Source organism: Burkholderia plantarii, assembly GCF_001411805.1.
Lineage (GTDB): Bacteria > Pseudomonadota > Gammaproteobacteria > Burkholderiales > Burkholderiaceae > Burkholderia > Burkholderia plantarii.
Genome location: NZ_CP007212.1, coordinates 2,455,736 through 2,513,406, shown reverse-complemented (window position 1 = coordinate 2,513,406; position 57,671 = coordinate 2,455,736). Strand labels below are relative to the sequence as shown.

At 64.5% G+C, this 57,671-nt stretch carries 44 protein-coding genes and 5 pseudogenes (1 of these 49 cut by a window edge); 18 read left to right on the top strand and 31 right to left on the bottom strand.

The window, feature by feature from the left end; genetic code table 11:
* Nucleotides 1-10: 10 nt before the first annotated feature.
* From bpln_RS10665 to bpln_RS10655, 3 genes are all read right to left on the bottom strand, one after another.
* Complete coding sequence (locus bpln_RS10665; protein WP_055138802.1) at nucleotides 11-1,081, bottom strand: SDR family oxidoreductase; 1,071 nt, start codon at nucleotides 1,079-1,081, stop codon at nucleotides 11-13.
* Between the two features lie 173 nt (nucleotides 1,082-1,254).
* Nucleotides 1,255-1,680 carry a YegP family protein gene (locus bpln_RS10660; RefSeq protein WP_055138801.1) on the bottom strand — a complete coding sequence of 142 codons (426 nt, stop codon included), beginning with the start codon at nucleotides 1,678-1,680 and terminating at the stop codon, nucleotides 1,255-1,257.
* 158 nt (nucleotides 1,681-1,838) lie between these two features.
* Nucleotides 1,839-3,665, bottom strand: a complete 1,827-nt coding sequence (locus bpln_RS10655) for a hypothetical protein (RefSeq protein WP_080937192.1) — start codon at nucleotides 3,663-3,665, stop codon at nucleotides 1,839-1,841.
* Between the two features lie 606 nt (nucleotides 3,666-4,271).
* Here bpln_RS10655 and bpln_RS10650 point away from each other — a divergent pair.
* From bpln_RS10650 to bpln_RS10635, 4 genes are all read left to right on the top strand, one after another.
* Complete coding sequence (locus bpln_RS10650; RefSeq protein ID WP_042625155.1) at nucleotides 4,272-4,601, top strand: DUF190 domain-containing protein; 330 nt, start codon at nucleotides 4,272-4,274, stop codon at nucleotides 4,599-4,601.
* Nucleotides 4,602-5,188: 587 nt separating this feature from the next.
* The gene (locus bpln_RS10645; RefSeq protein ID WP_082465265.1) at nucleotides 5,189-6,448 is read left to right on the top strand and encodes a phosphatidylserine decarboxylase family protein; all 1,260 of its coding nucleotides are present in this window, start codon (nucleotides 5,189-5,191) and stop codon (nucleotides 6,446-6,448) included.
* A 262-nt stretch (nucleotides 6,449-6,710) separates the two neighbouring features.
* Nucleotides 6,711-6,920 (top strand): hypothetical protein, encoded by a 210-nt coding sequence (locus bpln_RS10640; protein ID WP_055138800.1) that lies wholly within the window; start codon nucleotides 6,711-6,713, stop codon nucleotides 6,918-6,920.
* 373 nt (nucleotides 6,921-7,293) lie between these two features.
* The gene (locus bpln_RS10635; RefSeq protein WP_042625152.1) at nucleotides 7,294-8,040 is read left to right on the top strand and encodes an SDR family NAD(P)-dependent oxidoreductase; all 747 of its coding nucleotides are present in this window, start codon (nucleotides 7,294-7,296) and stop codon (nucleotides 8,038-8,040) included.
* Between the two features lie 100 nt (nucleotides 8,041-8,140).
* Here the strand turns inward: bpln_RS10635 and bpln_RS10630 are convergent, their stop codons facing one another.
* Both bpln_RS10630 and bpln_RS37340 read right to left on the bottom strand, forming a co-directional pair.
* The gene (locus bpln_RS10630) at nucleotides 8,141-9,562 is read right to left on the bottom strand and encodes a hypothetical protein (protein ID WP_244486962.1); all 1,422 of its coding nucleotides are present in this window, start codon (nucleotides 9,560-9,562) and stop codon (nucleotides 8,141-8,143) included.
* Nucleotides 9,563-10,026: 464 nt separating this feature from the next.
* A complete protein-coding gene (locus bpln_RS37340) occupies nucleotides 10,027-10,278 on the bottom strand; it encodes a hypothetical protein (RefSeq protein WP_148653995.1) in 252 nt (83 codons plus the stop codon).
* Between the two features lie 118 nt (nucleotides 10,279-10,396).
* On the opposite strand from bpln_RS37340, the gene bpln_RS37335 reads away from it, so the two are divergent.
* The 3 genes from bpln_RS37335 to bpln_RS10620 all read left to right on the top strand — a co-directional run bounded on the left by bpln_RS37335 (nucleotide 10,397) and on the right by bpln_RS10620 (nucleotide 12,595).
* Nucleotides 10,397-10,696 (top strand): hypothetical protein, encoded by a 300-nt coding sequence (locus tag bpln_RS37335; protein ID WP_148653994.1) that lies wholly within the window; start codon nucleotides 10,397-10,399, stop codon nucleotides 10,694-10,696.
* A gap of 367 nt (nucleotides 10,697-11,063) precedes the next feature.
* On the top strand, nucleotides 11,064-11,789 hold the full coding sequence (locus tag bpln_RS10625) for a glycosyltransferase family 2 protein (protein WP_055138799.1): 726 nt from the start codon (nucleotides 11,064-11,066) through the stop codon (nucleotides 11,787-11,789).
* Nucleotides 11,786-12,595 (top strand): PIG-L family deacetylase, encoded by an 810-nt coding sequence (locus bpln_RS10620; protein ID WP_082465264.1) that lies wholly within the window; start codon nucleotides 11,786-11,788, stop codon nucleotides 12,593-12,595. The genes bpln_RS10625 and bpln_RS10620 overlap by 4 nt, the downstream gene beginning before the upstream one ends.
* Nucleotides 12,596-12,623: 28 nt before the next feature.
* Here bpln_RS10620 and bpln_RS10615 read toward each other — a convergent pair whose 3' ends face one another.
* From bpln_RS10615 to bpln_RS10600, 4 genes are all read right to left on the bottom strand, one after another.
* Nucleotides 12,624-13,247, bottom strand: a complete 624-nt coding sequence (locus tag bpln_RS10615; protein ID WP_055138798.1) for an SAM-dependent methyltransferase — start codon at nucleotides 13,245-13,247, stop codon at nucleotides 12,624-12,626.
* A gap of 11 nt (nucleotides 13,248-13,258) precedes the next feature.
* Nucleotides 13,259-14,398 carry an acyl-CoA dehydrogenase family protein gene (locus bpln_RS10610; protein WP_244131931.1) on the bottom strand — a complete coding sequence of 380 codons (1,140 nt, stop codon included), beginning with the start codon at nucleotides 14,396-14,398 and terminating at the stop codon, nucleotides 13,259-13,261.
* A gap of 341 nt (nucleotides 14,399-14,739) precedes the next feature.
* The gene (locus bpln_RS10605) at nucleotides 14,740-17,073 is read right to left on the bottom strand and encodes an FdhF/YdeP family oxidoreductase (protein ID WP_055138796.1); all 2,334 of its coding nucleotides are present in this window, start codon (nucleotides 17,071-17,073) and stop codon (nucleotides 14,740-14,742) included.
* 36 nt (nucleotides 17,074-17,109) lie between these two features.
* Complete coding sequence (locus bpln_RS10600) at nucleotides 17,110-18,192, bottom strand: catalase family protein (RefSeq protein ID WP_055138795.1); 1,083 nt, start codon at nucleotides 18,190-18,192, stop codon at nucleotides 17,110-17,112.
* A gap of 499 nt (nucleotides 18,193-18,691) precedes the next feature.
* On the opposite strand from bpln_RS10600, the gene bpln_RS10595 reads away from it, so the two are divergent.
* Nucleotides 18,692-19,153 (top strand): response regulator, encoded by a 462-nt coding sequence (locus tag bpln_RS10595; protein WP_244131932.1) that lies wholly within the window; start codon nucleotides 18,692-18,694, stop codon nucleotides 19,151-19,153.
* A gap of 181 nt (nucleotides 19,154-19,334) precedes the next feature.
* On the opposite strand, the gene bpln_RS37700 is transcribed toward bpln_RS10595, so the two are convergent.
* From bpln_RS37700 to bpln_RS10575, 5 genes are all read right to left on the bottom strand, one after another.
* On the bottom strand, nucleotides 19,335-19,451 hold the full coding sequence (locus bpln_RS37700; protein WP_244131933.1) for a hypothetical protein: 117 nt from the start codon (nucleotides 19,449-19,451) through the stop codon (nucleotides 19,335-19,337).
* Nucleotides 19,452-20,040: 589 nt separating this feature from the next.
* Nucleotides 20,041-21,024 (bottom strand): glycosyltransferase family 2 protein, encoded by a 984-nt coding sequence (locus bpln_RS10590; RefSeq protein ID WP_055138793.1) that lies wholly within the window; start codon nucleotides 21,022-21,024, stop codon nucleotides 20,041-20,043.
* Between the two features lie 14 nt (nucleotides 21,025-21,038).
* A complete protein-coding gene (locus tag bpln_RS10585; RefSeq protein WP_244131993.1) occupies nucleotides 21,039-21,818 on the bottom strand; it encodes a PIG-L deacetylase family protein in 780 nt (259 codons plus the stop codon).
* An 11-nt stretch (nucleotides 21,819-21,829) separates the two neighbouring features.
* On the bottom strand, nucleotides 21,830-22,732 hold the full coding sequence (locus tag bpln_RS10580; RefSeq protein ID WP_042625145.1) for an SDR family oxidoreductase: 903 nt from the start codon (nucleotides 22,730-22,732) through the stop codon (nucleotides 21,830-21,832).
* Nucleotides 22,733-23,225: 493 nt separating this feature from the next.
* Complete coding sequence (locus tag bpln_RS10575; RefSeq protein WP_055138791.1) at nucleotides 23,226-24,143, bottom strand: LysR family transcriptional regulator; 918 nt, start codon at nucleotides 24,141-24,143, stop codon at nucleotides 23,226-23,228.
* A 101-nt stretch (nucleotides 24,144-24,244) separates the two neighbouring features.
* On the opposite strand from bpln_RS10575, the gene bpln_RS10570 reads away from it, so the two are divergent.
* The gene (locus bpln_RS10570; protein ID WP_123863518.1) at nucleotides 24,245-24,757 is read left to right on the top strand and encodes a cupin domain-containing protein; all 513 of its coding nucleotides are present in this window, start codon (nucleotides 24,245-24,247) and stop codon (nucleotides 24,755-24,757) included.
* A 139-nt stretch (nucleotides 24,758-24,896) separates the two neighbouring features.
* Here the strand turns inward: bpln_RS10570 and bpln_RS33915 are convergent.
* Both bpln_RS33915 and bpln_RS10560 read right to left on the bottom strand, forming a co-directional pair.
* Nucleotides 24,897-25,352, bottom strand: a pseudogene (locus tag bpln_RS33915) (transposase); the annotation flags it as partial.
* Between the two features lie 271 nt (nucleotides 25,353-25,623).
* Nucleotides 25,624-26,328, bottom strand: coding sequence for a glutathione S-transferase family protein (locus bpln_RS10560; protein ID WP_055138790.1), 705 nt, complete (start codon nucleotides 26,326-26,328; stop codon nucleotides 25,624-25,626).
* Nucleotides 26,329-26,522: 194 nt separating this feature from the next.
* On the opposite strand from bpln_RS10560, the gene bpln_RS10555 reads away from it, so the two are divergent.
* Together bpln_RS10555 and bpln_RS10550 are read left to right on the top strand one after the other, a co-directional pair.
* Nucleotides 26,523-27,098: a TetR/AcrR family transcriptional regulator gene (locus bpln_RS10555; RefSeq protein ID WP_042625142.1), complete on the top strand. Its 576-nt coding sequence runs from the start codon at nucleotides 26,523-26,525 to the stop codon at nucleotides 27,096-27,098.
* Nucleotides 27,099-27,236: 138 nt separating this feature from the next.
* Nucleotides 27,237-27,545, top strand: a pseudogene (locus bpln_RS10550) (helix-turn-helix domain-containing protein); the annotation flags it as partial.
* Nucleotides 27,546-27,572: 27 nt separating this feature from the next.
* On the opposite strand, the pseudogene bpln_RS10545 reads toward bpln_RS10550, so the two are convergent.
* A pseudogene (locus bpln_RS10545) lies at nucleotides 27,573-28,194 on the bottom strand (integrase core domain-containing protein); the annotation flags it as partial.
* 181 nt (nucleotides 28,195-28,375) lie between these two features.
* On the opposite strand from bpln_RS10545, the gene bpln_RS10540 reads away from it, so the two are divergent.
* The gene (locus tag bpln_RS10540) at nucleotides 28,376-30,067 is read left to right on the top strand and encodes a methyl-accepting chemotaxis protein (protein WP_055138788.1); all 1,692 of its coding nucleotides are present in this window, start codon (nucleotides 28,376-28,378) and stop codon (nucleotides 30,065-30,067) included.
* Between the two features lie 149 nt (nucleotides 30,068-30,216).
* Here bpln_RS10540 and bpln_RS37695 read toward each other — a convergent pair whose 3' ends face one another.
* From bpln_RS37695 to tnpA, 5 genes are all read right to left on the bottom strand, one after another.
* Nucleotides 30,217-30,411, bottom strand: a complete 195-nt coding sequence (locus bpln_RS37695) for a hypothetical protein (RefSeq protein ID WP_055138787.1) — start codon at nucleotides 30,409-30,411, stop codon at nucleotides 30,217-30,219.
* A 470-nt stretch (nucleotides 30,412-30,881) separates the two neighbouring features.
* Nucleotides 30,882-31,478 (bottom strand): plasmid pRiA4b ORF-3 family protein, encoded by a 597-nt coding sequence (locus bpln_RS10530; RefSeq protein WP_055138371.1) that lies wholly within the window; start codon nucleotides 31,476-31,478, stop codon nucleotides 30,882-30,884.
* Nucleotides 31,479-31,517: 39 nt separating this feature from the next.
* A complete protein-coding gene (tnpC, locus tag bpln_RS10525) occupies nucleotides 31,518-33,080 on the bottom strand; it encodes an IS66 family transposase (RefSeq protein WP_055138372.1) in 1,563 nt (520 codons plus the stop codon).
* 29 nt (nucleotides 33,081-33,109) lie between these two features.
* Nucleotides 33,110-33,457 carry an IS66 family insertion sequence element accessory protein TnpB gene (gene tnpB, locus bpln_RS10520; RefSeq protein WP_055138373.1) on the bottom strand — a complete coding sequence of 116 codons (348 nt, stop codon included), beginning with the start codon at nucleotides 33,455-33,457 and terminating at the stop codon, nucleotides 33,110-33,112.
* On the bottom strand, nucleotides 33,457-33,819 hold the full coding sequence (tnpA, locus tag bpln_RS33905) for an IS66-like element accessory protein TnpA (RefSeq protein WP_148653945.1): 363 nt from the start codon (nucleotides 33,817-33,819) through the stop codon (nucleotides 33,457-33,459). The genes tnpB and tnpA overlap by 1 nt, the downstream gene beginning before the upstream one ends.
* 78 nt (nucleotides 33,820-33,897) lie before the next feature.
* Between tnpA and bpln_RS33900 the strand changes: the two are divergent.
* A pseudogene (locus bpln_RS33900) lies at nucleotides 33,898-34,591 on the top strand (IS5 family transposase); the annotation flags it as partial.
* A gap of 170 nt (nucleotides 34,592-34,761) precedes the next feature.
* Here bpln_RS33900 and bpln_RS10515 read toward each other — a convergent pair.
* The 8 genes from bpln_RS10515 to bpln_RS33890 all read right to left on the bottom strand — a co-directional run bounded on the left by bpln_RS10515 (nucleotide 34,762) and on the right by bpln_RS33890 (nucleotide 42,936).
* On the bottom strand, nucleotides 34,762-35,952 hold the full coding sequence (locus bpln_RS10515) for an MFS transporter (protein WP_208459501.1): 1,191 nt from the start codon (nucleotides 35,950-35,952) through the stop codon (nucleotides 34,762-34,764).
* 128 nt (nucleotides 35,953-36,080) lie between these two features.
* On the bottom strand, nucleotides 36,081-36,983 hold the full coding sequence (locus bpln_RS10510) for a 2OG-Fe(II) oxygenase family protein (protein ID WP_055138785.1): 903 nt from the start codon (nucleotides 36,981-36,983) through the stop codon (nucleotides 36,081-36,083).
* 24 nt (nucleotides 36,984-37,007) lie between these two features.
* Nucleotides 37,008-37,964, bottom strand: a complete 957-nt coding sequence (locus tag bpln_RS10505) for a 2OG-Fe(II) oxygenase family protein (protein ID WP_055138784.1) — start codon at nucleotides 37,962-37,964, stop codon at nucleotides 37,008-37,010.
* Between the two features lie 19 nt (nucleotides 37,965-37,983).
* Nucleotides 37,984-38,871 carry a 2OG-Fe(II) oxygenase family protein gene (locus bpln_RS10500; protein ID WP_055138783.1) on the bottom strand — a complete coding sequence of 296 codons (888 nt, stop codon included), beginning with the start codon at nucleotides 38,869-38,871 and terminating at the stop codon, nucleotides 37,984-37,986.
* Between the two features lie 16 nt (nucleotides 38,872-38,887).
* Nucleotides 38,888-40,327 (bottom strand): cytochrome P450, encoded by a 1,440-nt coding sequence (locus bpln_RS10495; protein ID WP_055138782.1) that lies wholly within the window; start codon nucleotides 40,325-40,327, stop codon nucleotides 38,888-38,890.
* 13 nt (nucleotides 40,328-40,340) lie between these two features.
* A complete protein-coding gene (locus bpln_RS33895) occupies nucleotides 40,341-41,231 on the bottom strand; it encodes a 2OG-Fe(II) oxygenase family protein (RefSeq protein ID WP_082465262.1) in 891 nt (296 codons plus the stop codon).
* Nucleotides 41,228-42,193, bottom strand: a complete 966-nt coding sequence (locus tag bpln_RS10490; RefSeq protein WP_055138781.1) for a 2OG-Fe(II) oxygenase family protein — start codon at nucleotides 42,191-42,193, stop codon at nucleotides 41,228-41,230. The genes bpln_RS33895 and bpln_RS10490 overlap by 4 nt, the downstream gene beginning before the upstream one ends.
* 2 nt (nucleotides 42,194-42,195) lie before the next feature.
* Nucleotides 42,196-42,936 carry a tRNA-dependent cyclodipeptide synthase gene (locus bpln_RS33890; protein WP_209444924.1) on the bottom strand — a complete coding sequence of 247 codons (741 nt, stop codon included), beginning with the start codon at nucleotides 42,934-42,936 and terminating at the stop codon, nucleotides 42,196-42,198.
* 517 nt (nucleotides 42,937-43,453) lie between these two features.
* Here bpln_RS33890 and bpln_RS33885 point away from each other — a divergent pair.
* A pseudogene (locus tag bpln_RS33885) lies at nucleotides 43,454-43,883 on the top strand (transposase); the annotation flags it as partial.
* Nucleotides 43,884-44,297: 414 nt separating this feature from the next.
* On the opposite strand, the gene bpln_RS35435 reads toward bpln_RS33885, so the two are convergent.
* A complete protein-coding gene (locus bpln_RS35435) occupies nucleotides 44,298-44,534 on the bottom strand; it encodes a transposase (protein ID WP_148653992.1) in 237 nt (78 codons plus the stop codon).
* A 328-nt stretch (nucleotides 44,535-44,862) separates the two neighbouring features.
* Between bpln_RS35435 and bpln_RS35430 the strand changes: the two genes are divergently transcribed.
* The 4 genes from bpln_RS35430 to bpln_RS10470 form a co-directional block, all read left to right on the top strand.
* Nucleotides 44,863-45,447 carry a hypothetical protein gene (locus bpln_RS35430; RefSeq protein WP_148653991.1) on the top strand — a complete coding sequence of 195 codons (585 nt, stop codon included), beginning with the start codon at nucleotides 44,863-44,865 and terminating at the stop codon, nucleotides 45,445-45,447.
* Nucleotides 45,448-45,458: 11 nt separating this feature from the next.
* The gene (locus bpln_RS38170) at nucleotides 45,459-48,929 is read left to right on the top strand and encodes a beta strand repeat-containing protein (protein WP_148653990.1); all 3,471 of its coding nucleotides are present in this window, start codon (nucleotides 45,459-45,461) and stop codon (nucleotides 48,927-48,929) included.
* Nucleotides 48,865-57,489 carry a calcium-binding protein gene (locus bpln_RS37325; RefSeq protein ID WP_055138778.1) on the top strand — a complete coding sequence of 2,875 codons (8,625 nt, stop codon included), beginning with the start codon at nucleotides 48,865-48,867 and terminating at the stop codon, nucleotides 57,487-57,489. The genes bpln_RS38170 and bpln_RS37325 overlap by 65 nt, the downstream gene beginning before the upstream one ends.
* Before the next feature lie 95 nt (nucleotides 57,490-57,584).
* Nucleotides 57,585-57,671: the beginning of a type I secretion system permease/ATPase gene (locus bpln_RS10470; RefSeq protein ID WP_055138777.1), read on the top strand. Its footprint extends 2,067 nt past the window's final position; only the first 87 of its 2,154 coding nucleotides appear in the window; it begins with the start codon at nucleotides 57,585-57,587; its stop codon lies off the right edge, out of view.

Below are 57,671 nucleotides of genomic sequence, written 5' to 3'. Positions count from 1 at the left end.
CGGGCGCGGCTCAGGCCGGGATGACCCGCTCCGCCTTCAGGCGATCGAACAGCGCGTGGAACGCGTCGACGGTGCTCTGGTAATCGAGGAAGCCGGCCTTGCGGCTCTTGCTCATGTCGGTCAGCACTTCCATCGGGCGCCCGAGATCGGCGTCGGTATGCCACCACGAGACGAGCCGCTCGACGTCGGGCTCGACCAGCCCGGCGCGCGCGGCGATCTCGCGCCATTGCGCGCCGGCCTGCTGCATCCGACCTTCCAGCGGGCGCGTCTGGCCGTCGAACGGCGCGGCCTCGATGCCGAAATAGTCGGCGATGCGCTGCCACATCCACTTCCAGCGGAACACGTCGCCGTTGACGACGTTGAACGCCTCGTCGCGCGCGCCCGGCGCGGTCGCAGCCCATTCGAGATGCCGGGCCAGCAGGCGCGCGTCGGTCATGTCGGTCAGGCTGTCCCACTGCGCGGGCGAGCCGGGGAACACGAACGGCGCGCCGCTCGCCTTGCAGAGCGTCGCGTAGACGGCGAGCGTCACGCCCATGTTCATGGCGTTGCCGAGCGCGAAGCCGATGATCGTGTGCGGACGATGCACGCTCCAGCCGAAGCCGTGGCGCCGAGCCGCCTCGAACAGGCGGTCCTCCTGCTCGTAGTAGAAGTTGTCGACCGGCTGGCGGCCCTGCTCCTCGCGAAATGGCGTGAGCGGCACGGCGCCCCGCGCGTAGGCCTCGAACGGCCCGAGATAGTGCTTCAGGCCGGTGACGAGCGCCGCGTGCTCGAGCTTGCCGCCCGGGCCGAGCGCATCGAGCACGTTGCGCACCATCGCGCCGTTGACGCGGATGTTCTCGGCCTCGGTCGACTGGCGCGCCCAGGCGGTGAAGAACACGTGGCTGAACGCGCGGTCGCGCAGGGCGCCGGCCACGGCGTCAGGCGAGGTCAGGTCGGCTGTCAGCGCCTCGACGCGCGCCGGCATGGGCGTGCGGCCGCGCGACAGGCCGGTGACCTGCCAGTCGCCGAGCCCGACGAGATGGTCCGCAAGATTGCGACCGACGATGCCGGTCGCGCCGATGATCAATGCTCGTTTGGTCATGGAGTCGAATGCCTGGAAAAGGGAGCGTGACGTGCTGCGCCGGCCGCGGCGCGGCGCAGCACGCAGTGAGCCGATTGTAGCAACGGCTTGCCGCGCATGCCGGCCGGGCGGGCGTGGGCGCGGGACGGGCCGGTGACGACGCGGTGGCGCAGCGAGGGTGCCGCGCCGCGCGATCAGGCCGGGTCGTCGGGAAGATTGCAGATCGCGCGCAGCGCCTCGACGGCCTCCCGCACGCAGTCGACGCAGCCGGCGGCGGCATCGCTCGCGGCGACCCAGGTCCAGTTGCAGCCGTCGTGGTCCGGCGCCTGCGGCCGGGCCGGAGCAATTTCGACGCCCACGCAGTCGGGGCAGCCGTCCGCGGCGAGGCGGATCAGGTCGTCGAGCGTCGCTTTCGGCAGGACCTTGCGGCCGTGCCGGTCCGAGGGGCTCGTGTCGAACAGATGCAGGTTGAGCTCGGCTTCCTCGCGAGTCGGAAAGCCGACCGGCGAATAGGTGGCGCGAGTGCCGCGCGGGCCGTCCATGGCGCCTTCGGCCGCTTGCAGTTCCCAATACCAGCGGCCGTTCTCTTCCTCGAATATCTCGTATCGCGGTGTATCCATGGCGTACCTCGATTCGGTGTCGAGGCATCCTAGCATGGGGACCGGCGCCGCCGCGGGAAGGGGCGGCCGGGCGCCGGACGATCGCGATGCGGCGATCGTCGCGGCCCGGCGCGCCCCCGTGCCGGGGCGTTACGTCGTTCGCGCCCGGCGTGCCGCCATCACGGATAGCTGACGAGGTTCACCGGAATCGTCGACGTGCCGGCCGCCTGCGCGCCCGTGTTGTTGACGATATGGGTGATGGTGCCCACGCCGCCGAGCGACACGGTGAGCGTGTCGTGCAGCGTCACGCCGGCCGTCTGCGGCACCTCGAAGCCGTGCAGCGCGTTGACCGACGGGTTGACGTTGAAGAAGCAGTAGCTGCCCATGCCCCAGGTCTGATGGCTCGTCACGCCGTCGGCGACCTTGTAGGCCGCGTAGCCGTTGCCGGCCGGGCTGATCCACGACGCCTGGTTCGGCACGTCATACGGCAGTTCGTTCTGGAAGAAGATCGTCTTGCCGTTCTGGCCGTTCCACAGCACGTTGTACTTCTGATAGTGCTCGACGAACAGGCCGGTGGCGAGCACGTTCGCGCCGTTGACGACGAGGCCGGTGTCGGCCGTGTTGACGGTCCAGCCGGTGGGCGCCGAGCCGTGATCGGCGCGCCATGCCCAGATGTGGTCGATCAGCGTGTCGTTGGCGTTCACCACCAGGCTGTTGGTGGCCTTGCCGGCCTGCGCGCCGCCGATGCGGAAGTACACGTCCTGCACGCTGATCGGGTCGCTCGCGTGGCTGGCCGACGAGCCGGCCGTGCCCACCGTCAGCAGCGCGCCGCTGTTGACCGTGCCGGCGTCGAACAGCAGGCCGGAGATCTTCACGCCGTTGACGTCGGCCACCGTCATCGCGTTGGTGCCGTTGTCGGGCGTCAGCGTCGGGAAGCCGATGCCGAGTACGACCGTATCGGCGCGCGTGATCGCGATGGCCTGGCTCAGGTGGTAGGTGCCGGGCGTGAAGAACAGGTTCAGGCCCTGCTGCAGCGCGGCGTTCAGCGTGGCCGCCGTGTCGGTCGGCTGCGCGACGTAGAACTGGCTCATCGGGATCGAGGTGCCCGGCGTCGAGCCCGAACCCCAGGTGATCGCGCTGGAGTTGGTGCGCAGCGACGGCACGAACACGTTGTAGTTGCCCGCGCTGTCGATGTAGAGATACGGCTTTTCACGCGAGAACGGCGTGGTGGCGAGCGTGGTGTAGGGCGGCGCGGCGTTCCAGGTGGCCGGGAACGATTGCGCCGGCGCGCCGCTCACGCCCGAGAACACCATGTTCCAGACGCCGTTGGTCCAGCCGCCGATCGTGCTGTCGCGCGTGTACCACTGCTGCTGCGAGCCCGACGACACGGTGCCGTCGATCTTGCTGTCGGCGATGAAGCCGCCGCTCGAGTAGCCCTGGCCGTCGCCCTGGTTCGACGGGCCGAGCGTCAGGTTGCCCCGGATATGGACGCGGCGCATCGGCGCTGCCTGCGAGACCGCCCAGCGATCGGTGCCGCCGTTCGGCGTGACCGCGAGGTTTTCCACCGAGCGCCAGAAGTTCTGCGTGGCGTTCGACTGGTCGCCGTAGTTCCAGCCGCTGTCCACGTTGATGCTGCCGGTGATGCCGGTGTCGTCCGGATTGCGCCCGAGGCCGGCGATCGACGTGTAGAAGCCGACGTTCGCGTTGATGTTGCTGTAGCTGCCAGGCTTGAACAGGAACGCGTAGCGCTGCGAGCCGAATTGCGCGGTGGGGCTGAGCAGTTGCGAATTGAAGGCGTTGTCGAGCTGCGACTGGATCGACGCGCTCGACATGCTCGGGTCGAACACCACGACGTTCGGGCCGAAGTACGGCGTGTTCGAGGTGGCGATTCGAGTGGCGGCGTTTTGCTTGAGGACGGCGCCGTCGCCGTATGCGCTCAGCGCGGCCGTCATCGCGGCGAACGCGATGGCGGCGAGTGTCAGGCGGCGGTCGGGAAGCATTGACATATGAACTCCTCGGTGTTTAAAAACGCGGATATTCCGGCGCTTTTTTCACGTCAATATTCCGGGCTTTCAGCATGCCCGGACCGGGTGCGAGTCATAGCAAGGAAAGCAGCGAATCTCGTATTTTTATTGTGTGATCAGCGGCGTATTGAGCCGCCTTTGCCGCGCGCCGATATTCACCGGGTTCGTTCCGGCCCGGCGGGCGCGCGGTGTGGGCAGCGTAGCATGCCTCTTTAAAAGATATGAGGATTATTTTTTATCGGGATTTTGATGAATCAATTGCCCATTCTGATATGTCGGTAATTACCGGGATTGTTCCGGCCGGCGTGATGCCTGTCGAGAAATTCGAGGTTGCCCGGCAGCGATGTGTGCCCGCATGCTGATTGGCATCGCGATGCGGCGTCCGGCAGGCCGATGACATGCCTGGCACGCATGCTAGACTCGCCCGCAGGCGATGGCATCGCTGCCCGACCCCACCCGCCGGTCACGCCCGGCTCCCTCGGGGCGGCTTCCCGTGCGATCGATCCCTGTTCCGTCCTTCACGCGATGCGCGCGCATTCCGCCCGGTTGCCGCGAGGTGACGGCGTTCGCCCCAGCCCGGAGGTACTCATGAACGGAAGCCAACTCACCCTCTACGCCGCGAACCAGAGCCATCGGGTCAGGCATTTGACCGTCGTCGAATGGCTGCTCGAGGAGGCCGCCAGCGCCGGCATCATCGGGGCCACGGTTGCCGAAATTTCGGAAGCGGTCGATTCCAGTGGAAAACTGCATGCCGCGCGTTTCTTCGAACTCGTGGACCAGCCGGTGGCCGTGACGCTGATCGCCGACGACGCGAAGATCGATGCGCTGCTGGCCCGGCTGAAGGGCGAGGGCGTGCATCTGTTCTTCACGCGGATGCCGATCGAATACGGCTCGCTGGGCGCCGACGGCGGCGCGTGACGAAGGCGGACCGAAAGGCGGATCGATTCGCCGGGCCGGCGTGAAAAGACGGCGTCGATTCAACCCGGATTAATATGCGCCGGCCCGGCATCTCGGCACGCGAGGTCATTCGGGTGATTATCGAAATATCCCGGCCGTTTGGTATTGCATCGTGATGTCGATTTCATGCGACCGATTTTGAAAAGATGCGCGGCCGCATCGTTGTACTCGTCAATCGACTTTGCTAGAGTTGCGAGCGAGCGTTCTCGGGGAAAGTAAAGAACGCCATACAGGCGGATGGCAATTCGCTTTCATTCTTTCGTTTGAAACGACGACGGCGCAAAACATCGGGTCCCGGTAGGCCCGGCGCGACGGAGCCGGACGTATCCGGTATCGATGATCGGCCGTTTCATGGCCCGCCGGACTCCGTGAATTCTTTTGATATCCGATGTTCCATTCAGGCGTGCGAAGCCGGGGCGCGATTGGCTGGCGGTTGGCCTCCGCATGACCCGGCAGTCCGACGAGTATCGCGCCGGCATGGCCCACGCCTGGCACGCCTGGCACGCGTGGCGTTCCGGCATTGACAATAAACGACGAGGGACCGTGACATGACCACCTATTCCGAGCAGGATCTCGACGCGCGCTATCGGCAAAGCTTCGGCTACGTCGCCGGCTATCTTCCCCGGGACCGCAATGCGCTGATCGCATGGCAGGTCGATCTGCAGACGCGCGCGGCGGCGCGCTTCGCCGAACGGGGAGCGGTGGGCCGCCATCCGTCCGTGCAGGCGATGGCCGACCTGATCAACGCCGACAGCATCGTCCGGATGTACGTGATCGAGGCGATCGAGCAGAGCGCCGCGTTCAAGAAGAACGTGCTCGACATCGACGACATGCTGGCGCAGCTGGACCTGATCTGCACCACCGCGCCCGAATACAACGCCGATCCGAAGGCCCGCGTGCTGTTCCCGATGTCGGCGCTGTTCGTGAACATGATGGCCACGCAGGCCGGCAAGGCGCTGTTCCGGCTCACGGATTTCAACGAGCGTCTGCGGGCGATCCTGAAGACCTGGGCCGACTACCTCGACAGCGCCGACAGTTGCTGGGTGCTGAACCGCAACGACACGAACGGCTGGCTCGGCAGGGCCGCCACGGAAGAATTCAAGCTGAGGGATTTCGTCGTGGACTGGTCGGCAGAGCATGGCGGCTTCGCGTCCTACAACGCCTTCTTCCATCGTGAAATCCAGTCCGAATATCGCCCGATCGCCGGCGTCGGCGATGCCGCCATCGTCACGGCGCCGAACGACGGCACCGTCTACCGGATCGATACGAACGTGCAGGCCGACGGCGTGTTCTGGCTCAAGGAGCGGGACTACTCGCTGCGCGACATGCTCGATCACCCCGACGATGCGCTGCTGCGACGGTTCGTGGGCGGCACGGTGGTGCAGATCTTCCTGAGCGGCGCCGATTACCACCGCTGGCACGCGCCGGTGGACGGCGTGGTCTCGTTCCGGAACGTCGACGGCCTGCTGTTCAGCGAAAACGAAGATCACGAATTCGATCCGGATGCCGGCGTCAAGTCGCAGGTCTACGGCGCGGCCGTCAACAACCGCGCGCTGGTGTCGATCGAGGCCGACGATGCCCGACTCGGCTCGGTGTACGTGATGCCGATCGGGATCACCGAAATCTCGTCGCTGACCCTGGTGGTGAAGGATGGCCAGCACGTGAAGAAAGGCGAGGAACTCGGCTACTTCAACTACGGCGGCTCGACGCTGTGCGTCGTGTTCGAGAAGAAGGTGCCGCTCGATTTCGGCTCGTTGGCGGTGGGCGACACGATCAAGGTCAACGCGAAGCTGGCGACCGTGAAATAGCCGGATAGCGGTGAAGCGAGGGTTGCCCGGAGGAATCCGGGCATTGCGCTGCGGGGCGCCCGGCGGCGTTGATTGCGTGGCGGCGCCCGCCGGCATCCGGTTTCGGCCCGGATGGCACGGGAGGCGTCATCCAGACCCCCACGAACACGTCGCCGTGGAGCCGCGCCGCACGCGGCGGGGGCGCTTGCAGTATCATGCGCGCTTCGTGGCGCGAAGCATGACCTCGCGCCGACACGCTCTCGCTGTATCGTCCGGACGGGTCATGAACCGATTCTTTGTCGCCCGCCGCAGTGCCATCGCGATGGTGATCGCGGAACTCAACACACTGACCGCCGATGATGCGGCGCTGTCGTCCGGGGAGCAGGCCCGGGTCTCCGAATGTCAGCGTCTGCTCATCGCGCTTCGCGCCGGTCGCGTCGACTCGTTTGTCCTGCCTGCCGAAACGCCGATTCAGGTGACCGTCCTCGATTGACCTCGCGTCCGCTGCATCGACGCGGCGGGCATCGTTTCCCTTCGTTTCCATTCTTGCCGGCGTGCTGTCGGGCCGGATTCGGCTGACGGCGCGAAGCGGCTTTCCGGTTTACTGAGGATTCCGATGGAAAGGCGGTGCGCCGCGTTTCATGGCTGGAAGAAACCCGGGCGCATGGGCAATCGCGGCCGGGCGTGCCGCGAAGCCCGGGCATGCCGGTGCGCCCGTTGCCCGGCCGCACGCAGCCATTATTCGGCAAATCCCGCTTCTTTATTCGTGGCGAGCCGCTTTTTCGTTTGCATCGACGTTCCTATAGTGAGCGTGTCGGTTACGGACATCGAGACCCGGCAGGTCTCCCATCGAACTGGAGGAATTCATGAGCAAACTCGAAGGAAAGGTCGCGCTCGTCACGGGCGCATCGAAGGGCATCGGCGCGGCAATCGCCAAGGCGCTGGCGGCACAGGGCGCCGCCGTGGTGGTCACGTATTCGAGCAGCAGGCAGGGCGCGGAGAGCGTGGTGGCCGAGATCGAAGGCGCCGGCGGCCGGGCCGTGGCGGTCGGCGGCAACGTGACCGACGCCGGTCAGGCGGCCAGCCTCGTGAAGACCGCGATCGACCGCTTCGGCGGCCTCGACATCGTCGTCAACAATTCCGGCGTGTATGCGTTCGCGCCGATCGAGGCGATCACCGCGGAGGAATTCCACCGCCAGTTCGACACCAACGTGCTTGGCCTGCTGCTGGTCACCCAGGCCGCCGTACCGCATCTGAAGGAAGGCGCCAGCATCATCAACATCAGTTCGGCCGTCACGCGCATCACGCCGCCGATGAGCGCGATCTACACCGGGACCAAGGGCGCGGTCGATGCGATCACGAACGTGCTGGCGCTGGAGCTGGCGCCGCGCAAGATCCGCGTGAACGCGATCAACCCCGGCTACGTGACGACCGAAGGCACCGTGACGGCCGGCATCACGGGTTCGGACATGGAGAAGGAGTTCGTTTCCAAGACGCCGCTGGGCCGCGCCGGCCGTCCGGAAGACATTGCCGACATCGCGGTGTTCCTCGCCTCCGATGATGCGCGATGGCTGTCGGGCGAACATCTGCTGGGCGCGGGCGGCGTGCGCTGACGGTCCGGGCCGGTGCCGGGGTCGAAGCGGCGGGCAGCGACAGGGACGATCACTGCGAAGGGGGAGCGGAAACGCTCCCCCTTTCCAATGCGACGCGCCCTTATTTCCCCGCGCGGTAGGCGAACGTCCCGCAGGTCTGGTTGCGGGCGAAGCTGTAGCGCTGGAGCGGCATGCGCCCGGTGTTGAAGAACGCGTTCTCGGTCGGCGAACTGCCCTTCACGTTGGTGCAGTAGGTGGCCTCCGGCGTCCCGGGCTGCTTCGGCGTGCTGGTATTGAACGAATAGTCGACCGTCGGCGCCTGGCCCGGCGAGGTGAGCGTGATCAGCGTGTCGGCCGGGAACGGCTTGCCGTTGAAGCCGGCCTTCTTTTTGCCCTTGGTGTCGGTGCCCGACTGCAGCGGGCAGAACGGCGCGCCGCCCGGATCCCCGCGATAGACCCACAGGTTCATGGTGGGCATCCCGGTGTCCAGCAGCATGGTGCCGCAAAGCGTCCTGGACTCGGGCTTGCCCGGTTCCTGCACGCGCAGGCAGCCTTCGGGCGAGATGCCGCCCTTGTGGTCGGGAACCATCGGTGCCCAGCTGGTGAATGCCTTCGTGGACTCGGCGTTGAGGCCGACGACGATGTGCCCGTCCGGCTCGAAGATCCAGCCCTGCGTTTCCACGCCGGGAATCTGCTGGAAGACGTTGGTGCGGGTGGCCGGCGTGGTGCCGCCGGCGGTGTTGACCAGCAGCGTCGGCGTCGGCTGGAAGCCCACGCCCATCATGCCCATGTTGCTGCTGTTGCCGGGCACGGCGGGGCTGCAGCTCGCGCTCGAACCGCAGACCTCGGTGATGGCGAGCACCTGCACGTTCTCGGCACTGACCGACGCGTTACCGGCGCCCGACACCTGTACCGGTACCTGGATCAGGTAGCCGAAATACGAATTTCCGCTGCTGGAATACTGGTAGGGCAGCTTGCCCGAGATCACGAGGCCGGTGGTGTCGTGAGCCGGGTCGGCGGGGAAGCCGTTGATCCGCCAGGAGGGAATCGCCAGGGCGTTCGAGCCGGTGTCCACCAGCACCTCGGCCGCCTCGCCGCCGTTGACCTTGACGGACAGGTGGTAGCCGCTCGCCACGGTGAACGGCTTGCCCCTGGCCGCCGTTGCCTGCAGCGCGACCGAGAGGCCGGTCGGCGACGCGGTGCAGGACGGGGTCTGGGAAAAGACGGGCGTCACGAGGGCCGCGTTGCCGAACAGCAGGCCGGCGACGGCGACGATGCGGGCGACCTTGGCCGTCGCACCCGCGCGACGGCGGCGTGCTCCCTTGGAGCCAGGCGCGAATGCAGCCGATCGCGCGCGGGCTGCCATGTCGTGCATGGCATGAACGCGATGGATTTGTTCGCCGGATTCGCTCGCGAAGGCGTGCCGGTCAACGAAACGGCGCAGCGCCGCGCAGCGCAAAGCCATGGCTGTTTTCATGATTTTCATTGCTATCTCTGCTGGATATTGAGTGTTGGCCTCGTCGGTCGGAATGGCGGATTTCACTCGCGCTCCATATCGCGGCAAGTCATGTTTCGGCAATCCCGTGCAGCCTGCCGGCGAGCGGACTGACGTTCGCGAAATCGCCCCCGCGAGAAATTCGCAATTTACATGCCAATCCGGAACCGTTGACGATTCGAGGAGGCGCGCGGCGTGGCGGGTGAATTCTTGCCCGGTTTCGCGTAACGCGGGCGGGGCAGGTGGGTTGAATCCAGCCCGTCGATATCGGGGAATCTCAGGCGATCAGGTCGGCGCGCAGTGCGCGCCGACGGTCATGGCCGGGCCGCTGGCGGGGCGATACGAATCCGCGCTGCGCTGCGACCCGCGTCCAGCGGGCCGCGATGCGGGCGAATCGCCGCGCTCGATGCAGCTTGCGTCATTTCCGGATCGCCATCTCGCGACAACGCTCCGGCCGATTCATGGGTGAATCTCGGCGCCACCGCGCTCGGCGCGCTTCTGCCGGATTCCGGTCATGCCGCTTCGTGTTGAATCCGGTCGAGCGCCGGCAGGCGCGCTGCGGGATCGGGTCGCCGCTTGCCGGTCATGGCCGGGGAGCGGAAATCGGCGCGACCTCGCCAGGCAGGTGCTTGCGCGTCAGCGCCGCCGTGGCGTTCGCGCGGCGGCAGGTCGTGCCGCTGCTGCCCGCTTTCGGGAAGGCGCATCCGGCGCTGACGGTCGAGGCGATTGTCGATCACAGCAACGCCGGCCTGATCGGGAAGCACATCACCATCGCGCTGCGGGTTGCCGACTCGACGGCGCTCGCGGCGTCGGGCCCGGCTTCGTTGCGCATGCAATCAGCGGCACGGGAACGTGCCGGCCCGAGCGCTTGCGCAGGCCTGCTTGAAATATTGCGATCGTCTGCTGAAAAAATGGCGCGGCACCGGCTGCCGGCCGCAGGCCGCCCGTCGACCGCCGATGCTGACGGGGCCGGTGGCGCAAGCCCCGGGCGGGGCGGTCGATGATGGGCATGAAGCTTGCGGTGCCAGTGTCATGACCGTTCACGAGAAGGATTCGACGATGCCGACGACATCCGCGAAGACAAACCGTTTCGCCATCGGCGCGGATGCGGCCGTGGTGGACCCGCCCGCCCGCACGGCTGCCATGCCGAACCGGGGCGGGCCGCGCGGGGGCCATCAATGACGCGCGGCGCGCCGACCGGTTCGTCGCGGCGAGCGAGCCCATCGGCCGCGACGACGGCATGGCCGAGGACACCCGGTATCGCGACGACACGCCGGGCGGGCGGCACGCCGACAGCAGCGGAACGTGGCCGGTGGCGGCCGGCCTCGCCCGGGCCGACTGCGAGGCGACCTGCCGCGGGCTCGCGGCCGGCATTCGCGCCGGCAACCCCCACGCGCGCGACACCTCGCGCAGGCCCGCCCCGCATCCGTGTCGACGGCGGCGGCGCCCCGACCCCGCGTGTCGTCCGACTCTCCGCCCCGGTGACGGCACCGGCGGCCATCCATCGTGCCGGTTCGCGCCGGCCGCGTTCCCACGGCAAGGAGCCTTCATGATCGGCGTCGTGATTCCCGCCCACAACGAAGCCCGCCGGCTCGCGCGATGCCTGGCGGCGGTCGGCGCGGCCGCGCGGCATCCGGCGCTGCGGGGCGAGCCCGTGCGCATCGTGGTGGTGCTCGACAGTTGCACCGACGCGTCGCCGCGCATCGCGGCGCGCCATGGCGTCGAGACGGTTGCGGTGCAGGCGCGCAACGTCGGCGCCGCGCGCGCGGCCGGCGCCGACCTGCTGCTGCGTCACGGCGCCCGCTGGCTGGCATTCACCGATGCCGACAGCCGCGTGGCATCGGACTGGCTCGTCGCGCAGCTTTCGCTCGGCGCGGATGCCGTGTGCGGTACCGTGGCCGTCGACGACTGGCGCGGCCATCCGGCGAGCGTCGTCGAGACGTGGCGGCTTCGCTACCGCGACGCCGACGGGCATCGTCACGTGCATGGCGCGAACCTCGGCGTCAGTGCGCGGGCCTACCGCCGCGCGGGCGGATTTCCGCCGCTTGCCTGCGACGAGGACGTGGCGCTGGTGGCGCGGCTGGTCGCCACCGGCGCGCGGATCGCCTGGAGCGCCGCGCCGCGCGTGACCACCAGCGCGCGTCTCGACCCGCGCGCGCGGGGCGGCTTCGGCGACACGCTCGCGGCCTGGGCGGGCAGGGGCCTCGACACGCTGCGCGCCGAGGGTGGCGCCGCGATGATCGAGCCGGCGCCGCTGACCGATGGTGCCGCATGAGCTCGTCCCTTCCTTGCGACGAGTCCGATCTCGACGTGCCGTGCCACCCAACCGGCGAGGTGCATACGGGCTTGCACGCGTCGCCGGGCCGCGAGCGCTCCCTCGCGAACGATGCCGATGCGCCGCTGTTCGTGGTGTCGCCGCATCTGGACGACGCCGTGTTCAGCTGCGCGTCGCTGGTCTCGACGCGCCCCGGCACGGTGGTCTGCACCGTGTTCGCGGGCACGCCGGAGTCGCCGCAATGCCGGCCGTGGGACGTGGCGGCCGGCTTCGCCGATTCCACGGCGGCGTTGCGCGAACGCATCCGTGAGGATGACGAAGCGTTGCGGATCTGCGGCGCGCGTGGCGTGCGGCTGCCGTTTCTCGACGGGCAGTACGGGCCGTCGCCCGGCGTGCGGGCCCTGGCGCGCGCGCTGGCGGCGCAGTTGGCACGCTGCCGGGGCGCCGTGCCGCTGGTCCCGCTCGGCCTGAACCATCCCGATCACCGTTGCGTGGCCGACGCGTGGCTGCTGCTGGCGCGACGCCAGCGGCTGCGGACGTGGCTCGTGTACGAGGAGGCGATCCATCGCGGCGTACCCGGCGTGACGGCCGCGCGCCTGCGCGTGCTGGAGCGGGCGGGCTGGTGCGTCACGCCGCTCGATGCCGGCTGGTGCGCGGCGCGCGGGGGCGAGCGGGCCCGCGCCGTCAGGCGGCGTGCGATAGCGAGCTATGCAAGCCAGCTGCGCGCGTTCGGCGAGGCGAGACTCACCGATCTCGACGCGCCCGAGCGCTACTGGCTCGCCGAGCGCCGCGATCGCGTGCGCTGACGGCGCGGCCGGCGCCGTTGCCGCGGCCTCAGCGCGGCGCGACGTTCGAGGCCCCGGCGCTCCAGACGTCGAGCAGGAAATCGGCGTCGTCCACGCGCGTGAGCGCATGCAGGCCGGCGTCGCGGGCGGCCTGCGCGAACAGCGCGTGGACCGCGCCGCCGGTCAGCCGCATGTCGTCGGCGCCGTGGCGCCAGTGGCAGCAGGCCAGCGTGCCGTCGGCGTCGAGCGCGTCGCAGGCGAGCCCGGCCAGCCGCGCGCAGCGCGAGGCGTCGAGGTAATACGCGAATTCGCTGATCACGATCAGATCGAAGCGGCCCTCGGGCCAGTCGTCGGGCATCGTCAACACCTCCACGCCGGCCTGCGCGAAGCCGGCTAGTCGCTCGCGCGCGAGCGCGGCGGCGCTGGGGGCGAAGTCGGCGCAGCGCAGCGTCTCGCAGCGCGGTGCGAGCCACGCCGACAGTTCGCCGTTCGCGCAGCCGGGCTCGAAGCCGCGCCGATAGCGTTGCCGCGGCAGCGCGGCCAGCAGCAGGGCGCGCTTGCGCGCCTCGTACCAGCTCGTGCGGTAGTGCCATGGGTCCGCATGCTGCGCGAACATCGCCTCGAAATGGTTGAATTGAGCGCGGTGGACTTCCCGTTCGTCAGCCTCGGCCATCGTGCGTCCCCTCACAGCCGCCACGGCGCGGGCTCGTCCGCGACGGCTGCGCCGAGCGCGGCCAGATCGCGTTCGGCATGGCTTTGGCGCAGAAACACCGGCAGGTCGGCCGCCATCTGTGCGAACCAGCGGTCGCGGCACAGCGGGCCGGCACCGAGGCCGTGCGCGGCGGCGCGCAGCACGACTTCGGCCGCGGCCTCCACCGCGCCGCGCACGCGCAGCGCGAGCGCCATGGCGTTTGCGCGCGGGTCGGCGTCGATCCGCTGCGATGCCTCGCGCAGCAGCGCGCGGGCGCCGGATAGCGCGACGTCGGCGGCGCCCAGGTGGGCGCGCAGATGCGGATCGTCGCGCCGCGCGGCGGCCTCGCGCAGGCGTTCGGCCAGCGCCGCCGCCGCGCCATACCAGCACGCGGCGATGCCGGCGCCGCCGTGCCAGAAGCCGGGCCGCTCCAGATAGGCGCCGCTCGCGCCGACCAGCCGCGCGCGCGCGTTGACCAGATCGATCTCGACGCTGCGCGTGGCGCGCATGCCGAGCGCCTCCCAGCCGCGCTCGCTGACCGTCACGCCGGGCTGCCGCATCGACACCAGCGCGAGCTCGTCGCGCCCGTCGGCGCCGACGCAGGTGACGAGCGCCGCGTCCACGAAACGCGCCCCCGAGCACCACGGCTTGCTGCCGGTGAGCCGCACGTAGCGGCCTTCGGGGCGCGTCGTGGGCGCGAGGTCGTGGGCCAGGTCGTGCGCGACGACGCGCAGTTCGTCGCGCGGCGCGCGCGCGGCCCAGACCGCGAGCAGACCGGCGTCAGGGGCCGGCTCGGTGCCCAGCTCGTCGAGGATCGCGCGCGCGTCGGCGTGGGCCTCGTAGATCTTCACGAGCGACAGGTCGAGCGCGGCCAGCTCGGCCAGGAAGCGCCAGCGCGCGAGCGTGTGGCCGCCGCCGGGGCGCGGCAGCGACGGGCAGGCGGCGGCCACGCGGCGGGCGGCGACGGCCAGCGAGGTGTCGTCGAGCGGCAGCGTCAGGCCGTCGAGCAGCGCGTCGGGATGCACGGCATGCGCGGCCGGCATGCGGGCCTCGGGCGGGACGGCGCCGGGCGCCTGCCGCTGCGTGCTTCGCGGGCCGGAGGCGGGAGGGCGTTCCGGAGTGGTCGGCGTCATCGCGGGTTCCTCGTCAACAAGGGAGTGAAGGGAGTTGCCGATGCCGCGCAGCGGCGCGGTGAACGGCGGTTGTTCGTGGTGTCCCGGCGCGCCGGACGAACCGGTCGCGAGCGGGTTTCGGACCGTCTCCGAAGCATCGGCGCCGACCGCCATCGGCGTCCGAGGCCGATGCGCGGCGGCGCGCGTGTCCCGCGCGCCGCGACCGGCCCGCGATCGACAGCCAGGCGGACCGGTGCCGGGAACCCGGTCAGGCTCCGCGGCGCGGCGTCGATCAACCCGCCGCGCCGGCCGATGCACCGGCGCCGGCAGGAATGCCGGATACCTGCATCGAACGCGCCTCTTCAGCCCGGGGCGACGATGCGCACCGGAATCGACTTCGCGGCCGGCACCTTGCTGCCCTTCGCGTAATGCCAGAGCGGCAGCAACGGATTGCATTCCGGGTAGTAGCCGGCCACGCAGCCGCGCGGAATGTCGTAGGGCACCAGCTTCAGGCCCGCCACGCGCCGCTCGACGCCGTCGCCGGCGACGGTCTGCAGGGTGATGCGCCGGCCTTCCTCGAGCCCGTGCGCGGCGATGTCGTCGCGATGCATGAGCAGCACCATCCGGTCGCCGTAGACGCCGCGAAACCGGTCGTCGAGGCTGTAGATCGTCGTGTTGAACTGGCTGTCGCCGCGCATCGTCATCAGCCGCAGCACGCCGGGGCCGCCCGCGACCATGTCGGGGTCCGCCTCGAGCGATTCGGGCACCGCGAATTCGGCCTTGCCGCTCGGTGTCTGCCAGCGCCGCTCGCGGGCCGGCAGCGGCCGTGCGAAGCCGCCGGGCGTCCACATCCTCGCGTCGAAATCGTGAAAGATGTCCGGATAGGTCAGCGCGATCGCCTCGCGGATCAGCCGGTAGTCGTTGCGCCAGGCGCTCCACGGCACCGTGCTGCGCGCGCCGAGCGTGGCCGCGGCGAGTTCCGCGACGATGAACGGCTCGGAGCGCAGCGCGTCGCCGGCCGGCTCGACCACGCCGCGCGAGCCGTGCATGCGGCCGGTACTGTCTTCCACCGACACGGCCTGCTCGCCGCCCGCCTGCCGGTCGGTCTCGATGCGACTCAGGCACGGCAGCAGGTACGACGCCTTGCCCGGCAGCAGGTGCGTGCGGTTCAGCTTGGTGGCGACGTTCACGGTCAGCTTCAGCGCACGCCAGGCGGGCTCGATGCGGCCTCGGTCGGGCACCGAGCGGACCAGATTGCCGCCGAGGTTGAACACCGCGTCGACGCGCCCGTCGATCATCGCCTCGAACGCCTCGACCACGTTCATGCCGGTCTCGCGCGGCGGCGCGAAGCGGAACTGGCGGCCCAGCACGTCGAGCGGCGCGAGCTCGGGTTTCTCGGTGATGCCGACGGTGCGCTGGCCCTGCACGTTCGAATGGCCGCGGATCGGCGAGACGCCGGCGCCGGGCTTGCCGAGGTTGCCGCGCAGCATCAGGAAGTTGCAGATCATCCGCACGTTCTGCACGCCGAGCCGATGCTGCGTGATGCCCATCCCGTAGTGGACGATCACCGCGTTCGCGCGCACGTAGAGGTCGGCGGCGCGCTCGATGTCGGCGCGCGCGAGCCCGCTCTCGCGCTCGATCGCGTCCCAGCCGGTCTCGCGCATCTGCCGCGCGAACGCGTCGAAGCCGTGCGTGTGGGCCTCGATGAACGCCACGTCGAGCACGCGCGGCTCGCCCGCGGCGAGCGCCGCGTCGTCGGCCGCGATCACGGCCTTGCAGAGCCCGGCCAGCACGGCGCCGTCGCCGCCGATCCGCAACTGGTGGTATTGCGTCGAGATCTGCGTGTCGCCCGGCGTCAGCATCTCGCGCGGCGACTGCGGGTTCGCGAAGCCGACCAGGCCCGGCTCGCGCAGCGGGTTGAACGTGACGATCGGCACGCCGCGGCGGCGCGCGTCCTGCAGCGGGTGCAGCATGCGCGGGCTGTTGGTGCCGACGTTGTGGCCGAAGAAGAACATCAGGTCGGTCCGCTCGAAGTCCTCCAGGCCGATCGTGCCGACGCCGACGCCGATCGACGCTTTCAGGCCGACGCTGCTGCTCTCGTGGCACATGTTCGAGCTGTCGGGCAGGTTGTTGGTGCCGTACTGGCGCGCGAACAGCTGCAGCATGTAGGAGGTTTCCAGCGAGGCGCGGCCCGAGGTGTAGAACACCGCGCGGTCCGGTTCGGTGGCGTTCAGCTCGCGGCCGATCTCGTCGAACGCCTGCTGCCAGCTCACCGGCAGGTAGCGGTCGCTGGCCGCGTCGTAGCGCAGCGGCTCGGTGAGCCGGCCGGCCGCCTCGAGATCGTGGTCATGCCAGGTTTCGAGCTCGGCCAGCGTGTGCGCGGCGAAGAACTCGGCGCCGATGCGCTTCGAGGTGGCGTCCCAGGCGGTCGCCTTCGCGCCGTTCTCGCAGAACTCGAACGGATGCGGGCCGGCCGGCTTCGCCCACGAGCAGCTCACGCACATGAAGCCGTCGGGCTTGTTCTGCCGCATCAGCGCGGCGCCGCCCTTGCGGACCGCGTGTTCCTTGGCGAGGATCGAGACCACCGCCTTCATCGATCCCCATCCGCCCGCCGGGTGGGGATAGGCCTCGTTGCGGTGTTCCGGATCGGCGTCGAGCTCGCTGTCGTGAGTGGCGTGATCGTGGGGGTCGTGCATGATCGATGCTCCCTGTGCAGGTTCGGCCGGCACGGTTCAACCGTGGACCGGGCAGCCGTTGAACCGCTCGCGAAACGCCGCGGACTGTTCGTAGGCCGGGCGGCGCACGCGCATCACGCCGCCGATCGGCCGGTGCGCGGCGAGTCCGTGCCACGGGCTGAACGACATGCCGTCGTCGATCGCGGCCGAGCGCGCCTCGCTCCAGCCCGGCTGCGCGGCCACGCGGACGGTCGCGACGGTGACATAGGGGCTCAGGTCCTCCGGCCAGACCACCGAGGCGTCCTCCACCGGCATGCGCTCGATGTCGGTCGCCAGCTGCGCGCGCAGCTCCCAGACGCCGCCCTGGCGCGTGAAGAACGCCTGCACCTCGTCGCGCAGCGCGTCGGGGCGATCCTTCAACTCGACCGGCGCGTCCTTGAGCGCGACCAGCTCCGGCGATACCGGCACCATGGCCAGCTTCGCGAAGTACGGCCCGTAGAGGCACGGCGCGCAGGTGTAGAAGGTTTCGCCGAGGATGTGCGTGGCCGGGTGGCCGCCGAGGTTCTTCAGCGTCGCGCTTTCCGTGCCGAGCGCCTCGATCGCGCGCTCGGCGCCGCGCATCACGGCCGACAGCGCCTTCTTGCCGCCCGGCGCGCGGTCGGTCGTCTTCGACAGCAGCTTCAGGCCGCGCACGAAGGCCTTGGGGGTGGGCGCGGAGAAGGCCGGCGCGTTGACCATCACGAAGTCCTGGGTGGTCAGCATCTCGCTGCCGGGCAGCCGTTCGCCGTCGACGTCGGCGATCTTCAGCGCGAGGCCGCGCGGCGTCGACACCGCGTCGTCGAGCAGGTCGCCGGGGTTGGTGGACAGGCGCAGCGTCACGCGATAGCTGCCGCGGCGCGCGAACACGCCGTGCGCGAGCTCCGGCGGCAGGTTGTCGGCCACCGTCAGCTCGCCGTCCAGCAGGCCGTGGCTCTTGGCATGCACGCTGCGCACCGCGTGGGCGTAGTCGTTCGCGGTGGTCTGCTGGATGTGGTTCAGCGCGTCGATCAGCTCGCGCACCGTGTCGGCTTCGTCTTCGGGAATCTGCTCGAACATCGGGTCGAACGGCAACGGCTGGATCGTCAGCAGGGGGACGGGCATCGGGATCTCCGCGTGGCGGGTGGGGGTACGACCTGCCGCAAGCGGCGTGCCCGGCGGTACCGCCCGCCCGCAGCCAGGCTGCGCGCCGCGAGGCGCGTGGCGGGGCGCCGTGGTGCGCGTAACCGGGCGGTGCGGTTTGTAGAAAGGTGTGGCCCCCGGTCTCTTCGACAGGGGGCTTGGCGCGACGCCATGGCGATGCGATTCGCATGCGCGCGATGGGCCGGGTTCGAAGGGAACTTTTTTTCTTCTTCAAGCGCCGAAGCCGACCAAGCAGGGGCGCGTCATGCGGACGGCTGCGGTCCGGATTGAGAATATCGATGGCACGCCATGGAGCCGATGCGCGAACCGGCACGCCCTTGATTGTCTGGCGGGGACGTCGCCGGGCCGCCGGCATGCGGGCCCGCAAGTAACACTTCGGAAATCACAATACACATTCTCGGCACGCTTTATTTGTTGATCGACCGCATGATAGGAAACATGTAACAAAGGAAAGGACGGTATGAACGCCACTAACGCCACACGCTGTTCGCCCAGGACATTCCGGCGGCCCGACGATCAGGCAATTCGGGTGCTCGTGGTGGACGACCATGCCGACGCGGCCGAGGCGACCGCCTTGTACCTGTCGGTGGTGGGATATGACGTGCGGTACGTCACGACGGCGCATGCCGCCGTTGACGCCGCGGCGCGGCATGCGCCCGCGATCGTTCTGCTGGACATCAACATGCCGGACAAGGACGGCTTTGTCGTCGCGGCGGAACTGCGTGCGCTGGATGTCACCGCACACGCAATCCTGATTGCCTATACGTCAGACGAGTGGACTGCGATACGCGAGCCCGCCACTAGCGCCGGATTCGACGGGTATTTCCGCAAGGCTTCGGAGCTGTCGATACTGTTGAGCCTGATGACGTCGTATGCGGCAGACGACGCCATCGAACTCGGGGTCGCCGTCAAATCGTCATGAGCGCGGTACCTCGATGGTGACGACGGTGGCGCCGGGGTCCGCGGATTCGACCGTTATCCGCTCCCGTGCATTCGGGCGACCCGCCGGACGACATTGCTTCCCGACGTTGTGCTCGCCCTGAACGGCTCGAACCGGCAGGGATTGCTTCACCGTCAGTTCGCGAGCCTGCTAAGGATTGTTTTCAAAGCGGCGGCAGGGCGACGGGGTAGGCGCTGATCCGGAGATGGAGATCCGCCCGCGGCGTTCCCGAGTCGATGGAAGCTTCCGGGTCCCGGTTGGTCTCGGCAATGATGCGCATGTCGGCGTCGATTTCGCGCGTTCCCCCAGCCGCACAATCCTTCCAGTGTCGAGCACGCGAAGCACCGGATTGCCTCGAAGCAGGCCGACGCCGCGCACTGGCCGCAAGTGCTGCTCTGACATCGTGCTGGCCGGCGAGGATGGTTACGCGCTGCTGTCCCGCGTGCACGCGCTGGAAGACGCGAGACAGGTGCCGCCGCGCGTGCGGTGACCGGACACGTCGACGAGGAAAGCCGCGCCCGCTCGCGACAGGCGGGATTCGAGGCCCACTCGAGCAGGCCGGCGGAGCCGGAACACCTGATGGCGGAAATCGGTGCGCTCGCGCCAGGCGGCGAGGCGGCTCGCGTGCGCCCGCGCGCGGTCTGGCGCATCGGGCTCCATGAGCGACGTACGGCCAGCGCGGGCCGCGCCGGTGGTGGCGGCAGGACGCCGCGTCGGGCGGTGGGCTGAACGGTCGCCGCCGGCAAACACCGCCCGAACACATGGCCTGCGAACGTGGCCTGCACCTGCAACCCGACGTCATCGCCGAGGCGCCGTCCGGGGCCAGCCCGCTTGCCGGGCCGGGCGCACGGCGGCCGGCGATGATCGTCTCAGGAGCTGACATCCACCTTGCTGGCCGGATGCCGCGCGGCGGCTTCGGCCTCGACCGCGGCCTTCGCCATGGTCACCGCCGTGGCCGGCGCGGGCGCCTGGGGGCGTCGCCCGGCGAGCGCCACGCGCCGGCGCATGGCCGTCAGGTTCGGCGGCACCACCCTGCGGCGCGGCAGGATCCACGCGAGCCCGCGCAGCAGCGCGAGCCCGTCGCGCAGCAGGTGGCCCTCCCGCGCGAACGTGCCGAGTGCGCGCAGCGTGGCGCGCCCCGCTTCGGGCCAGGGCAGGCGCAGCCAGCCGACCCAGGCGGCGTTGCGCGCCAGCATCCGCCGGCGCAGGCCGCTGTCGCGCTGCACCGACGGATGATGATGCACCGTCAGCTGGTCGCAGTAGACGATCGAGTGGCCGAGGGCGAGCACGTCGAGCGCGACCAGTTCCTCTTCGCCGCCGATGAACAGCCTCGGCTCGTAGCCGCCGACGTCGCGGAACAGCGCGGTGCGGAACACGCAGGCGCCGGCCATGTAGCCCACCAGCGCCGGGCCGGGCAGGCCTTCGCTGCCGAGCGGGCTCAGGCTCATCGCCGCGCAGGTTGGATCGGTGGCGGCGTCCTCGCCTACCACCACGCGCGCGCTCAACACGCCGACGTTCGGCCAGGCGTCGAGTACCTGCACCGCGCGCGCGAGCGCGCCCGGCTCCCACCAGGTGTCGTCGTCGCAGAACGCGACATAGTCGGTCGCCACGCAGGCCGCCGCGAGATTGCGTCCGGCGGCGCCGCGGTTCTCGCCGCATTCCACCACGCATACGGTCGGAAAACGCGCCTTCACGAGCGCGACCGTATTGTCATCGGAGCCGTTGTCCGCCACGAAGAGCGGCGGGCTCTCGGGCAGCGCGAGCAGATGGCCGAGCGTGGCCGCCAGTTCGTCGACGCGGTTCCAAGTCAACACCACCACGGAGATGCGCTGCGAAATCGATGCGTGTTCCATCCGTTCGATCTTCCCTAGCGTAATGAGGATGGCGCGCGGGCTTCCGATTCGCGGCGCGAGGCACCTAAATCGCCGTTCGTGGCGGCGCCGGCCGTCCCGCGCACGTGCCAATGGCGCTCCGCGATATGCAGGTTGGCCTGTCCGTCGGGGCCGAACGCGCGTAACTGGCTGCGATAGGCCGCGATGGCGGCCGGTTTCAGTCTGCCGAGCCGGGTGTCGTCGCTGGCGCTCGCGAGCTCGACCCGCTCCATCGACCAGCCGTTCGCCGCAAGCAGGCGCTGGCGCGCCTCGACGCGGCCGTCCATCATCCGGTACGGCACGTCCTCGTAGGCGTAAATGGCCGGCGAGGCCGGCGGCGTCTCGCCGGGTGCTGCCTGTCGCAGCGCGGCGAGGCAGGCGAGCACCGCGTCAGCCACCAGCGTGTGATCCGAATGGAACAGTCCGAGCGGCGTCAGCAGCGAGTCAGGGCGGACGGTGGCGAGAGCGTGGCGCAGCACCGTCTGCAGCCGGTCGGGCGCCGGCGGCGACTCGTACTGGGCGTCGCAAAACGGCAGATGCACGGCCGACGCGCCCAGCAGCGCGAGCGCCTGCCGGTCCTCTTCCCTGCGCGCGCGCATCGCCTCGAACGCGTCGGCGAATCCCGACGCCCGGTCCCATGCCGTCGACATGTTCCGTTCCGGCGGCGCGCTCAGTACCGTGCAGACGACAGCCCCGGGATGCCGCGCCAGGACGTGGCCGCAACTGAGCACCGCGTCGTCGAGATGCGGGGAGACGACGAGCAGGCGGCCTGCCATCGGGATTCGGCTCATGGTAGGTGATGGCCGCCCGTCACGCCGTAGATCTCGCCCGTCACGTAGCTCGACTCCTGCGAGGCGAGCAGCACGTAGACGGGGGCGAGTTCGGCCGGCTGGCCGGGGCGCTTCATCGGCGCCTCGGAGCCGAACACCTGGACCTTTTCCTGAGGCTGGCCGCCGCTCGGCTGCAGCGGCGTCCAGATCGGCCCCGGCGCCACGGCGTTCACGCGCACGCCGCGCCCGACCACCTGCTTGGCGAACGCATGCGTGAACGCGGTGATGGCGGCCTTGGTGGAGGCATAGTCGAGCAGGCCGGGGCTGGGCTGGTAGCTCTGGATCGAGGTGGTGTTGATGATGCTCGCGCCGGGCGGCAGGTGCGGCAGCGCCGCCTTGCAGAGCCAGAACATCGCGAACACGTTGGTGCGGAACGTCGCCTCCAGCTGCTCGGTGGAGAGATCGGCGATCTGCTCGACGTAGACCTGCTTGCCGGCCACGTTGACGAGGATGTCGAGGCCGCCGAGGCCGTTGACCGCGTCGGTCACGAGCTGCCGGCAGAAGGCCTCGTCGGCGATGTCGCCGGGCAGCGCGAGCGCCTGACGGCCGGCGTCCTCGACGAGCTTCACGACCTCGCGGGCATCGGCTTCCTCGCTGTGTAAATAGTTCAGGGCGAGGTTGGCGCCTTCGCGCGCGAAGGCGATCGCCACGGCGCGGCCGATGCCGCTGTCGGCGCCGGTGATCAGCGCGCGGCGGCCCTTCAGGCGACCCATGCCGCGATAGCTGGTTTCGCCGTGGTCGGGCTTCGGGTGCATCTCGCGGGCGAGGCCCGGCGCGGGCTGCGGCTGCTTCTCGAAGTCGGGACGCGGGTATTGCGTGAGCGGATCACGCATCGTGGTTTGATCGAACTCGTCGGCCATGAACGGACTCCTTGCTGGAATGAAGTACCGGCACCCGGGAGAGGGCCGGTGGATGTTCATCTCCAGCAATGACCGTGCCGCGTGCGCGCCCGCGGGACGATTTGCTTCGGAATCGACGTTGTGCGTGGCGCCTGCGCTTCCCGGTTGCTTCCGATACCGGGCTCCCCGAGCGAATGCTCGCCGCGACGTGATGCGCGAGTCACGCGCGCGCGTGAATTCGTTCGACTCGTCTTCAAGTCGGCTCGGCACGTGCCGCCCGGCCCGACCGATGGGCACGCGGCGCGCCGTCGAGGCGCCCGATGGCGAGTGTCGAGGCCGGGCAGGATCGCGGGCGGGAATTCACCTTTTTGCGCGGCCTTGCAGTCATGCCGCCGTCGCGACGGTCGCCAGCTGCCGCCGCCGGGGTGCGTCACCGGTACGGCGCTTGCGGCTGGATTGCCGGGCGCGGCTTCCCGCGTCCCGCTCGTGTCCATGACGCGTCATTCCGAGGAGCTCACGATGAGTGTGATGAAAGCATGGTGGAGCCGCCGATGTCCGAGGTGATGGCGTCGATCAGCGCTCGCAACCGCGCCGGCCGCACGCGCGAACCGGGCGTCACCAGATTCACGATGAGTGGAGCGGGCCGGCAATGCGGCAACACTTCGACCAGACTGCCTTCGTTGAAACGCGGCCTTGCGAAAAACGCCGGCACCTGCGCGAGCCCGGCACCCAGCACCGCCGCTTCCACCAGGGCCTCGCCGTGACTGATGCTGATTCGCGCGTCGGGCGTGAACACCACCGTGCTGCCGTTTTCAACGAACTCGAACGGCCGCTCGCGGCCCGTCGTGGGCATGCGAAACGCAATCAGCGCATGCTTCGCGAGATCCCGCACCACGCCGATGTGCGAGTGGCGAGCGAGATAGCGCGGGCTTGCGCACAAGACCAGCGGCTGTTCGTCGATCCGCCGCGCAATCAGCGTCGAGTCGTCGAGTTCGCCAAAGCGGATCACGGCATCGAGCCCTTCGTCGACAAGATTCACGCGTTCGTCGGACAGACGCAAATCGATGTCGAGCGCCGGATGGCGCTCGCGCAACTTCGTCAGAACCGGCAACACGACGCGCTCGCCGTAACCGATAGGCGCGCCGAGTCGCAGGATGCCGGCGGGTTCGTCGTCGTTCCGCAGGGCGCCGAGGTCGAGCGTTTCGATCTGCTCCAGCAGCAGCGAGGCCTTGTCGTACAGCAAGCGTCCCTCTTCGGTGAGCGTCACCGAACGCGTCGTGCGATGAAAGAGTCGCGCGCCGAGGTCCTTCTCCAGCCGCGCCACGCTTTTCGCCACCGACGAGGGCGCCAGCCCCAACTCGCGCGCCGCCTGCGCGAAGCTGCCGTGCCGCGCAACAGCGGAAAAGTTGACGAATTGGCTGAGGTTCTTCATGTCGATTCCCGACAAAGTGTCATCACTGAGACGGTATCGCAACGGCAATTTTTCGTCCCGTGTCGCGTACAGTCAGGCTTGTCAGGCACGTGCCTGAGCGTTTGAACAAACTGGAGAAACCCGCTGTGTTCATCCTCAATGACAAGCCCGTCGAATATGATTTCGGCGGCTCGCGGACCCGCCTGCTCGCGTCCGGCGCGCAGACCGGGGACGCCTTCTGCATGCTCGAAATATTTTCGCCAGGCAACCGTGCAACGCCCATGCATCGTCACGAACATGAAGACGAAACGCTGCTGCTGCTCGAAGGCGAACTCGAAGTGATGGTCGACGGTGTGCCGCATCACGTGCTGCCCGGCCACACGCTCGTGTTTCCACGTGGCACCGAGCATCAGATCACTAATCGCATCGAACAGACCGCGCGTTACCTCGTGATTTGCACGCCGGCAGGCTTCGACCGCTTTGTCGATGCGTGCGCGGATGCGCAGCCTGGCCCCGTCGATGCGGGCCTTCCGACCGACGCCGACAAGGCGCGGATGCACGCCGCCGCAGCGCAGTTCGGCATCACGCTGATTCCGCCGCCCCCTTTCGGCAGCAGCACGATTTCGTCGCGGTGACGCGAGGGCGGTCGCACGACTCGCGCCGAGCACGTCAGGGGCTTTACGAGCCGTCGCTGGATGCCGATAACGGAGCGGCCAGCGCGAGCCTCGATCGCCCGTCGTGAAGTCGCGCTCGAGCCACCAAAGGACAGGGCAAGATCCGACGGTAACCGTAGCGCGGATATTGCGCCGACAGCATACACATCGCTGCCAGCACCGGCGCATCGCGCCCGGCGAGCCTCGACTCGTCACGCAGCGCCGACCTCGCCACCGACATCAGCGCGCCCGCTCGCCGTTCCGACAGGCCACGCGCTTTCGCGTAGGCAACCTGCTGACGGCGAGCGGGCGCGCCACCGTTTTTTGCGTTGGTCTCCTTCATCACATCCAGTTCGAGATCACGCTCGGCCGGCATCTTCTTCAGTCGCGCGTTTTCCTGCCCGGACTGCTTCAGGCGCTTCACATCGGCGGCCTCCATCCCGCTGAAATGCTGACGCCGGTTGTAGATCGTCTGCTCGAGGATCCCGTGCCGCTTCGACACCTCGGCGACCGGCGCCTTGTCCGCCTCCCTCGGGATCGTGACCATTTGCTCTTCCGTGAACCGGCTCTTCTTCATGACTTCCTTTCTCCGTCGGAAGCCATTCTCTCAAGTCTCAACTGGTCCGGACATCGCCAGGCAGGTCAATGCCTTTCTCGCACATGAAGAGCCGCAAGCACTGCGGATTGTGGAATGCGGACGACGAAGTGAAGACTCGGAGCTTGGAAGAAGTGGATGACATGGCATGGCTCCCAAGATCAAGGGGATGTCTGCCTCCGCAGAGAAGCTACCAATCACTTGGTAGATTGTCTGCGGAAAAAAAAGCGACCTGATCTGATGCGGAATCGGTTTAGCGGTTTTGGGGATTGTCTAGCTCTGGAATGCCGCTTTGACGGTCGGCATAGGCAGCCTTGAAGCTCGAGCGTTGTTGCCAGCGTTTCCAGTACGCGTCCAGGAACTCGAAACGCTCGTCAAGCGGGGTGGCGTTCACCGGGAACTTGGAGAACGCGATTGCAGTTGCTAGCGTGATGTCGGCGAAGGTGGGTTCGTCACCGCCGAGCAGCCATTCGCGCCCGTCTGAGAGGTGCTTGTTGACCAGTGCTGCATGGGCAAGTGCTTCCTTGCGGCAATGCTCACCCCAAGCCTCGTTCTTCGTCAGTTCAAGCTTGAAACCGAGGCCGGTATGTAGCACGTGGAAGGCCGTAACGATTCTGTAGAGGATGTGAACCCAGATGCGGTTGTCCCACATGTTGTCGAGACCCTGCTCCAGCGGAGTCTCGCCCATGATCTTCCGGCCCGGGAAAGTCTGGTCGAGATAGCGAACCACAGCGGCCGTCTCCGAAATAAAGCTGCCATCGGCTAGCTCGAGCGTCGGCGTTTCGCCCCATGGATTCATCTTCAGGTGCCGCCAGCCACGCTGCTCGCCAACTGGCGTCATATCGTAAATCGTCTCATTGAAGTGCTCGGCGATGCCTTTCTCGTACATGAAGAGCCGAAGGCGCTGCGGGTTGGGGAAAGCAGAGGGCGAGGTGAAGACTCGAAGTTTGGACGACATGATGCGACTCCTGCGGTTTAGATGACTCATCTCTACGAAGCATGCTACCTGCCACTTGGTAGATTGATGTGGTGTAAAAAAGCAACTCGCGTTGCCTGATGCTCATCACCAAGGCTACCTGCCACTTGGTAGGATCTACTTTATGAGATAGAATCGGGCCTGTCAACACGTTTTGCGAAAAGAGGTTAGCGCCGATGAAAACTGAAGGGTGGTCAAATTCAAGGGAGAATATTCTTGCGGCCGCGACAAAAGTCGCGGGGGCGCACGGCTACGGCGGGCTGAACTTCCGTGAAATCGCGGCGGAAGTTGGCATCAAGGCCGCCAGTATCTACCATCATTTTCCGACCAAGGCCGAGCTGGGCGCCGAAGTGGCTAAGCGTTACGCGGAGCAGTTTGCCGCGATGCTCGACGCACGACTGTCTGCCACGGGCGACCCGCTTCTCTGCTTGCGCGGATACCCTGATACATTCCGGACGGCGCTGCAGAACGACAATCGAATGTGTCTATGCAGCTTCATGGCCGCTGAATATGATGACTTGCCGGACATGGTGAAGAAGGAGGTTCAGACGTTCGCCGATGTGAACATCCGGTGGCTGGCGAAAGTGCTCGTTGCCGCCGACGTGGTGAAGCCTGAGGAAAGCACAGGTCGCGCGCGCGCCATTTACGCCGCCATTTCTGGCGCGCAGTTGATGGCGAGGGGGCGCTCTGATATTGCGGCCTACGATTCGCTCGTTGAGGACTATCGTAAAGCGGGCCTTCTTCCTGGATGACGGATTGGTTGGCTCACGTACCAAGAGCAATGAGGTGCAGAAGTTCAGACTTGATCTGACAGCAAGGCCTTGCCAAGAGGTGGGGTTGCCCGTTTTGTTAGAGGTGCGAATCTTCATCAAAACAGCGTGCAAGTGCCAATGAGTAACTCCGTGAGTAGTCTCAACCAAAACATCATCCGCCACAAGTTCGGTCTGCTGAATCTGGCCACCGAGCTGGGCAACGTGTCGAAAGCCTGCCAGGTGATGGGGCTGTCGCGCGCCACGTTCTACCGCTATCGGAATGCCGTGGCCGAGGGCGGCCTGGATGCCCTGTTCGACAGCAATCGACGCAAGCCGAATCGCGGGAATCGCGTCGACGAAGCCGCGGAAACCGCCGTTCTGGCCTATGCCATCGAGCAACCCGCCCACGGGCAGGTTCGGGTCGGCAACGAATTACGCCGGTGCGGCTGACCTGCGGCGGAATTTTGCAGCCACTCAAGCAGTGAGTCGGTTATCGACGTCATCGAAATCCCGACGGGCTTGACGGACCGTGGCAGGAGGTTGGTAGCGATGCGCGCTGTGCGGACGCTTTTCGGTTGTAAAACTGACGCCATTGCTCTATCAGCACCTTGGCCTCGGCCCGGCTGCGAAACCATTCCCGGTTCAGTAACTCGTCGCGAAGTTTGCCGTTGAAGCTTTCGACAGATCCGTTCTTCCAAGGGCTGCCAGGTGCGATAAACGCGGGGCCGACGCTTGCGTCGCGCAGCCACCGCATGACGCGAGCAGCGGTGGATTCCGCGCCGTTGCCGGATCGAACCTACATGGGCTTCCCATCGAGTCGCATCGACCTGGACAGCATCAGCATCACGTCTTGCGAACGCAGGCTCGCCCCGACCTCGATCGCCAGGCATTCCCGTGTGTATTCGTTGATCACGCACAGCCTCTTCAAGACGCGGCCGTCCGCCAATTGGTCGTGAACGAAATCGTGGCTCCAGACCGAATTGGGCCGAATCGCACCGGGTAAGCGGATATCGCTGCCGCAGCGACGCCGGCGCGGGCGGTGCCTCGGGGTGTTCAGCTTCAAGGCCTTCCAGATTCGACGTACGCGCGATTCGCCCTTCACGGGGGGGCAGCGACGGCGCACCCGGAGCCGCTTGCCGGTCGGCAACAGCAAGGCACCAAGGCACGATCGGCAGCCTGTCGTGCCGGCGCTGCATTGTGAAATTTCATGGCATCGCTCAATTTTTCCGCCGGAGCATCCGTAAGCAAAGGAAATGGCGACACTGCGGAGGTAGCCCATGAAAGTCCTGAATAACCTGAAGATTGGTGTGCGGCTCGCCTGCGCGTTCGCCGTCACGCTTGTCCTGCTCTGCATGGTCGGAGCGCTTGCCCTGATTCAGGCCTCCCGGATCCACGACAAGACCACGGATCTCGCCGCCAATTGGCTTCCGAGCGTGCAGACGCTCGGCGACGTTCGTGCCTACGCGAACACGGTGCGCCGCTCGTCGACCAGCCGGCTGGTGGCATTGGACGAGAAAGATCGGGAATCCTACTGGGCGCGGCACGAAACTGCTGCCGCCAAGCTGGACGCGACGATGAAGAAATACGAGCGCTTTATTGCCTCACAGGAGGAGAACGAACTTTTTCTTCAGACCAAGACCGCGTGGGCGGCCTATAGCGAGGTGGATGCACGGCTGAACCAGCTCTCGCAAAGTGTCGATCATTTCGATGACGCGCGTCGTCTGGCCGCCGGTGAATCTTCCAGGCTGTTTTCCACGTTCGCCGATCTCGTGGAGCGGGATATTGCATTGAACGCGGCAAGCGCGGCGCGAGCGAGCGCGGAAGCGGACGAATCGTATCGCAGCGCAATTTGGCTGACCACGGTGCTGATCGTCATCGCGCTCGGCATGAGCCTGGTCGTGGCCTACTTCATCACGCGCTCGATCACAATGCCGATCCGTACCTCGGTGACCATCGCCGAAACGGTGGCGCGTGGCGACCTGACCTCCCGGATCGAGGTGGCCGGCAGGGACGAGACGAGCCAGTTGCTGCGCGCGCTGAAAAGCATGAACGAGCGCCTGGCCGAGGTGGTGGGCCGGGTGCGCTCCGGCAGCGACAGCATCGCCACCGGCGCAGCGCAGATCGCGGCCGGCAATAGCGATTTGAGCCAACGCACCGAAGAGCAGGCGGCATCCCTCGAAGAGACCGCCGCGAGCATGGAACAGCTCACGGCCACGGTCAAACAGAATACCGAGAGCGCGCAGCAGGGCAACAGTCTCGCGGCCAACGCCTCCGAGGTAGCCAGGCGCGGGGGTGACGTGGTCGGGCGCGTGGTCACTACCATGCGCGAAATCTCGGCCAGCTCGGCCAAGGTCGGCGAGATCATTTCGGTCATCGAAGGGATCGCGTTCCAGACGAATATCCTGGCGCTCAACGCCGCGGTGGAGGCCGCGCGGGCGGGGGACCAAGGCCGCGGCTTCGCGGTGGTGGCGGGCGAGGTTCGCACGCTCGCCCAGCGTAGTGCCACTGCCGCGAAGGAGATCAAGACGCTGATCGAAAGTTCGGTGGAGCGGGTCCAGGTGGGGTCGGGGCTCGTCGACGAGGCTGGCCGGACGATGGAGGAGGTGGTGCAATCGGTGCAACGCGTGGCCGATCTCATGGGAGAAATCACAGCGGCGTCGGTCGAGCAACGCACGGGCATCGAGCAGGTGAATATCGCGGTGACGCAAATGGACGAGGTCACGCAGCAAAACGCAGCGTTGGTTGAAGAGGCGTCTGCCGCAGCGCAGTCGATGGCATCGCAATCGAACGCGCTGCGCGAAACGGTATCCATTTTCCGACTGGATTTCCAATCGCAGCCGAGCGTCGCGCCGGCAAGGCCCTCGCCCGCCGTTCCCACGGCGCCGGCCAAGGCGCGACCGATGCCCGTCCGGGCCAGCGCACCCGCGCTCCAGCCAAGTGCCGCGTCATCCGAATGGGCGTCGTTTTGAGGGGGAGTACGGATTGCCCATGTCTTGATCAGTAAGCGATCTGGGTTCTCGACGGGCTTGATCCATGCGGGCGACGCGCTCGGCCCGGCCGCGCCGCCCGCGTCTTCGGATCGCGGTAGTTGGAGGCGGTAACCACTGCCGGGCTGACTTTAGGTGGCTAGCGCCTTGCGGATCGCCGCCGACGGATCGGCCGGCGCGAACGTCGTGATGTAGCCGTTGGCGCCGGCATTGCGCGCGTACGCCTCGTTGGCGTTCACGCGTTCCCCCGGCATCAGCTTGACCTGATGCCTCATCTGCACCAGCTTGCGTGTCCAGTTGTTGGCGCGGGTGTAAAACTGACCCACCAGTACAGTATGCCGCTGCAGCGGACGACGTGACTTGCGTGATCCGAGCGCGAAAGTCGGCTGTCCGTGCCGGAGGCGACCGTCGCACGTCTTTGTGAAAGCGTGGGCCAATGTCTTCAGGTGGCCGAACGCGGTCGGCCGCTGCCCTGCAAGGCGCGACCGACGCAGATCGACCCGAAGCGGACCTTCGGTTCTCTCAAGAGCAGCCGTTCGAAGACGGTTGATCAAGCCGGCCAGCGGACCACAGAGCACTAAGAGCGGCTAACGCAACCTGGACATGAGGCCGCGACCACCATATCCTCGCGGTATGACGAGACGCAAAATCAGCAAAGCGTTGTGGGCAGAGCTGGAACCGCCCATCCCGGTTTTCACACCATCGCCCAAAGGCGGCCGATGTCGTACGGTGGATGACCGTGCGGTTCTGAGCGGCATTCGTAAGCGTGGGGCCGATACCGTCTTGACGGCGTGAGTTACCGGTTTCCCCAACGATTGGATGCCATGCGCAGCAGCGTGGCATTGGCAGCACGCAGATCGAACCGATCGGCATCGAAGCCGGGGCCAACCCAGTTTCGGTAATGTTCTGCCTCTTCGCTATTCGGATCGTTAGATAGCGTGTTCAGGAACGCGTCGTAGCCAGGCGGGCCGCCCACATCTTCTGGCGGGCACGCGCGAGCACCATCGATGACCTGGGCCGCGCCCCACGGTTCGCTTTCAACGATTTCCACTTTCTTAACGACGATGGCGTGATCCCACCCGTCCCCGAAGTCGTACCGGTAGAGGAAGCGTGAGCCAGGTTTCAGGACCTTCTGCAGTCGAACCTTGCGGTCATCGGCGGTCGTGCCCGGATCAGCGAAGTCCAGCACGTCATCGACCTCGAACATGGCGTAGGTCATGCCGTCGACCAGGAAGTCGTGCAGGTGGGAGTCTTCCCAGCCGAAGGCCGCCTGCAGGATATGGTGCAGCTTGCGCAGTGACTCGGTTCCTTCGACCTCGATCCGACGCCAGATGGGCGGCTCGATGTGTTGAAGCTGCACGTGCAGGGTAAAGCGCTGGAACGATTTCGCCATCTGATCTCCGGGGAACGGGAAGCCAGCGGCATTATCGCCTTACGATGCTGGGGTGGTCATTTTCCAGGGCAGCAGGCCTTCGACCTGGTTGATCGGATGGTCTGCAATGCGCGCAAGCACGACGCGCAGATACGCCTCGGGATCGATGCCGTTGAGCTTGGCCGTCCCGATCAGGCTGTAGATCGCGGCAGCACGCTCCCCACCTGAGTCCGCGCCGGCGAACAGGTAGTTTCGGCGCCCGATAGCCACTCCGCGCAACGCGCGCTCGACCGGCAGGTTATCGATTTCGAGATGCCCGTCGTCGCAGTAGCGCGTGAGCGCTTCCCACCGGTTCAACGCGTAGAGGATCGCCCGACTCGTGTCGGATTTGCGCGAGAGCGTCTCCAGTGTGGCGCTCAGCCACGCATGGAGTTGATCGAGCAAGGGCCTGGCGCGAGTTTGTCGGTGCGCTCGCCGCTCATCGGGCGGTTTGCCACGGATCTGCTCTTCGACCTTGTAGAGCGCGCCGATACGTTCCAGCGCCTCGGTGTTCAATACATTTGGGCGAGCCGCATGCAATTCGTAGAACTGCCGCCGTGCGTGGGCCCAGCATGCTGCTTCGGCAACGTGTCCCGTTTCGTAAATCGCTTGGTAGCCGCCGTAGGCGTCGGCCTGCAACGTGCCATTGAACGATTCGAGATGCTGCTGCGGATGGATGCCCTTGCGGTCCGGCGTATAGGCAAACCAGACGGCCGGCGGAGCGGCGTCGCTGGACGCCCGATCGTCACGCACATACACCCACAGGCGTCCGGTTTTGGTCTTGCCGTTCCCTGGCGCAAGCACCGGCACTGGCGTATCGTCGGCATGGAGCTTCGTCGCCGCCATGACGTGGCGACGCAGTGCGTCGACGAGCGGTTGCAGCAGCGCCGCAGTGTGACCAACCCACTTCGCCAGCAGCGAGCGATCCAGCTCGACACCTTCCCGCGCATAGATCACCGACTGCCGGTAGAGCGGCAGGTGATCCGCGAACTTCGCGACCAGTACGTGAGCCAGCAGTCCCGGGCCAGCCATGCCTCGCTCGATGGGACGGCTCGGCGCAGCAGCCTGGGCGATGTGATCGCAGCATGAACATGCCAGCTTCGGCCGCACATGGCGGATGACCCGGAAGCTCGCCGGCACATACTCGAGTTGTTCGGCGACGTCCTCGCCAAGCTGCTTCATCGGCGCACCGCACGCCGTGCAGGTTTCACGTGATTCGGGCCAATGGATCTGGATCTCGCGCGGCAGGTGATCCGGCAACGGCTTGCGTTGTACCTGTTCCGGTGCCGTGCGTGGCGTCCTGGGAATCTCGATGGGGGCAGCGCCTTCGTCGGCCTCGAGTTCTTCCAGACGCAGCTCGAGCTGCTCGATCTGGCGGTCCAGTTTCTCCGAGCGGCGGCCGAACTGCATGCGGCGCAGCTTTGCGATCAGCAGCTTGAGACGCTCGATCTCCGCCTTGTCGGTTGCCGTCGCCGCCTTGTGCGATTCGACCACGTCTTCCAGATGCCCGATGCGGGCATCGCGCTCGAGCAGTAGAGCCTTGAGCGCTTCGATGTCGTCCGGGTACGCGTTCGCCGTCGTCATGCCCGCAGTCTACGCGCCGGTGGGCGGGTTTACAACGCTGAGGTCGGCGCCGCCGTGCGCACCGGCTGCCGCCAGTCGATGCCTTCCAGCAACATGGACAACTGCGCCTGGCTCAAGCTGACGACGCCCCCATCCGCACGCGGCCAGACAAAGCGGCCGCGTTCAAGCCGTTTCATCAGCAGACACATGCCGTCACCGCTCCACCACAGCACCTTGACCAGATCGCCGCGTCGGCCGCGGAACACAAACACGTGTCCGCTGAACGGGTCCCGCTCGAGCACGGTCTGCACCTTCGCGGCCAGGCTATTGAAGCCGGAACGCATATCGGTCACACCAGCAGCCAGCCACACCCGCGGCCCAGCGGGAAGGCCCAGCATCACGAACCCACATCCAGCAAGCTTGTCAGCACAAGCCGCAGGACATCAGACTCCGGCTTGCCTTCGAAACACGCGCGCACGCCACGACATTCGATGACCAGCCCGGATGATCTGACCGGTTCCGGTATCGGCGGTGATGCCATCTGAACAGGCAGGAATAATTCAACTGGCGCGGATGCGGACGTCGCCTCTTGCTCCTGATCCCGACGCCACTTCGACACGAGATTCGCGTTCAACCCATGCGCGCGTGCAACTTCCGCCAGTGAACGGGTCGGGTCTCGTGTTTCCGCCACGACCTGCGTGCGAAACTCATTCGTGTAATTCTTGGAGCCTCGTCGGCGGCCCTGCGCCTTGATTTCCATTTTTTCTGGTTCCCACTACATTCTGGTGGGAATCAGATTGCCGCCTATGAACCTTCATGAACAGACGGTGCTGGGGAAGCGCTTACCGGCATTCTGTATGTCCTGCAAACCGGTATTCCATGGGAAGACTTGCCGCAGGAGCTCGGTTTCGGCAGCGGCATGACATGCTGGCGACGCCTACGAGACTGGCAGGCCGCAGGTGTGTGGGAGCGCCTACATTTGGCGATGCTCCATCGGTTGCGTGCGCACGACCGGATTGATTGGGAACGCGCGAGCCTTGACGGCGCCAGTGTTTCCAGCCCGCGGGGGCCAAGAAACCGGCCCCAACCCGACCGATCGGGGGAAGCTCGGGTCGAAACGGCACATCGTCGTAGATGCACATGGCATTCCCCTGGTCATCACGGTCACGGGCGCCAACCGTCACGACTCGATGGCATTCGAAGCCACGCTGGATGCCATCCCGGCAGTGCCGGGCGTGGGCGGCCAGCCCCGCAAACGTCCGAGCAAGTTGCATGCGGACAAGGGCTATGACTTCGCACGTTGCCGGCGTTATCTGAAGCAGCGCGGCATCAAGGCTCGCATCGCCCGCCGTGGGGTGGAAAGCAGCGAGCGGCTGGGGCGACATCGACGGGTCGTCGAACGCACGCATGCCTGGTTTGCCGGTTTCGGCAAACTGCGCATTCGCTTCGAGCGCCGACTCGATATTCATGTCGCGTTGCTCGTCCTGGCTGCCACAGTTATCTGCTCACGCTTCGTGGATGACTTGTGTTAGCGACTCTAAGCTGGAAGCGGAAATACCATCGGACAGCCTAGCTGATGATCGCTGCGGGGGATCGATGGCCGCGGTAGAGCGCGTTCGGTTTCATCACCCTATCTTACGCGACCATACCCGCCAACGTGACAGCGCCCTCCAGGTGGGTCCTCCACCCTGTGGCAGGTAAATCAGTGGTTCTGCCGCGGCGCAACCAAAGCATCGTACAGTGTCAATGTAACTCCGATACTTAGGCCCACAATAAAGACGGTAGTTGCCATCGGAATGGTGCCGTGCGCTAGAATTATCGATGCTAGCGGGACGACCGACAGGATGACAATGTTGTTGAGCGTCTCGGCGGTGGCGAGCACCACGCCCTTGTCGCGATTCGAGCGTTCAGCCAGCACGGTCGTCGCCGAAGGGGCCCCGGCTCCGAGAGCCGCACCCCATGCCCCGAGACACGCAAGTGCGCCTGACATGGGAACCGGCAGGAGATAGAACGCCGCAATGGAAGCGGTGAGCAGTATCGTCACAACGATCAACGAACATTCCTCGCTGCCGGTCAGACGTCGCAACCTCCCGGCCGACAGATTGCCGACGCCGAGCCCAATGCCGAACGCGGTCACACTCATCCCAACCTGCGCGACGTCAAGCTGATAGCGGTGGCGCAACACTTCGCCTGACAAAAGGAACGCGGATACGCCGGTGCCGTTCCACAGGCCTTTCGCGAGCAATGGGCGCGTGACCTGCGGATTGCGTAGCCACCGGAAGCCGCGGATGTCAGACGGAGCGACAGTGCGGCGCACTCTAGACATTGTCGCAGTGCCAATCAGAAAGGCGACGATGCACCCGACCGACATAAGAAGGAACGGTGCACGCCAGCCGACCCAACTTGTGAGCAGGCCACCTATCGCGGGACCGAGCGCGATACCGAGCGTCATGCCGAGCATGACGGCGCCCATCGCGGCCGCATGGCGTGCGCGCGGGACGACTTCGGAAATCAGAGCGAACGCGGTCGGAATGATGACTGCGGAGGCGAGACCACCGAATATCCGCAGCCCAATCGCAATCTCAAGCGTTGGAGAGAAGGCGATACCGATACCATCGATTGTGAACAACAGCAGTGCAATCAGCAGGAGGCGTCCACGATTGATACGGTCCGACAGATAGCCGAGGAACGGTGCTGCGATTGCGTAGGCAAACGCGTAACTCGAGATCAACCATGTAATGCGGACTGAGTCGGTGTCGAATGCGATACTGAGCGGATTGAGCATCGCCGAGAGCATGAACTCGCTTGCGCCGACGAAGAACACCGATATAGATAGAGCGGACAACAAAGTGCGATGATTGTTCGCGCATGCAACGGTTTCTGAAGATGGCACGCCTTTCCCCATAAGAATGCGAAATTGACAAGACGAAGAAACGGGAAGGAATGGCTGTCGGTACTGGCGCATTGCCGGTGCAGCAGCGACGCGGACGAATACTCGACAGAACGTTCGGTCGAGAGCGGTCAGTAGAGCCCTTCAGTATCGCGATCGTAGGTGTTGGCCAGGATCTCATCAAGGAAGGTGTTGAAATCAGCCGCCAGCACCAGGCCGGCCTGCGGATCCAATCGATACAATCCCTCGCATTGTGCTGGATTGAGACTGCTGTCCACGAACAGGGCATAGGAAAACCGGTCAGGGATGCCGTCGGGCCGGGCTTGCTGTTCGACCACGCGGTGTGCGACTGCCGCGACGGGGGTGCGGGTATCTCGCGTGAGTATCTCGATCGCGCAACCAAAATTCATGACGAAGGCGTCTGGCCGCGGGATGAGCGGCACCCACTCGCGCTCACGCAGAACCTCAAGTCCGGGCTCCAGCGACCGCAGCATCGTGATCCATCCCGAATCCTTGTGCGTGTTCAGGCCACGTGCCCGGATCTGCGGTCGGAAATGATTAAACGTCAGATGGTAAGTACCATTACCCGAGAGGATGCCACCGGTCGCTTTTTCGAGGATCTCGCGAGGCAGATCGAGCCGATCGAGGATCGCCCTGATTACGGCGACGGAGAACTCACGCATCTCGCGCGCCTGACGCGACAACGCCTCGGGAAACACCTCGTTCCAGAAGCGACCTTCCAGGAAAAACTGTTCGACTTGGTCAGCATCACGACAATAGTAACCTTCACGTTCGGCGAGCCGCTCGGCATTCCAGGCGCGAAAGCCCCGGTACGTGTCGTTGGCATCACCGCGGCCGTCGAGATAGAAATTAGTGGCGAAGCAATCGCCCGGTGTCAAATCGAATCCGGCCGGTTTTTGTACGAAGAAGAAACCGTCGGCGAGCGCACGAGTGAGTCCGTCCGAGGTATCGAAGATCAGTTCCCCGTTGTCAAATCTCGCGGCCGCCCACTCATATGTATCAGATACGTTCATATTCGCGTCTCCAAAAGGCTGCGGTCAGAGTAGATGTGCGTCATTGTCGTAGGTGCGTGAGACTTCCTGAATGGCGAAGTCCGTCACTGATTGAATGCGAACCGGCGTATTGTCGCGATATTGGTAGATGTCACCATGCAGGTCGCTGTCAAGAAAGACCACGTAGGACACGCGTTCTTGCCCTTCGGGGCGTGGTATCGTCCGCGCCACGCCATGGATATTGGCACGCACCGGCTTCGGCAGGCAGCCGGTCAGGACCTCGATCGAGCTTCCGAAATTGACGATGAAATAGCCTGGCTCTGGATTGATGGTGCGCAGGTCGCCGTCGATAAAAGCGAGCAGACCGGGGGCGGTGGAGCGAAGCACCGTGACCCAGCCAGAATCGCGATGAAATTTCGAGCCGCGAACACGCTTGTCGGAGCGGAAGTGATTAAACGCTAACATCTGGTGTCCCTGGTTCGCCGTCAACCCACCCGTCACGGTGTTCCACCCTGCCTTCGGGATACCGAGGTAGCCGAGTGTGGCTCGCAGGATGTTGATGCCGAGTCCAGACATCGCTACTCCGGTGCGAGCAACCGACGCGGGCAGCATGCCCCAGTTGTCGCGCTCGATGTAGAAGTTCTCCCACTGATCGTGTTCTCGATCGAAATATCCTTGGTAGTCACCTGGTACAACGCAGTCGCGATATCCCGTGTAGGGCGCCAGGTCGCCGTCGGCGCGCGGTTCGAAGAAGTGACGAACGAAGCGATCGCTGCCGTCGAGTGCAACGCCATCTGGAATCGCGAGCAGGAAAAAACCATCGCTTAACGCGCGATCGAAACCGTTCGCCGCATCGAACTGCAGGCTGGGGCCATCGAAGCTAGCGCGCGCCATCTCGCACGCGGGATAGCGTTGGCTTGCCTCGTGTTCGTCTGGCATCGGTGGAAGCGCGGTCGCCTGACGGAGAGTTGGAGATGCAACGCGTGACATGTCGGTATCCATGTTTGATGGCGTATTGCCCCTAGTTCACGGTTGAGTCGACGCGCGGATGAAACTCGTATGCCATCTCGGCGGCCTTGGCACGCTGGAACTCGAGAAAGGTGCCGACGTTCGAGAGTTTGCCATCCGTATCGTATTGAAAGAGCAATTGATCCCAGCGCGGTCCGATATAGACGCCGAACGTGAAGCGGTCAGGTACGCCCGCTTCGCGCGTCGCCATGCGTCGGACACGGTGATAGCTGGCGTTCACTGGATCGGGTAGGCGCTGGGTCAAAATTTCGAACGAGTGACCGAGAACAATCGTGAAATGACCCGGCATCGGATCGAAGGGGATCCATGTCTGCCCCTGCTGCGACTCGAGGCCGGGTTCTGTCGTATAAAGCATGGTGATGAAGCCGCTGTCCCTGTGTGCGGTCAGCCCGAGAGGCTCAGCAACTTCTGAACGGTAGTGGTTGAAGATGCAGTACTGCAAAGCCTCGTTCTTCGACATCCCACCCGCGATCGTATCGATGTCGGCCGGCGAAACACCAACGCGAAGGAACAGGTCGGTTAGCACGCCACGGTTCAATTCGTTCATACGCCAGAGTAGTGTCGCTGCAGCGCTGGGTAGATAGTCATCCCATAGCTTCGCTTCGATCTGCAGCAGTTCGTCCTGGTCGTTACCCGTCTGAGAATAGCCGAGCAACGATCGGGACAGCGAGCGAGAACGATAGCCTCGAAATGCCGCGTCCGGCCCGTCGCCAACCGGTAGATAGTATTTCTGCGCGAGTTCGATGCCGGCCCGGAAGTCGAAACCATCAGGATGACGCAGATGGAATGCACCGAGCGTCCGGGTGCGTTCGAAGCCATCGGGTTCGACGAAGTGCACGGCGCGATCATGAAAGTATGCAACAGGAAGAATGGAAGACATTGGGTTTGCTCTCCGGTCATTGAATGGGTTCGACTCGGATCGAACCAGGGCAGGCGGGGCGAGGCATAGCGCTACCTGGCATCAACCCGGTCGAGACACCGCTGACGACGACGCGATTGCTGCGATATAGCTCGGTCAGCATCAGCGCCTGCGCACGTACGGAAAAGAGTCGGCCCGGGCACTTGCGAGGGTTGCGCACGGTATTGATCATGGAGAACGAGTTAATTTCGTAACGGTTACGCGCGAGTAGCGATGCTGCCTCAATACCCCCATGATTCGCTATGCCCTCGATGTTGCCCGGATCGAAGACATTGGGGCGTGCGAAGCGCTGTGGGTCGCGATTGGCGAGACGGCGGTCGAGCCAGAACATCGTGCCGGCCGGGATGTCGACGGAGCTGCCCCGGTGCAGGATCGTCACGGGGCGCCGGGATCTGCGCCAGAGCGAGGTAGGATTGCTGCCGCCGAGTCGGATTGCTTCGAGCACCATCATGGTGGCGGTTTGCTGCGCAACCTCATGGTCTCCAAGCGAATCAAGCAACCGGTCACGCGCGCCGGGCGTCGTCTCCAGATAGGCGATCGTCCAGAGCAAACTCAGTGCCGTTGTATCGTAGGTCGCGACGATCAGCGTACCGAGTTCCTTCAATTGCGCATCGGTCAGTGTCGCAATGCCCTGTCGCGAAAATGGAATTCCAAAATTCCCGAACTGCGAACGGATCAAGTTGCCCTGCGGAGCCGCTTCGATCGACTGGTAGTTGTCGAGTAAGATCCGCATCGTCAGATCGACAATCAGGTCGGCATCCTGAATGGCGGCAACGTTCAGCTTGCTAATGGCCTCCGAGGCGATTTCGAAAAAGCTCGTAGCGATCCTGCCAAAGATCGGCTCCGCGAGATAGTCAGTCAAAGGACGAATCTGCAGATCCAGAATGCCCGGGATCACGCTGTCGACATAGGCGGTGAGATTCAGACAGAATGTATCGAGCGATGTGTCCTGGGACAGCGGTGAATCCAAATATGCACGGGTTGCGGCGGTTATCTCGTCGGACAGGCCGTAGACGAATCGGGCATTCCCGAGAATCCGCTCGACGAATTCGCGTTTGGCCACGCGGACCGGATCGTTCGCATCGAGTCCGCCCATGAACGAGCCGAACAACCCTGCATTTGTATTGATGGACGGCATCAGGTCATCGTCCTCGACGAGTGGCTCGTTTGTGTTCTGATAGATGGCCAGGTCGTTGTCGATCCAGAGTGTGCAGAGGCCACCAGAGCGGCTTGCAAGTTCGGCCACGCCTGAACGGGCGAAATAGTCGGACGCATCTAGACCACCCTCGATAACGGCTGCGCGAAACGCGGCGCCGTGCTCGGTGTCGGTATCGGGACCGGGCGCGTGTGCGATCAACCCGGGAAACGGCACGGCGCGCGTATGCTGCGAGGGCGGTATAAGTGTCGGGATTGTCATGGGACTGTCACTCTTAGGGGCGTTTTGTGATACCGAATTCGGCGTAGCCATCGCGCCAGGTTGTCCGGTTAAAATCACGTAAGAACGTATCGACAGAACCCAGCGATACGAGGCTGCCACCGTCGTCTGCAATCTGGAAGGCCTCGCTCGTAGCAGAAGGGTTCAGGAAAGCTGCGAATGAAAACCGATCACCCTGTGAGCCACTGCCCGGCCCACATTGACGGACGCGATGGCGGACAGCCCTGACGCGGTCGGGCAGACGGGCCGTCAAGGCTTCGAGTGCACCGCCAAAATTGATGAGGAAGTGGCCGGGCACGGGCGGCACGTCACACCAGATGTTGTCAATGAACGCCTCGAGGCCGGGTTGTTCGTAATAAAGGACTGTGACGAATCCGGTGTCCTTGTGTTCGGGAGCGCCAGGGGCGTTCCGACCCGACCGGTAACGACTGACCGCGAACCATTGGACGCCCCCGTTGGTCACGCAGTAGTCGGTTGCGCGCTCCCAGAGCGATGAAGGAATACCCACTGCGGACAGGATGGTACGCAGCACCATCCGTCCGATCAGATACATCCGTTCGCACATTGCATTTGCAGGATCGGGGAATTCAACCCTGCGGCGTGGTTCGTCGATGAGGATATGCTCAGTCTGATAGTGGTCCCGGTCAAAATATATGCCTTCGCGTAAGCGAAAGCCACGATACCCTGCGCCTTGCTGGGAAGGCTCATCCTCAGGGGCAAGATGGAACTCGTTCGCGAGGCGGATGCCAGGCGCAAGGTCGAGATCATCGGGGATAGCGAGCGCGAAACAGCCATTGTCGATAGCCTCGCGGAGTGAGCCAGATAGGAATCTGAGTTCTTCACCGGCGATCTCGGCAAGGTAGGGGTGAAATGTCTTCAGGCTCATGACGCGGCCTCCCCGCCCTGGGTGCCCTGATAGATCTCGTTGTCGTTTGCATCGATCAGTTCGCGCGACGAGCAGATGCGCCGCAGGCCGGACTCGCTGTCGTAGCCATGGATGCCGGCCTCGGCACCCGGCTCACAGAAGCTTGAGCTGAAATGACCGAAGCTAAAACGATCGGCTGTCTGGTGTTGGACGCGATGCATGATCGCGCTAACGGGACGTGAGGACCGGCGCGTCAGGATTTCCATCGATAGCCCGAAATTGACGATGAAGCAAGCGGGATCGGGAGTGACGGCCTCCCAGCGATCGTGACGGTTGATTTCGAGCCCAGGGGACGTGATTCTGAGAATCGTCATGAAGCCATCGTCTTTGTGCGACGAGAGACCGATGCCGGGTAGCGACGGGCGATAGTGATTGAACGTCAGGTGGTAAGAACCGGCTTCGGCCGAACACCCGCCCGTCGCTTCATCCCAATCGCGCACTGGAACGTCTGTCAACATCAGGATCGCACGCAACACGCGCCCTGCGATGCCGGTTAAAGCTAGCCCGCATGCTTCTATTTCGGCTGGATAAACCTTCTGCCAGAAGCGACGCTCGAGCAAGAACTGCTCAATTTGGTTAACACGCTCGTGGTAGCCCAGGAGCGGGTCGCCGAAACGAATGCCAGTCATGGTGCGATAACGCCCGTATGGCAGTGCGTCGTCGCCGGTGAAAAACTGACGGGAGAAATGATCGCAAGCGGAAAAATCAATCGAGTCTGGAATTGTTAGTAGGAATATGCCATCGTGAAGTGCTTGATCCCGCCCGGCTAATGATTCAAAAACTAGTTGTTGCTCTTCCAGAGTCGCACGCTCAAGCCGCGCCTCCGATGCAGCAGGCCTTTCATCGACTCGTTTATGCACTTCTCGCAGGTAAATTTTTCCGGGATCCAAAGTCCATTCGTTGTGATCGACCATTTTATTCATTTCTAGCGCCCCTTAAAATGAAGGGATACGACACAGAGAGATTCGAGTTCTTTCGACACGCCAGGAAATTGATGGTCAGCGATTTCAGCGAGTGTACTGAACGATCCGGGGTACACCATCACGGAAAAGCCACGCTTCACAAGACACGCGAATATCGCGAATTCTTCAATGAAATAATTCGACGAGCTTCTCAGACGAGAATCCTGCTCTGCCCTGGTCAAAGTATCCCAATCGTTCCGATGATATCGGAGACCGAAACTCTCCACAGATTCTCGAAATTTCCGTGATTGGAAGAAGTAATCGCTAATATTGCGGTGATGCATCAAATATTCTTGCGTCTTCTGAATTTCATGACAGGTAATAAATTCGAAACGTGTGGTGGCCCGATAGTCAGTAACGATGTCGCGGCTCTCCTCCATGAATTCTTGGCCGAGCTGCAGAGCTCTGTCAAATGCCTCCTGAGCCGGCATGCCTGAACGGGACTCGAGTGTGAGTCGATGAATGCTGTCGCCAATCAGGATCGTGCATTTCGGGAAGCGGCGTGATACCCATTCAAGCTGCGAATGAAATCGCGCTGGTTCAAAATTTCGATTTTCGAGGCTGACCCCTAGAAAACATTGTTGCTCAAGCTGAAAATTATCGCGTCGACTTTGGGGGGAAACAAAGTCAATTTTTGCCTTGTAGCGCGCTCCAGGTATAGAGGATATTGGAAGATTTCCGATCAAAGTTTCATCTATTGTCACTTTCAGCCTCATTATTTCGCGTTGCCGGTTAAAATAATCGATCAGCTTTTTAGGCTAAAGCAATCCAGACCTCGGCGCAGGAGGTTATCAGGTGATCCGCAGACATAATCACCAAAGAAAATTATTTGCAATGAAGTGGATGGAAAAATGAAAACATAGTAAAGCTAGATAAATTTCACAAAAATATCAAGAAATAATATATTGCAAAGTAAGAAATTGTTCAATTTTACCTAGCACCCGAATTAACTCGGAAAATTTGACTCGACGATTGTTTTACTTTCTGCTGTCGACGAATTTTCAATGGCGGTAGATTTTATAAATCGAAACAATCTTCCATGCCGGCTGAAATAAATTCGACCTCAATTATTGCCGGCGAAACGAACGGGAAGTCGTCTCGGCGCGGCGTTGTTGCATTAATCCTGCCCGTGGCGATGACGTTTGCGCGCAACAGCCGGAGCGATGCCCCTGTTAACAATTCGGCATCCTGCGTAGATTCTCGATCTTTGAGTGCGAGAAAATGCGCAAGGACAAGAGCGGGACGCAGGAGCCGAACGCGAAATACCGTGTCAGAAACTGGGCGGCATACAACGCCGGCCTGATCAATCGAGGCAACATCACGATGTGGATTGACGACGACGCTCTTGCGAACATGCCCGACACCGCGCCCACGCGGGGTCGTCCGCGGCTGTACAGCGATGCGCTGATTCAGGCCTTGCTCGGACTGAAGACCGTTGCGTGCCCTGCAAGGCTTCGCACAAAGCCTGCGTGACCTGGCTTTCGCCGATTTGCCGATACCGAACTACACGACCGTGTGCCGTTGCGCCCAGACGCTGCTGGTAAAGCTGCCGGTCGTGCGCAGCCGCGAGTCGCTGCATCTGGTGATCGACAGTACTGGCGTGAAGGTTTACGGCGAAGGCGAGTCGAAGGTTCGCCAGCACGGCTACGCGGGACAGTGTGTTGGCAAACAAGGCGTCGATACGATCGTCAAGGGCTTGTCTCGGGAAATCTTGGCGCGCGTCAGCACTGGCCAACAGCACCCGCATCAGGTCGAAGGGCCGCTTACCACCGATCGGCTGCGACAATCGGCGCTGGCAGCGAGTCCCGGGCCCGGCGTAGAGCCTGCGCCGGGCGGCGGCGGCAAGCTCATCGGCCGCTCACCGGGAGTAGCCATGTCACCTCAATAGTTGTGCATACAACTAATTTGACATAAATCTAAGTTAGGTAACGAACGACCGTTCGTTTGTGACTCACATTGAGCGACTGGTGATCGACCTCACTCCTGGAGAGCCCGCCAGTCATCGCGTGATTCCGACGAGTAGCGAGCTCAAGGCCGTTGCCGGCTTGCGACCCGTGTCCGCCGCTCAACGCCACACTAGGTGAACGGCAGCAATTAAGGTTCGACCGTCAGCTACCGCATTGCGAACCGCGTCGTTGTACTCTCGTCGCCATGCCTCGATCAGTACCTTGGCATGAGGCAGGCTCGCGAGCCAGTTCTCGAGACTAGATTCGTGAATCCACGGCATGAATTTCAGCACCAGCACGCTATTCAGCGAGAAGGGGAACAAGAATTTTACCGCCCCCCGGGTTTTGATCGACAAGACCTAGAAAGACTGCTCTAATTACACGCAAAAGAGCACAAGATCGCTAGTCGACTCAAATAATTACATACTCGGGGGTTTTGAAATGAAATCGACAACAAAAAGAAAGATTGCTGAATGCATTTTGTTAAAATCCCGCAGATGGCCACTGGCTCATCAAAAAATACATTTGAAGGCCGCCTTATTTTACTGAGCGATCAATAGCCGTAAAAAATTATTTACATTTTTTTCGCCGCTAAGATCCGAATTTCATGCGCATCGTCAATCAATTTTGCGCATGACGGCATGATGATTTTTCTCTTCACTACGGGAATGGCACAGGTCGCCATTGAAACTCATCAACCAAATGAAAATTATATTTATCCTTTCGATATGCTTGCTATCTGCGTGCGCACTCGGATATACAAAATATGATGTTTTCTTGTTTTGGGGCCACCTTGTTGTTAATTTCATCCTACTGTGCGTGAGCATTTCGGCAGCTCTGCGCGCCTATGACACCGAGAACTTCCGTGGCGCGCTTTTGGGGCTGACCTCAGTTCTACTTGTTATCGTGCCCTTGGCATTGCTATTTTCAAACCGCTATTGGCATTGGACGTCTATGCTGGACATTCGGTTTAATTCAGCAAGTTACTCCGCATGCATCCGGAATTCGGAGAGATTCGATGGCAATCAGAAGTTGAGTGTATGCTGGATGGACTCTCGCATGGATCACTGGGGTTTTAGTGAAGCACTCGTCTATGATTCTAGCGGTGAGATTGCATCAAAATCAGGACATTACAGTTCCGCGTGGGTAAAAGCCGCTCTCTCTATACAAAGCAAGGCCCCATTTGGAATAATTGGCTTTGAAGCACAACCCCTTGGCAGAAATTTTTATCTTGTAACATTTTCCGAAGATCTTTCGACTAGTTTCTGAGATTGCAAAAAATGACTGATATTTTCTATGTTCAAGATAAAAATCACGATTTTGTTCCAGCCCAGTTTCTCGAGTTTAACGGGCAGCCGGTGCTTGACCCAAATAAGACAAATGCTCAAAGCATTGAAATATTTCAAATGGTTAATGGCACAATTGTTGCCCAGCCTAACGCCAATCCGAACGGTTATTTGGTAGTACCAGAAGGTTATAGCATAGACAAGGCAGAGAATTTTTCCTCCTCCATTAACGCAATTCTCTATGAGGGCGGTGCCGAAACGCTTCAAAATAAAATCAGCGCCTATCTTGCCATGTTCAATGCCTTTAAGGCAGGTGGCCCGCAGGATCTGCAAAGGAGCTACCCGACGTCAGACCAAACAAATCAGAGTTTCGTTACAGCGTTTCGGGACGCAGCGTCATTTCATATCGGATTTGTCGGCGCGGCATCAGGGATTGGCTTGCTGACAGTAGAAACCGCTGGCGGGTTATACAACGCAGCAAGGGGGATTATTAATAAAAATATCAATTCCCACGGCCTATTCGGAAATAATCCGTTAAACGCAAAATCGATGATCGCTGGGGCGCTCGTTGCTTTCGATGTCAACAATACCCCTTTCAGCGTCGGTCTTCCTGCAGCTTTGTCTGGCTCCCAGACCTATACCTATGATATTGCCACCGGGAAGGCCTTTGTGACGCCTCCGCAGTCATCAGTGGCCGATCCCGGCAGTGTCACGGTGATAGACGGGGCAACAGGAAATTTTCTAGGATATTTCGAATCGGGAACGATTGTTTCGGAGACGAAGATCGCCAATGGCGATTTGGTGTTCGCACTGACCGGCAATCGAACCGTTACGTATCATCCGAACGATTCGATTTCTCTGATTGATTCCAAAGGGCACGTTGAATACTATCCACCCGGGGCATCAGTTAACATCAATGCGGATGGGCCATCCACGATCCAAGGAAGCACCGCACAACCGCCCCAAATAATCTTTGATCCTATTGGCGCGATTGTAGGGGGGGCACCGATATCGGCTACTCCAGTCGTGGCGACCTTCTCGAATACTACAGCTACCGCTATCGCGTCCTCGATTTACCCGAACTTGGCTTTGGCGGGGGGCGATCCGAACGCGCAATTGGAAGTATGGCAAAACGCGGTTGGCCAAGAGCGCCTGACCAAACTCATCACGACCTTTTTCGGCGCAGCGGTGCCAGGCACTCTCAGTGTTGCGCAAGATGGCCCTGTCCTCAACGTTTGGAACGCCACGGCCCAGATCACGTCAGACCCCAGCGGCCAGATGACGGCAACCCTGGTGGAGCCATCGGGCCAGATCGTCGTCGAGGTGTTCACGAACGACTTCGTGCCGGTTTCCAAGTCGTTCTTCGACACGAGCGGGCGCATGACGAGCGAGATCCTCTTCGACCCGGAAGGGCATCCAAGCGAGACCGACACGTTTACCTATGGTCCCGATGGCACTTTCCTCGGCAGCAACGCCGTCGGTAGCACGGGCTCGCCCAAATCTACTACCACGGTGGCGTCCGACGGCACGACGGTCACCACAACGTTCAACAGCCCGAGCGATCCCAAGCTGACCACCGTCACGACGATAGATCCTGGCGGCGATGTCACGAAGACTGTACAAACCGTGGCCGGGAGCTCTCCGGGCAGCTATACGACCACGGCGAGCGATGGAGAGGGCGAGCCACTGACGATCGTCGCGACCTCGCAGGCAAACGGCGTCAATACCACTACGACAACGACCTACGGCCCGGTCGGCAGTAGCGGTGGCGGATGGGGCGTCGTCGGCACAAACGTCGAGTCGACGCCTTCTGGGACTTCGGGAGCGACCACAATCGATGTATATGACGGCGACGGCAACCACATCTCACATAAGGTGATCGCAGCCAACGGGGCGACGGTACAGACGACCTTCAATAATCCGGCCGATCCGAAGCAGACCTCGATCGTCTCCACAGCGCCGGACGGCACGGTGCTCGGCGTGACGACGACGACGCAGTCGTCCGACGGCAGCTATGTCACGACGGCGACGGCCAACGGGCAGACCACGACCAGCGTCTCGACGAACGGCGGGCAACTCGAGTCGGTCTCGGTCCGGCAGCCAGACGGATCGACTACTACGACCACCTATTCGACACCAGGCAATACTACGCTCGGGTCGGTTGTCACGACCGCCGCGAACGGCGGCGTCGTTAGCACCACGACCACTGTGGAAGGCGCGCTTCCGGGCAGCACGATCACGATAACTGTGGATCCCACCGGCAAGCCGATCTCCGAGAGCCTCACGACCACCGGCACCGATCCCGATGGCGTCGTGACCTCCACGACGACGACTTACGACGCGAACGGCCAGGAAACCGGGCGGGTCTCGACCGCCACGGATCCGTCCGGCACGACCACGACAACCAGCTACGACGCGAACAACGATCCGCAGTCCGTCACGGTGACCCAGCCAGACGGCTCGACGACGAAGACGAGCTTCGACGCGGGCGATCCGAATCAGTCGACATCCGTCTCAACGGCGCCGGACGGCAGCGTGCAGGGCACGTCGTCCACCACGAAAGACAGCAACGGCAATGACGTGACGACGTCGAAGTCGGCCGACGGCACCGTGACCACCACCACCAGTGCGCCGGACGGTTTCGACTCGATCGCTGCGGCCAATCAGGCCGCCAACGGGCTGCTCGCATCGCAGGCAAGCGGCTTGGCCGCCCAGGCGGGGCTCGACACCGGCAAGGCGTCGGACTCCAAACTGCCGCCCGGCAACGGCAGCAACGCTATGGGCGATCTCGGCTCGCTCGCCAATGCCGATCAGGATCTGCAGGATTTGCTCGACAAGCTCGACAAGGATTGGGACCTGCCCGATTTCGACACGGGTCATGGCAAGAGCAAGGAAAAGGGGACGTCCCATTCGGGCGGGGGCGGCGGCGGGTCGTCGGACACGCCGCTCGGCGGGCTAGGCGGGTCCGATGCTGCGGGCTCCACGGCAAGCGGCGTGGCGGCCAGCACGAGCTTCAGCAATCCCGGCGTGGCGGGCGATCTGGCCGCCGGCAACGCGTTCGGCGCGGCGATCGCCGCGATGGGTTCGGAGCTTCCTCCCATCACCGGTAGCGCGGGCGGCACGTCGGGCGGCACGTCGGGTGGGAGCGGCGGCGTGGGCGGCGGTGGCAGCGGCATCGATTTCTCCTACAACGGGTCGGGCTTCATCATGTCGACCGTCGATCCGGTCACGGGCGACGCGGAAAGCTTCACGTTCGATTCGACCGGCAATCTCCTCAGCAACAACGGCGACGCGCTGGCCGCGTTGCTGTCCGCCGAGTCCGAAGGCTTCGCGGCGATGGAAGCGCTCGCCTCGCAAGCGGTCGCGTTCGACGAGGAGGCCGCCGCGATCGCGGCAGCGGATGCCGGCGAGGGCGGAGAAGGCGGCGAGGGCGGCGTCGGTGGTGGTGGCGGCGGCGGCGGGTGAGGGCGAGGATTTCGGCGACGGAGAAGGCGGCGAAGGAGGCGAGGGTGGTGGCGGCGAGGGGGGCGGTGGCGGTGAAGGTGGCGGCGGCGATCCGGTCGTGATCGATCTGCACCATCTGGGCATTACCACCGTGGCGGCGCAGAACAGCAACGTCTACTTCGATCTGAATGGCGACGGATACCGGCACAACGTCGGCTGGGTCGGCAATCAGGACGCGTTCCTGTTCATCGATCCGACCGGCACCGGACAACTGACGAACGGCAAGCAGCTCAACCTGACCAACTACGTGGCCGGCGCCACCTCCGAGCTCGGCGCGCTCGCCTCGTTCGATACGAATCACGCGGGCGTGCTCAATGCATCGAACGCCATCTGGGGCGACCTGTTTGTCTGGGACGATGCCAATTCGAGCGGCGTCGTCGATCCGGGCGAGGTGCAATCGCTCGCGCAGGCCGGCATCGCGTCGATCTCGCTGGCCGAGAGCGGCGCGAGCGGCGTGCTGAATGGCAGCACTGTCACGGGCGGCTTCTCGGTCAGCCTGACGAGCGGCGGCCAGGTCGCGGCCGACGAGATCACGCTGCCCGTGACGAGCGCCGTGGAGGTGAGCGGCGCCGACGGCAGCACCTCGATCGTGACGCAGCCGACCAATCAGCCGGCGACGTCGGTGATCTCGGGCGATGGCGTCCTGGTCGGCAATATCGGCGACAGCCTGATCAAGACCGGCGACGGCAACGATATCGTCTTTTCGGGTGACGGCAAGGATGCGATCCAGGCCGGCAAGGGCAATGATCTGATCTATGCCGGAAACGGCAACGATGTGGTGACGGCGGGCGACGGCAACGACGTCATCTACACCGGCTCCGGCAACGACGTGATCATGATCGGTAACGGCGCCGATGCGGTGTTTCTCGGCGGCGGCAACGATATCGTCTTCGCCGGCAACGGCAACGACGTGGTGTATGGCGGCAACGGCAGCGATGTCGTCGAGGTGGGCAACGGCAACGACACCGTGATCGCGGGCGCCGGCGCGATCCAGATCTTCGCGGGCAATGGCAACGACCTGCTGCAAGGCGGGGGCGGTGAGGCCAGTATCGTGGCGGGCAGCGGCAACGACTCGCTGGTGGCGGGTACCGGCATCGCGACGCTGGTCGGCGGCTCGGGCAACGACACCTTCGTCGTGAACAACGCCGGCGACGCGGTGGTGGCGCGGGCAGGCGGCAGCAATACGGTGCTCACGAGCGCGAGCTTCACGGACGTATCGAATGTGGCGACGTTCACCGGCACCGGCTCGGCCAACATCACGCTGACCGGCAGCGCGCAGACCGAGACCATCACGGCCAACGCGGGCAACGACGTGCTCGTGTCGGGCGGTGGCGACGACACGCTGGTGTCGGGCGCGGGCGTGGACACGCTCGTGGGCGGCGCCGGCAACGATACGTTCAGCGTCAACAACACGCAGGACGTGATCAATGCGCAGGCGGGCGGCAACGTCAATACCGTCCTGACTTCGGTCAGTTTCTCGGGGCCGGCCAACACGGCATCGCTGACGGCGACGGGCAGTGCGAATCTGGTGCTGACAGGCAACGCGCAGGCCGAGACGGTCACCGCGAACGCCGGCAACGACACGCTCAATGCCGGCAGCGGCAACACCACGCTCGTGGCCGGCAGCGGCGCCGACGTGCTGAACGGCGGGACCGGCAACGACACCTTCATCATCAACAACGCCGCCGACGTGGTGAATGCGCTGGCGGGCAGCAATGTCAACGTCGTCTACACGTCGGTATCGCTGAGCGCGGCGGCGAACATCGACCAACTGATCGGCACGGGCGCCGCCGACCTCACGCTGGGCGGCGTCGGCGCGACGGCCGAATCGATCACGGCCAACAGCGGCAATGACACACTGGTGTCAGGTGCGGGCCTCGATACGCTGATGGGCGGCGTCGGCAACGACACGTTCGTGGTCAACAACACGGCAGACACGGTCGTCGCACAGGCCGGCGGCACGAACACGGTGCTGGCATCGGTGAACTTCACCGGCCCGGCGAACGTGCAGTTCCTGGCCGCCACAGGTAGCGGCAGCATCGCGCTAAGCGGCTCGAGCGGGAATCAGACGATCACGGGCAACAGCGGCCGGGACACCCTAACGGCCGGCGCCGGCAACGACACGCTGATTGCCGGGAGCGGCGCGGCCACGCTCAACGGCGGCACGGGCAACGACACGTTCGTCGTGAACAACGCGGCCGATGTGGTGACGGCCAGGGCCGGTAGCAATACCAACCTCATCCTGACTTCGGCGAACTTCACGGGTGCCGCGAACGTCCAGACGCTGCAAGGCGCGGGTAGTGCGAATCTGCAACTGACGGGCAATGCGACGACGTCGGAGACGATCATCGCAAACGCTGGCAATGACACGTTGACTGGCGGAGCAGTCGCTGACACGCTGATTGGCGGCAGCGGCAACGAGACGTTCGTCGTGACAAACGCGGGCGATGTGGTCCAGGCACAGGCCGGCACGACGAACGTCGTACAAGCGTCGTCGAGCTGGACGTCGGGGGCCAATATCCAGAGCATTACGGGCACCGGCACGGCCGCGATCGCGTTGACCGGCGGCTCCGGCAACCAGACGATCACGGCCAACAGCGGGCTCGATACGCTGACGGCTGGTACCGGCAACGACACGCTGGTGTCGGGCGCCGCCAAGAATACGCTCGTGGGTGGCGCGGGCATCGACACGTTCGTGGTGAACAACACGAGCGATACGGTGATCGCGCAGGCTGGCGGCACGAATACGGTGCTGGCATCGGTGAGCTTCACCGGCCCGGCGAACGTGCAGTTCCTGACCGCCACCGGTAGTGGCAGCATCGCGCTGAGCGGCTCGAGCGGGAATCAGACGATCACGGGCAACAGCGGCCGGGACACCCTAACGGCCGGCGCCGGCAACGACACGCTGATTGCCGGGAGCGGCGCGGCCACGCTCAACGGCGGCACAGGCAACGACACGTTCGTCGTGAACAGCATCGGTGACACGGTTACGGCCACGGCCAGCAGCAACACCAACACGATCCTGACGTCGGTGAATTTCACGGGTGCCGCGAACGTCCAGACGCTGCAAGGCGCGGGTAGTGCGAATCTGCAACTGACGGGCAATGCGACGACGTCGGAGACGATCATCGCAAACGCTGGCAATGACACGTTGACTGGCGGAGCAGTCGCTGACACGCTGATTGGCGGCAGCGGCAACGAGACGTTCGTCGTGACAAACGCGGGCGATGTGGTCCAGGCACAGGCCGGCACGACGAACGTCGTACAAGCGTCGTCGAGCTGGACGTCGGGGGCCAATATCCAGAGCATTACGGGCACCGGCACGGCCGCGATCGCGTTGACCGGCGGCTCCGGCAACCAGACGATCACGGCCAACAGCGGGCTCGATACGCTGACGGCTGGTACCGGCAACGACACGCTGGTGTCGGGCGCCGCCAAGAATACGCTCGTGGGTGGCGTCGGCAACGATACGTTCGTGGTCAACAACACGGCAGACACGGTCGTCGCACAGGCCGGCAGCACGAATACGATCCTCACCTCGCTCAGTTTCACGGCATCGGCCAACGTGCAGACTCTCACTGGCACGGGAGGCGGGAGCATCGCGCTGAGCGGCAGCACCGGCGACCAGACGATTACCGCGAACTCCGGCTCCGACACGCTGACGGCGGGCACAGGCAACGATACGCTGATTGCCGGAGCGAGCCCCGACACGCTGAACGGCGGCACGGGCAACGACACCTTCGTCATCAACAGCACGTCCGATGTGATCAACGCGCAGGCCGGCGGGACGAACACCGTTCTCACGTCGGTGAGCTACAAGTCGGGCGCGAATATCCAGAACGTGACGGGCACCGGCACGGCAACCCTCTCACTCACCGGCAGCGACTCGATTTCGCAGACGCTGACGGCCAATTCCGGTGTCACCGATCTGATTGCCGGCGCGGCCGTCGATACGCTGATCGGCGGCACGGGGGCCGATGTCTTCGACGTGAACAACTCGGCCGATGTGGTGATCGCGCAGGCGGCGGGCACCTTCAACCAGGTGAACGCGAGCGCGAGCTTCGTCGCATCGGCGAACGTGAAGACCCTGGATGGCACGGGATCGGCGGCCATCACACTGACGGCCAACAACCAGGACATCACGCTGATCTCGAACGGTCATGGCGACACACTGGTCGGCGGTATGGGCAACGATAACTTCAAAGTGCTGAGCTCGACCGACGTAGTGATCGCCCAGCGTGGCGCTCTGTCCAACACAATCCAGTCGACAGTGAGCTACACAGCATCGGCAAATGTACAGAATCTGGTCGGCACGGGCACAGCGAACATCGCGCTCAAGGGTGGCAGCGGCGACGAAACGATCGTGGCTAACCAAGGCAACGACTCGCTGTATGCGGGGTCCGGCAACGACACGTTGACCTCGATGACGGGGCATGCCGATTTCATGTTCGGAGGCACGGGCAACGATACTTTTATTGTTACCAGCCTTTCGGACTCGGTCACCGCGCTGGCCGGCTCGAATATCAACACGATCCTAGCGTCGACCAGCTATGTCGATCAGGCAAACGTACAGATCATGACGGCGACCGCAGCGGGATTGACGTTAACGGGTGGGGTGACCTCGGCGACGCTAAACGCCTACGCCACTGGCAGCCGGATCGTGGCGGGAACCGCAGTCGATACGATGGTCGGTGGCACCTCTGGCATCAACCAGTTCGTCATCAACAACGCGGGTGATGTCGTCGTCGCGCAGGCCGGGGCCAGCAACGAGGTCGATTCTAGTGTCAGCTATACCGCGGGCGCGACTGTGCAGACTGTCGTGGGCACAGCAACTGGCATCACGCTGACGGGCACCACAGGTAATCAGTCGCTGACCTCGACTTCCGGCTTCGAAACGCTCGTAGCAGGCAATGGCAACGACACGCTGAAAGGTGGGGCATTGATGGTTGGCGGCAGCGGCAACGATACGTTCGTGGTGGGCAGCACGACCAGCATCGTCGAAGCGCAGGCCGGATCCAACATCAATACCGTCAACACGTCGGTGAGCTACGTCGGCCCAGATAATGTCCAGTTCCTGAACGGCACCGCGCAGAAAATCATGCTCACGGGCGGCAACGGGCCGCAAACCCTCACGGACACGATGGGCGACGAAACGCTGGTGGGCGGCGCGGGTGTCGATACCCTGATCGGCAGCAGCGTGGGAGGAGACCTCTTCGTCGTCAACAATTCGGCGGACGTGATCGAGTTCAACAACCCCGGCACCGGCGGCAACACGCTCAACACGTCGGTCAGCTTTTCCGCAGGCAGCGGCATCGGGCTCGCGCTGGCGACGGGCAGCGCCGATCTCACGCTCACCGGTACCGGGAGCGGCAATCAGGAGATTCTCGGCAATGCGGGCCACGACACGCTGATCGCGGGCTCCGGCAACGACACGCTGGGCTCGGGGACCGGTGCCGCGACGATGATCGGCGGCACCGGCAACGACGAGTTCATCGTCTCGCATGCCGATGACGTCGTGATCGCCCAGGCGGGCGGCATCGATTCGATCCAGACTTCGATCAGCTATACCGCGTCGGCCAATGTCCAGTCGATGGTGGGCATCTCGTCCGCTTCGATCGAGCTCTCGGGCAGCGTCGGGAACCAGATCATCACGGCGGAGTTCGGCAAGGACACGCTCGTGGCGGGCTCGGGCGACGATACGCTGGTGGCCGGGGCTCAGTCGACGGCCGACACGATGATCGGCGGCGCGGGCAACGATACGTTCGTGATCGACAGTACGGCCGATCTTGTGATCGCGCAGGGCGGCGGCAGCATCAACACGGTCCAGTCGTCGGTGAGCTACACGAGCGGCAGCAACATCGCGTTCCTGGCCGCCACCGGCACCACGGCGATCACGCTGACCGGCAGCACCGGCGACCAGACGATCAGCGGCAATGCCTCGCACGACACGCTCGTGGCGGGCGCCGGCAACGACACACTCGTCACGGGGGCCGGCGGCGCGAACCTGGTGGGCGGCGCGGGCAACGAGACGTTTGTCGTGACCTCGGCCGCGACGAGCATCAGCGCCCAGAGCGTCGGCAACACCAATACGATACTGACCGCGGTCAGCTTCACGGGGGCGGCCAACGTCCAGGCCATGACCGGCACCGGCAGCGCGAACCTAGTGCTGACCGGCAATGCCGCCACCTCGGAGCTTGTCACGGCCAACGCGGGGAACGACACGCTCGTCGCGGGCGCGGTGATCGACACGCTGGTCGGCGGCAGCGGCAACGACACGTTCGTCGTCAACAACACGTCCGATGTCGTGCAGGCCCAGGCCGGCAGCAACGTCAATACGGTGCAGTCGTCCGTCAATTACACCGCCTCGGCCAACGTGGCCGCGCTGTCGGGTACCGGCTCGGCCGGTATCGTGCTGACGGGTGGCCCCGGCGACATGACGATCACGGGCAATGGCGGCCAGGACACGCTCGTGGCGGGCGCCGGCAACGACACGCTGGTCGCCGGCACCGGTATCGACACGATGATCGGCACGATGGGCAACGACGTGTTCGTCGTGAACAACGCCGCCGATGTCGTCCAGGCGCAGGCCGGGGGCAACCTGAACACGGTGCTCAGTTCGGTGACCTACGCGACGGGCGACAACATGCAGGTGCTCATGGCGACCGGTGCCGCGGCGCTCAAGCTCACGGGCGGCGCCCAGACGCAGACGATCCGCGCCAATTCGGGGGCGGACACGCTCGTGGCCGGTTCGGGCAACGTCACGCTCGTGTCGGGGACGGGTGTCGACTCGCTGGTGGGCGGCACCGGCAACGACACGTTCATCGTCAACAACGCCTCGGACATCGTGGCGGCGCAGGCGGGCGCGGCCAGCAATACGGTCGAGACCGCCGTCAGCTACACGTCGCCCGCCAACGTGCAGTATCTGACCGGCGAAGGCACGGCCGCCATCACGCTGACGGGCGGTGCGACGGCCCAGACCCTGACCGCGAACTCGGGCAATGACACGCTCGTGTCGGGGACCGGCATCGACACGCTGATCGGTGGTGCGGGCAACGATACGTTCGTCGTCAACAACGCCGGCGACGTGGTACAGGCGCAGGCGGGCGGCAGCAACGTGATCCAGACGTCCGTGAGCCTGACGGGCCCGGCCAACGTCCAGCGGCTGACGGGTACCGGCAGCGCCGATCTCGCGCTGACCGGCAACGGGCAGGGCGAAATCGTTACCGGCAATGCTGGCCACGACACGCTGGTCGCAGGCTCGGCAAGCGACACGCTGGTGGCCGGCACGGGCGTGGCCACGCTGGTCGGCGCGGCGGGGACCACCTTCGTGGTGAACAACGCCGCGGACGTGATCCAGATCTCGGGCGGCAGCACCGACGACCCCGTGGACAACGTCGAATATTCGAGCGTGAGCGTAACGGCCGCCGCGGGCATCGACCGGCTCTACGGCACGGGGCTCGCCAGCATCACGCTCGGTGCGAATTCGCTCGACGACATGGTGACGGCCAACGAGGCCCTCGATACGCTCGTCGCGGGCTCGGGCAACGACACGCTGGTCTCCAGCCAGGCGTTCGTCAACACGCTGACGGGCGGGACCGGGAGCGATACGTTTGTAGTGTTCCAGAGCGCCGACGTGATCCAGGCGCTGGCCGGCGCCGACAACACGGTGGTGGCGGCAACGAGCTACACGGCGAGCGCCAACATCGAGACCATGACGGCGATCGGCGACGCGGCCGTGACGCTGACCGGCAACGGCGTGACGACGACGAAGCTGGTGGCGAACGACGTGAATACGCGCCTGAACGACTCGACGAACCCAGCGACGCCGTCGAAGGTCGCGGTGACCATGATCGGTGGGCTCGGCAACAACACGTATGCGGTGACGAACGCGGGCGACGTGATCGTGGCCGATGCGAACGCATTGTCGAACGTGGTGGATACGTGGACGGGCAACTACGTCAGCGCGGCCGGCGTCACGGTGCTCAACGGTGAGCTGAGTCAGGCCGCCCAGACGCTGATCGCCAACGACGGGACCGAGGCCGTCAACACGTCGACCACCGGCAACGACACGGTCGTGGCCGGGCGCGGCAGCGACGTCGTCACGCTGAACGCGACCTCGGGCTTCGGGGACAAGGTGGTGGTGGCCGCCGCGGCCGGCGATGCATCGGACGGCGCGCTCACGAGCGTCGAGCTGCCGGCCGCGGGCGTCGCGGGCAAGGCCAATGAGGTGCTGTTCAGCGAGGCCGCCAGCAATCAGCTGTGGATGACGCAGTCGGGCAACGACCTGCTGGTTTCCGTGCTGGGCACCCACGAGCAGGTGGACCTGACCAACTGGTTCGCCGGCGCGAGCGCGGGGTACGCGGGGATCGTCGCGTCGGATGGCAAGACGATCGGCGGCGCGCAGGTCAACGCGCTCGTCAGCGCGATGGCGGCGTTCGCGCCTCCCGGTGCCGGCACCACGGCGCTTCCCGCGACGCTGCAGAGCGAGCTGGCGCCGACGCTGGCGGCGAGCTGGCATTAACGAGGTATGACCCACTGAGGAAGTCGGCCCGTGCCGGCCGCCCCGTGATGGACGAGGGGCGGCCGGCACGGGGCCGCGTCAGGTTCGGATACGAGATGCAAGAACGACAGGAAACACGAGCGGGGGCGGAGCCGGGCCCGACACAGGTCTCGGACGATGCCGGTGTCGAGGCACTGGTGGTG

Coding starts and splice junctions, on each gene's coding strand:
- bpln_RS10610 (WP_244131931.1), bottom strand. CDS start 14,398: ATGACGCCGACCACTCCGGAACGCCCTCCCGCCTCCGGCCCGCGAAGC.
- bpln_RS10665 (WP_055138802.1), bottom strand. CDS start 1,081: ATGACCAAACGAGCATTGATCATCGGCGCGACCGGCATCGTCGGTCGC.
- tnpB (WP_055138373.1), bottom strand. CDS start 33,457: ATGCTGGGCCTTCCCGCTGGGCCGCGGGTGTGGCTGGCTGCTGGTGTG.
- bpln_RS37700 (WP_244131933.1), bottom strand. CDS start 19,451: ATGCGCATCATTGCCGAGACCAACCGGGACCCGGAAGCTTCCATCGAC.
- bpln_RS10580 (WP_042625145.1), bottom strand. CDS start 22,732: ATGGCCGACGAGTTCGATCAAACCACGATGCGTGATCCGCTCACGCAA.
- bpln_RS10585 (WP_244131993.1), bottom strand. CDS start 21,818: ATGGCAGGCCGCCTGCTCGTCGTCTCCCCGCATCTCGACGACGCGGTG.
- bpln_RS10500 (WP_055138783.1), bottom strand. CDS start 38,871: ATGTCTTCCATTCTTCCTGTTGCATACTTTCATGATCGCGCCGTGCAC.
- bpln_RS10510 (WP_055138785.1), bottom strand. CDS start 36,983: ATGAACGTATCTGATACATATGAGTGGGCGGCCGCGAGATTTGACAAC.
- bpln_RS10640 (WP_055138800.1), top strand. CDS start 6,711: ATGAACCGATTCTTTGTCGCCCGCCGCAGTGCCATCGCGATGGTGATC.
- bpln_RS10620 (WP_082465264.1), top strand. CDS start 11,786: ATGAGCTCGTCCCTTCCTTGCGACGAGTCCGATCTCGACGTGCCGTGC.
- bpln_RS10555 (WP_042625142.1), top strand. CDS start 26,523: ATGAAAACTGAAGGGTGGTCAAATTCAAGGGAGAATATTCTTGCGGCC.
- bpln_RS10575 (WP_055138791.1), bottom strand. CDS start 24,143: ATGAAGAACCTCAGCCAATTCGTCAACTTTTCCGCTGTTGCGCGGCAC.
- bpln_RS10660 (WP_055138801.1), bottom strand. CDS start 1,680: ATGGATACACCGCGATACGAGATATTCGAGGAAGAGAACGGCCGCTGG.
- bpln_RS10625 (WP_055138799.1), top strand. CDS start 11,064: ATGATCGGCGTCGTGATTCCCGCCCACAACGAAGCCCGCCGGCTCGCG.
- bpln_RS10655 (WP_080937192.1), bottom strand. CDS start 3,665: ATGTCAATGCTTCCCGACCGCCGCCTGACACTCGCCGCCATCGCGTTC.
- bpln_RS10505 (WP_055138784.1), bottom strand. CDS start 37,964: ATGGATACCGACATGTCACGCGTTGCATCTCCAACTCTCCGTCAGGCG.
- bpln_RS10615 (WP_055138798.1), bottom strand. CDS start 13,247: ATGGCCGAGGCTGACGAACGGGAAGTCCACCGCGCTCAATTCAACCAT.
- bpln_RS10650 (WP_042625155.1), top strand. CDS start 4,272: ATGAACGGAAGCCAACTCACCCTCTACGCCGCGAACCAGAGCCATCGG.
- bpln_RS10595 (WP_244131932.1), top strand. CDS start 18,692: ATGAACGCCACTAACGCCACACGCTGTTCGCCCAGGACATTCCGGCGG.
- bpln_RS10490 (WP_055138781.1), bottom strand. CDS start 42,193: ATGAATAAAATGGTCGATCACAACGAATGGACTTTGGATCCCGGAAAA.
- bpln_RS33895 (WP_082465262.1), bottom strand. CDS start 41,231: ATGAGCCTGAAGACATTTCACCCCTACCTTGCCGAGATCGCCGGTGAA.
- bpln_RS10605 (WP_055138796.1), bottom strand. CDS start 17,073: ATGCACGACCCCCACGATCACGCCACTCACGACAGCGAGCTCGACGCC.
- tnpC (WP_055138372.1), bottom strand. CDS start 33,080: ATGACGACGGCGAACGCGTACCCGGACGACATCGAAGCGCTCAAGGCT.
- bpln_RS10600 (WP_055138795.1), bottom strand. CDS start 18,192: ATGCCCGTCCCCCTGCTGACGATCCAGCCGTTGCCGTTCGACCCGATG.
- bpln_RS10590 (WP_055138793.1), bottom strand. CDS start 21,024: ATGGAACACGCATCGATTTCGCAGCGCATCTCCGTGGTGGTGTTGACT.
- bpln_RS10560 (WP_055138790.1), bottom strand. CDS start 26,328: ATGTCGTCCAAACTTCGAGTCTTCACCTCGCCCTCTGCTTTCCCCAAC.
- bpln_RS37325 (WP_055138778.1), top strand. CDS start 48,865: ATGCCGGCGAGGGCGGAGAAGGCGGCGAGGGCGGCGTCGGTGGTGGTG.
- bpln_RS10495 (WP_055138782.1), bottom strand. CDS start 40,327: ATGACAATCCCGACACTTATACCGCCCTCGCAGCATACGCGCGCCGTG.
- bpln_RS10645 (WP_082465265.1), top strand. CDS start 5,189: ATGACCACCTATTCCGAGCAGGATCTCGACGCGCGCTATCGGCAAAGC.
- bpln_RS10540 (WP_055138788.1), top strand. CDS start 28,376: ATGAAAGTCCTGAATAACCTGAAGATTGGTGTGCGGCTCGCCTGCGCG.
- bpln_RS10635 (WP_042625152.1), top strand. CDS start 7,294: ATGAGCAAACTCGAAGGAAAGGTCGCGCTCGTCACGGGCGCATCGAAG.
- bpln_RS38170 (WP_148653990.1), top strand. CDS start 45,459: ATGACTGATATTTTCTATGTTCAAGATAAAAATCACGATTTTGTTCCA.
- bpln_RS10530 (WP_055138371.1), bottom strand. CDS start 31,478: ATGGCGAAATCGTTCCAGCGCTTTACCCTGCACGTGCAGCTTCAACAC.
- tnpA (WP_148653945.1), bottom strand. CDS start 33,819: ATGGAAATCAAGGCGCAGGGCCGCCGACGAGGCTCCAAGAATTACACG.